The sequence below is a fragment of the Agrobacterium sp. genome, from assembly GCF_059499945.1.
The window spans coordinates 452,942-509,199 of record NZ_JCABZP010000014.1 but is presented as its reverse complement, the minus strand read 5'-3'; the positions used below and the strand labels follow the sequence as shown (position 1 = coordinate 509,199).

The window sequence follows — 56,258 nt, the reverse complement described above, 5'->3', positions numbered from 1 at the left end:
ATCAACGAGGAAAATTTCGTCAATGCGCTCGGCGCGCTTTCCGGCAACCAGGCCATGCAGATGGTTCGCGCCGGGCTGAAGGCGATCTATCTCTCGGGCTGGCAGGTTGCGGCGGATGCCAATACGGCGTCGGCCATGTATCCGGACCAGTCGCTTTATCCCGCCAATGCGGCGCCGGAGCTTGCAAAGCGCATCAACCGCACCCTGCAGCGCGCCGACCAGATCGAGACGGCGGAGGGCAAGGGCCTTTCGGTCGATACCTGGTTCGCGCCGATCGTTGCCGATGCGGAGGCCGGTTTCGGCGGGCCGCTCAACGCTTTCGAAATCATGAAGGCCTTCATCGAGGCGGGTGCGGCGGGTGTTCACTATGAAGACCAGCTGGCATCGGAAAAGAAGTGCGGCCATCTCGGCGGCAAGGTCCTGATCCCGACGGCGGCGCATATCCGCAACCTCACGGCGGCGCGGCTTGCGGCTGACGTCATGGGTGTGCCAACGCTGGTCATCGCCCGCACGGATGCGGAGGCCGCCAAGCTTCTGACCTCCGATATCGATGAGCGCGACCGTCCCTTCGTGGATTACGATGCCGGCCGCACCGTCGAGGGCTTTTATCAGGTCAAGAACGGTCTTGAGCCCTGTATTGCCCGCGCGGTGGCCTATGCACCCTATTGCGACCTGATCTGGTGCGAGACATCAAAGCCGGATCTCGAGCAGGCGCGCAGGTTTGCGGAAGGCGTGCACAAGGTGCATCCCGGCAAGAAGCTCGCCTACAATTGCTCGCCGTCGTTCAACTGGAAAAAGAACCTCGACGACGCGACGATTGCCAAGTTCCAGCGGGAACTGGGCGCAATGGGCTACAAGTTCCAGTTCATTACGCTCGCCGGTTTCCACCAGCTGAATTTCGGCATGTTCGAACTGGCGCGCGGTTACAAGGACCGGCAGATGGCGGCTTATTCCGAGCTTCAGGAAGCGGAATTCGCAGCAGAGGCCAATGGTTACACCGCCACCAAACACCAGCGCGAAGTCGGCACCGGCTATTTCGACGCCGTGTCGCTCGCAATCTCCGGCGGCACGTCTTCGACGACAGCCATGAAGGAATCCACCGAGCACGACCAGTTCCGCCCTGCGGCCGAATAAACCTCAAAAAACGCCCTTCCCGGTGACGGGAAGGGCTTGCAAACCGGATCAAGAACCCCAACCAATAAAGAGAGGAGAAATGCCATGAATGCCCACAACCCCATCAAGACCCACGTCAAGGAACGCGCCGAGGAGCAGTCCTCCGCCATGACGCAGGATCAGCAGGCCGCCATCCGCATGCTGGCCAATGATCTGCACCGCCTCAACCAGGCCGTCATGAAAGCCGTCGAGGCCGGTGTTTCCGTCGAGCTGGTCCGCTCGGCCCGCCACCATGGCGGCGGCGGCAACTGGGGAGATCTTCTGATTCCCGTCATCGTCGCGCAAGGGCGTGACGCCGCCTGAAGCGACAGCCTTTCTTTTATGCCGGGCGGCTCTTGCGCCCGGCATAAAGATCGGAATGCCCCTTGATCAGACGGGTCATCCGATCCGCCACCGTCCTGATATCGCGGCGGTGGCGATCGTCATTGTTCATGACGATCCATTGATTGTGGCGAAGGGTTTCCATCTCGTCACCTTCCCGGGCAAGCCGCGCATCCGCATCGCCCACGAAGCATGGAAGCACGGCGACGCCTGCCCCGGCCAGCACAAGATCGAGAAGCGCCGTCGGCCGGTTCACCGTTACCGCGATATCATTGCGGCGGTTCTCATGCGGCCAGCGCAGATAGGTTGAAATGGCGTTTTCCTCCGCCACCGCCAGCCAGCGGTCGGCGACGGCAGTGGCGGCGTTGCGCAGCCTGTAGGGCGCATAAGCCACCTCTCCCGTCTTGATGGCGGCGAGGTTCTTTTCCTGCGGCTCGAAAGCGCGAATGCCGATGTCATTCTCGCGATGCGCCAGAGACGCCCTCTGTTCGGCAATGAAAAGATCGATGCGGAAATCGTCGCGGTCGGTGCAGATGGCGGAGAAGTTGCCGGTCAGCAGCCAGGCGTTCCAGGTGCCGACGGCGATGCGCACCACGGATGAGGCGGACGACGCCTTCTGCCATCCCTCGATATCCCTGGCTGCATTCTCCATTGCCATAAGCCGGTCGAACAGCGCACGGCCATCCGCCGTCAGGGCGTATCCCGTCTGGCTGCGCAGAAACAGAGCCTTGCCGATACGCTCCTCCAGTTCGATCATGCGCCGTCCGATGGTCGCGGGGCTCAAACCCGTTATCACCGCGGCCCCGGTCAGGCCGCCGCTGCGTGACACATCGAGGAAAAGCTGGTAGGAATCCCAGGTGACGTTTTTCATGGATGAAAAATGTAGCGCATTTTCTTGCGCAGATAAATCAAAAAACGGCGCGCATCATGGCCCCTCCGCATTAGAAGGAGAGCGACATGCATGCGATTTTTGCAGCACGGGCCATCATCGAAAACCAGCAACCGCGCACGCGGCGCGAAGCCATTCTGCAGGAAGAGAAATTTTATGCCGATATGGCCGAGGCATCTCGGCCGTGGCGGTTTTTCCGCACAGTCATCGGCTTGATGAAGACGACGAGCCGCCGATCAATAAAAGAGGGCGATCAGGGCTGCCATAGCACCGGCTGCGATAAGGCTCAGGCGAAAGGCCAGCTGCCGGCTCTCGCTTTGGGCGCGGGCGATGGCAATGGCGCGAGGGCGGCGATGTGCTGTTCTGTTCATGCGCGGGTTCCTGACGAAAAACTCAACCGACCCATGCCCTGTTAAGGCGTCCAGCATGACTTCATGTGCAGCGGGATCATAGGGCGATCCGGCTTTGCTGGCATCTGGTCAGGATGACCCCACGCCCGTTAACAAGGTCTTAACGGGTAAGGTCTCAGGCGAATTCGCCTGCCGCCTGACCAGAGGCCCAGGCCCACTGGAAATTATAACCGCCGAGCCATCCGGTCACATCAACACATTCGCCAATGAAATAAAGCCCGGCCACGGATTTCGCCGCCATGCTGCGGGAATCGAGGCCGGTCGTATCCACCCCGCCGAGTGTGACTTCCGCCGTGCGATAACCTTCGGAACCGGCGGGCTTGATCTGCCAGTCCTGCACCTCGCCCGCAAGCTTCGCCAGCACCTTGTCGGACATATCGGCCAGATGGCCGGTGAGGCCGGATTGTTCGACGACATGCTGGGCAAGACGCTTCGGCAGGATTTCCGACAAAGCGGTCTGGGGTGACTGCCGACCGTTCTTCTGTTTCGCCTGCTTCAGAAGCGCGGCTATATCGCGATGCGGCTCAAGCTTCAGGCTGACCACATCACCCTCGCGCCAGTAGGATGAGATTTGCAGGATCGAGGGCCCGCTCAAACCGCGATGGGTGAAGAGCAGCGCTTCCTCAAACGAGGTCTTGCCATGGGAAACCTCAGCCGGAACCGCGACGCCGGCAAGCGGGCTCAGCTTTTCCAGCAAAGCGGGATCGAGCGTCAGCGGCACGAGACCGGGGCGCGTCTCGATGAGCTTGAGGCCGAATTGCTCGGCGATCTGGTAGGCGAAACCGGTCGCGCCCATTTTCGGGATCGACTTACCGCCCGTCGCCACAACGACGCTTTCCGCCTCGATGACGCCGCCTGATGTCGTGACGCGAAACCGCCCACCGTCATGGGTGACGGCCGAGACTGACGTTTCGAGCCGCAGCTTCGCATTGACCGCCTGCATTTCGCCAAGCAGCATGCGGATGATATCCTTGGCGCTGTCGTCACAGAAAAGCTGGCCGAGCGTCTTTTCATGCCAGGCGATGCGGTGTTTTTCGACAAGGGCAATGAAATCGCGCGGCGTATAACGGGCGAGAGCGGATTTGGCGAAATGCGGATTGGCGGAGAGATAATTCTTCGGCCCGGCATGGATATTGGTGAAGTTGCAGCGGCCGCCGCCGGAGATGCGGATCTTTTCGCCCGGCGCCTTCGCATGGTCGAGAATGACGACGGAGCGGCCGCGCTGGCCGGCGCGGATGGCGCACATCATGCCGGCGGCGCCCGCCCCCAAAATCAGCACGTCACATTTCTCTGTCATCATTCCATCCGATCCGTTTCCTTTCCTCTTTTCGAAGTGCCGCCGCTTGTCAATGGCGCTTTCCCCCTCGCCAATTGCCAAACTACGGTTATGATGGCGCCAGTCGAAACACAGACCCGGTGATACATGCCCCCGAAGAAAACCATGCTCCGCCCGAAGAAACAGGCAACCATGGCAAAGACACCTCCCCTCGACCTCTCCTCCACCCGTGGCGTTTCCTCCTGGCGCGAAGCCGCGCAATGGCTGAGGGCGCGCGGTATCGAAGACATAGAATGCATCACCCCCGATCTTGCCGGCGTTGCGCGCGGCAAGATGATGCCGACGGCAAAGTTCACGGGCGACACCTCGCTTGCCCTGCCCTCCGCGCTCTACCGCCATACGATTTCAGGCGAATATCCTGATGAGACCGCGAATTTCCGTTACGAGCCGCGCGACAGCGACCTGAAGCTGGTGCCTGATCTTTCCACACTCTCCGTCGTGCCGTGGGAGAGCGACCCGACCGCGCAGGTGATCTGCGACGTCGTGGATGCGGAAGGCAATTTCGTTCCCTATACGCCGCGCAACGTGCTGAAGAACGTGCTGTCGCTTTATACGGAAAAGGGCTGGAAGCCGGTCGTCGCACCCGAAATCGAATTCTACCTCGTCGCCATGAATGACGACCCGGATTATCCGCTGCATCCGCCGAAGGGCCGGTCCGGCCGCTCCATTGTCGGCGGGCAGAGCTATTCCATCGCCGGCATCAACGAGTTCGACGAGCTGATCGACGATATCTATCACTTCTCGGAAAAGCAGGGCCTCGAGATCGATACGCTCATCCACGAGGAAGGCCCGGCGCAGCTGGAGATCAACCTGCGCCACGGCGACCCCATCGAGCTTGCCGATCAGGTTTTCCTGTTCAAGCGCACCATCCGCGAGGCGGCGCTGAAGCACGGCATCTACGCTACCTTCATGGCCAAGCCGATGCAGGGCCAGCCGGGTTCGGCCATGCATATTCACCAGTCGGTGGTGGAAATCGACAGCGGCCGCAATATTTTCTCGAACAAGGATGGCGGCCCTTCCAAGGAGTTCTTTTCCTTCGTCGGCGGCATGCAGCGTTACGTTCCGAACGCGCTTGTCATGCTCGCGCCATATGTGAATTCCTATCGCCGCCTGACGCCTGATATGGCCTGCCCGGTCAACAATGCCTGGGGTTACGACAACCGCACGACCGCCTTCCGCGTGCCGATTTCCGGCCCGCAGGCGCGGCGCGTCGAAAACCGCCTGCCGAGTTCGGACGCCAATCCCTACCTCGCGCTTGCCGCCTCGCTCGGCTGCGGCTGGCTCGGCATCGTCAACAATATCGAACCGACCGAACCGACCGCCGAGACGGCCAATGAAGGCTCCATCGACCTGCCGCGCGGGCTTCTGGAGGCCGTGGCGCTGCTGGAAGGCGAAGAACAGTTCGAGCGGGTGTTTGGCCATGAATTCGTGGGCCTTTATGCGGGCCTGAAACGCGGGGAGTTCGAGACCTTCATGCAGGTCATCAGCCCCTGGGAGCGCGAGTTCCTGCTTCTCAACGTGTGAGGAACCACGAGCATGACATGGCAAAGCCCGATTGCGCCGGGAATTTCCTGGTATCAGGCAACCGTCGGCGAGCGGCCGGACTATCCTGCCCTCGATGGATCGAAGCAAGTTGATGTCGCGATCATCGGCGGCGGTTATACCGGCCTTCAGGCCGCCTGTAACCTCGCCGAAAACGGCGTCTCCGTCGCCCTCATCGAGGCGCATCGTTTTGGTGATGGCGCTTCCGGCCGCAACGGCGGCCAGTTCGGCACCGGCCAGCGCTCCTTTCCGGACGAAATGGAGGCCGAGATCGGCTTCGAGCAATCGAAGCTGCTGTTCGACATTGCCGAGGACGCCAAGAATTACGTGCGCGATTTCGCAAGCAGCCGCGGCATCGACATGGAATATCTGCCGGGGCAGCTCTATGTGGCGCACAAGGCGGCTTACGAGGACGATTATCGCAGAAGCGCGGACGCGATGAACAATCGCTACGGCTATCCGCATATTTCCTATATGGAGCGTGGTGAAGCGCGCAAACGCGTCGGCTCCACCCATTATTTCGGCGGCACGCGCGACACCGGCACCGGCCACATTCACCCGCTGAAGCTGCTGGTCGGGCTGGCGAAGGCGGCGCAAGCGGCAGGTGCCGCCATTTATGAGATGACCCCCGCCAAGTCCATCCGGCAGGCGGGCGGCAAGACCATCATCGAGACGCCCTTCGGCACGATCACCGCGCCGCGGGTACTGATCGCCACCAATGCCTATATTGGCAATCTGGAACCGGTAACGGCCGCCCACATCATGCCGATCCGCTCCTTCATCGGCGCCACCGCACCGCTCGACGCCTATCCTGATATCATCCCCGGCAAGGAAGCGGTCGCCGATTCCCGCTTCGTGGTGCGTTATTTCCGCAAGACGGCTGACAACCGGCTGCTGTTCGGCGGGCGCGAGGCCTATACGGCCGATGCGCCACGCGATATTTCCAGCCATATCCGCCGGCAGATCGCCGAGATTTATCCCGAGCTGAAGGCTGTCGAAATCACCCATTCCTGGGGCGGCTCCGTCGGCATTACCCTGCCGCGCAAGGTCTTCGTGCGCGACGTCATGCCCGGCGTCACTTCCATCGGCGGTTATTCTGGCCATGGGGTGATGCTGTCGAATTATTGCGGCAAGCTCTATGCCGATCTGGTTCTCGGCAAAAAGGACATGCTGGCGCCCTTCGCACGGCTGAAGGTGCCGTCTTTCCCCGGCGGGGCATCGCTGCGTGCGCCGCTGCTTTTCCTGGCGCTCTCGTGGTACGCGCTGCGAGACAGGTTTTAGGGCAATGTTTATAGACTGTTACCGGCGGCGGGCGAGTTGGCGGAAGCAAAATTCATAATTTCACATAACTGAGTCTGGCATTTTTAAATCGATTAGATTATTGATGCCCCCAACCCTTGAAGATCGAGAGAATCGATATGAGCAGTCAGATCATTCCTGTTGAACCTTTTGATTGTGTCGTTTTCGGCGGCACGGGCGATCTTGCCGAGCGCAAGCTTCTGCCGGCCCTTTATCACCGGCAGGTCGAAGGCCAGTTCACGGAGCCGACCCGCATCATCGGTGCGTCGCGTTCGGTCATGACCCATGAGGAATATCGCAAATTCGCGCAGGACGCTCTGAAAGAGCACCTGAAGGCCGGCGAATATGACGACGCACAGGTTGCCGTGTTCCTGAACAGGCTTTTCTACGTGCCTGTTGATGCCAAGGGCAACAATGGCTGGGACGTGCTGAAGAAGCTGCTGGACGAAGGCAAGGAGCGCGTGCGCGCCTTCTATCTGGCTGTCGCGCCGGGCATTTTCGGCGATATCGCCGACAAGATCCGCGAACACAAGCTGATCACCCGCTCGACCCGCATCGTCGTTGAAAAGCCGATCGGCCGCGATCTGGCCTCTGCCCAGGAACTCAACGACACGATCGGTCACGTCTTCAAGGAAGAGCAGATCTTCCGTATCGACCACTATCTCGGCAAGGAGACGGTGCAGAACCTGATGGCGCTGCGTTTCGCCAACGCGCTTTATGAGCCGCTGTGGAATTCCGCCCATATCGACCACGTCCAGATCACCGTTGCCGAAGCGGTGGGCCTCGAAGGCCGCGCCGGTTATTACGACAAGGCCGGCGCGCTGCGCGACATGGTGCAGAACCACATTCTGCAATTGCTTTGCCTCGTCGCCATGGAACCGCCCGCTTCCATGAAATCGGAGGCGGTGCGCGACGAGAAGCTGAAGGTCCTGCGCTCGCTGAAGCCGATCGACACCAGCAACGTCGAAAAGCTGACTGTGCGCGGCCAGTACCGCGCTGGCGCTTCCGCAGGTGGCCCGGTCAAGGGCTATCTGGAAGAGCTCGAAGGCGGCGTTTCCAACACCGAAACCTTTGTCGCCATCAAAGCTGAAATCGCCAACTGGCGCTGGGCCGGCGTTCCCTTCTACATCCGCACCGGCAAGCGACTTGCGACCCGCGTTTCGGAAATCGTCGTCACCTTCAAGCAGATCCCGCATTCGATCTTCGACGATGCGGCCGGCAAGATCGAGGCCAACAAGCTGGTCATTCGCCTGCAGCCGGATGAAGGCGTCAAACAGTCGCTCCTCATCAAGGACCCCGGCCCGGGCGGCATGCGCCTGCGTCAGGTTTCGCTGGACATGAGCTTTGCCGAAGCCTTCAACGTACGCAGCCCCGATGCCTATGAGCGGCTGTTGATGGACACCATCCGCTCCAACCAGACGCTGTTCATGCGCCGCGACGAGGTCGAGGCCGCGTGGGACTGGATCGATCCCATTCTCAAGAGCTGGGAAGAGCTGGGACAGGGCGTGCAGGGTTATACCGCTGGCACCTGGGGCCCGAGCGGCTCGATCGCACTGATCGAGCGTGACGGTCGCACCTGGCACGATGCCGATTGAGGGCGCACCGATGAGCGAAACGATCCACGTCTTCGACACCGCCGCCGAACTGGCAACCGCGCTTGCGGCGGAGGTTGCCAAACGCCTTGATGCGGCAACGAAGGATCGCGGTACGGCGAGCATCGCCGTATCCGGCGGTTCGACGCCCAAGCTGTTCTTTCAGGCGCTTTCCAAACACGATCTCGACTGGCCGAATATCAGCGTGACGCTGGTGGACGAACGTTTCGTGCCACCGGAAAGCGACCGTTCGAACCACCGTCTCGTTGCGGAGAACCTGCTGCAGGACAAGGCGAAGTCGGCCTATTTCGTGCCGCTGTTCCAGCCGGCGGCCTCGCCCGAGGATGCGGCGACGCTTGCGACCGTCAAGACCGAGGCGATCTGCGATCCCTTCGATGTCGTCATTCTCGGCATGGGAACGGATGGCCATACGGCATCGTTCTTCCCCGGTGGAGACAATCTCTACGAAGCGCTCGACCTTGATGAACCGCGCGGCGTCCTGACCATGGCGGCGGAGAATGCGGGAGAGGAGCGGTTGACCTTCAACTTCTCCAGCCTGCACGATGCCGATTTCCTCGTGCTGCATATCGAAGGTGCGGCCAAGAAGGCGACGCTGGAGAAGGCGCAGTCTGGCGAGGATGAGGATGAAATGCCGATCCGCGCCGTGCTGAACCGGGCCGAGACGCCTGTGGATATATACTGGGCGCCATGAGCCAACGCGGTTGCCGCCTCTGCGGCCCCGCGACAAGCGCCCGAAGACATGAAGACTGAAACACGACAACCGGCCGCTCACCTCCCGGAACGCCGGTTGCCGACCAACGAACAGGATGAACGCCCATGTCCGCCGATTCCCGCATTCAGGCCATCACCGCCCGCATCGTCGAACGTTCCAAGCCCTACCGCGAGACCTATCTCGAGCGGCTGCGGCTGCAGGTTTCAAAAGGCGTTCACCGTTCCGTTCTGTCCTGCGGCAATCTCGCGCATGGATTTGCCGTCTGTTCCCCCGCCGACAAGGACATCCTTGCCGGCGACCGGGTTCCCAATCTCGGCATCATCACCGCCTATAACGACATGCTTTCGGCGCATCAGCCCTATGAGACCTTCCCGGCGATCATCCGCGATGCGGCAAAAGAAGCGGGCGGCATAGCACAGGTGGCGGGCGCGGTTCCCGCCATGTGCGACGGTGTAACCCAGGGCCAGCCCGGCATGGAGCTTTCGCTGTTTTCCCGCGACGCCATCGCCATGGCGGCCGGCATCGGCCTGTCGCATAACATGTTCGACGCCGCCGTCTATCTCGGCGTCTGCGACAAGATCGTGCCCGGCCTCGTCATTGCCGCACTCGCCTTCGGTCACCTGCCCGCCGTCTTCGTTCCTGCCGGCCCGATGACATCGGGCCTGCCGAATGACGAGAAGTCGCGCATCCGCCAGCTTTATGCGGAAGGCAAGGTCGGCCGCGCCGAGCTGCTGGAAGCGGAATCGAAATCCTATCACGGTCCCGGCACCTGCACCTTCTACGGCACCGCCAATTCCAACCAGATGCTGATGGAGATCATGGGCTTCCATATGCCCGGTTCCTCCTTCATCAATCCCGGCACGCCGCTGCGCGATGCGCTGACGCGTGAAGCTGCAAAGCGCGCACTGGCGATTACGGCGCAGGGCAATGAATTTACCCCGGCCGGCGAGATGATCGATGAAAGGTCTGTTGTCAACGGCGTCGTCGGCCTGCATGCGACGGGCGGTTCCACCAACCACACCATGCATCTGATCGCCATGGCGCGCGCCGCCGGCATCATCCTTACCTGGCAGGATATTTCCGATCTCTCGGACATCGTGCCGCTGCTCGCCCGCGTTTACCCCAACGGTCTTGCCGATGTGAACCATTTCCACGCCGCCGGCGGCATGGGTTTCCTCATCAAGCAGCTTCTGAAACAGGGCTTCGTGCATGACGATGTGCGCACCGTCTTCGGACAGGGGCTAGAGGCTTACACCGTGGATGCCATGCTTGATGAGAAGGGCGCAGTTGTCCGCCAGCCCTCCCCCGAGCAGAGCCATGATCCGAAGGTTCTCTCCAGCGTCGAAACACCGTTCCAGCCGACGGGCGGCCTGAAGATGCTGACCGGCAATCTCGGCAAATCGGTCATCAAGATTTCCGCCGTCAAACCGGAGCGCCACATCATCGAGGCACCGGCGATCGTCTTTAACGATCAGCAGGAGCTTCAGGACGCGTTCAAGGATGGCAAGCTCAACCGCGACTTCATTGCGGTCGTCCGCTTCCAGGGCCCGAAGGCCAACGGCATGCCGGAACTGCACCGCCTGACGCCGCCGCTTGGCGTGCTGCAGGATCGCGGCTTCAAGGTGGCGCTGGTGACCGATGGGCGCATGTCCGGCGCCTCCGGCAAGGTGCCGGCGGCCATCCACGTTACGCCTGAGGCTTCCGATTGCGGGCCGATCTCGCTCATCCGCGACGGCGACATCATCCGTCTCGACGCCATTTCCGGCTCGCTCGAGGTGCTGGTTTCCGCCGCCGAGCTGGCAAAACGCGAACCGGCGCGCGCCGACCTCTCCGGCAATGAATGGGGCATGGGCCGCGAACTTTTCGCCCCCTTCCGCCGCAATGCCGGCCCGGCCGATCAGGGCGCCAGCGTCCTCTTCCATTGATTTTGTGGAGGCGATGGCCTGATGCGGCCTTCGCCTTTCAACCCTACTTTGCGGTGTCACCCGGATGCCGCCAGAAACCGCTTTATTTCCCATATCTTAAACGTCAAACTTGTCATGCGACTGTGATGATCGCCCTATAGGGCCTTCTCCAGCCAGCCGTGGGACGACGGCGCAGTTTCGGATGATGGGGCCTGACATGACGATTTTCTCAAGCAAACGCCGCGATGTGCTGAAGCTTATGGCCGGCACCGCCATGCTGCCGCTGATGGTGGCGGCAACGTCTGTCATGGCGCAGGACGTGGCCCTGCGTGCAATCGTCATCTCCGACCTGCATTCGGCCTATGAGCGCATCGGCCAGCTTCTCGCGGCCATCGAAACGCGCATCGCCGCTGACAAGGCGCCCCACATCATCCTGCTGAATGGCGATCTTTTCGAACTGGGCAACGCGGTGGCTACACGTTCGGCCGGCGAGATCGAATGGACCTTCCTCACGGCGCTGGCCAAGCTCGCTCCCACGGTCATCAATATCGGCAATCATGAGCCCGATATCGACAATGACCTTGCCAATTTCGTCAGCCGCGCCCGTGCGCTCGGCATCACCGTGCTTTCCAACATCATCGACAAGCGCAGCGGCAAACCCTATGCGCCCGAAAGTGCCGAGGTGAGCGTTGGCCAGCGGAAGGTCATCCTCACGGGTCTCGCCACCAATGCGATCAACACCTACCCGAAGGCCACGCGCGAAATGCTCGACATTCCGCAGCCTGTCGAGTGGGCCAAGGCCAATCTTCCCGGTATCGTCAAACCGGACGCGATCAACATCGTTCTCAGCCATGCCGGCGTCGTCGCAGACCGCGATATCCTGCCGCTGCTGCCGGATGGCACCCTGCTTGTCGGCGGCCATGACCATCTGAACTTCGTGCATGAACAGGGTGCTACCCGCTATGTCCACACCGGCTCATGGTGCACCTCCATGACGGTGGCGACCTTTGCGGCTCCCGGCAAGGCTGCGGCCATCGAGACGATCGCCATCGATCGCGGCGCTCCCGCATCCCCTGCCCTCAAGGCCCTGATCGAGCAGACGCTTGAAAAACACCTGACTGCGGAAGAACGGGAAGTTGTCGGCAAATCGGCGAAGGCGATGACCGTCGACGAGGCGGGCCGCCATGTGGCGCAGCTTATCGCCGCAAAAACCGGCGCAGATGTCGGTTTCGTCGGCCACACCTCCTTCGGCGCGGGCCTACCTGAGGGCGATATTCGCCGTTATGATTTCAACGCCTCGCTGCGTTTCGACGGCAAGCTGATGGTGACGGAAGTGGATGGCGAGGCGCTTGAGCAAATCCTCAAACGATGCAACCAGGATGGCGACATTCCGCTCGCCGCACGTACCGGCGACTATCTCTACGCCATGCCGGAAAAGCCCGGGAAGAAAGAGCGCTACAAGCTGGTCTGCAACGACTGGTCCGCGACCAACCAGAAATCCTATTTCGGCCGCGGGGACCTGACCTTCACCGAGGTGCCTGATGTGAAGCTGAAGCAGACGGCTCTGGGCGGGCTTTCTTAAGGCCGCAGATCATCAGGTCTCAGAACGACCTGATATCGAGCTTCCGGTCCCTGTGTGCCGGATGTGTGCTGAACACGAAAATGCGGTCCAGTTCCTTCTGCGTCAGCATGCGCAGGAAACGGACATGGATCGTGTTGTTGGCGTTGACGCGCAACATCACGCAGCCGATCTTGGTGATGCGGGCGTCGGGAATATCGAGATAGAACTGGTTCGGCAGGTTATATTTCGTCAGCAGCGCCAGCACCGCTTCCGTCTGGGAGATGCGGATGACGTCGCAGCGGCGCGCCGCCATGTGCATCACGGCCTTTTCGGTATATTCGATGCGTGCTGCGTTCATGGTATCTTCCATGCGGAACCGGTTTTCGCGGTCATACATGAAGGATTCTTCCTTGCTCAGGTAATGGTTCCTGATGACACCCGTACCGCTCTGCACGCCCAGACTCCCATGCTCAGTCAATGGATCGAGACTAGGCCATAGTCTTTAACAATTCATATCAGCGCAGGCTTAAACAGACCGGAAGCGGGACATTTCCGTCATTTTTCCACAGCCGTAAAAAGCTCAGGAAAAACCCCGGAACGAGGACGTTCCGGGGTGTTTTTGGGGTCGACGGCAATCAGACGCGGTAGGTCTTGCCCTCGGCATTAAAGAGGTGAAGCTTTTCCTGCGGAGCGGCGAAACGCAGGGTTTGCCCCTTGGCGACCGAAACAATGCCCGGCGCCTTGACGATGATGGGCTCCTGCCCCTTGGGTGCTTCGAGATAAAGCAGGGTCACTTCACCGAGAGCCTCGACGATCGATACTTTCCCTTCGAAAAGATAATCATCGCCTGTGACGATGCTCAGATCTTCCGGCCGCACGCCAAAGCTGGCGGACTTGCCCCGCTCGGTGGCGGGGGTCGGAACATTGAGGGCGAGCGTCTTGCCACCCGCCAGTTCGATCGACGTCCGCTCCCCGGTCCCGACAATCTTCCCAGCGATGATGTTCATGGCGGGCGAGCCGATGAAGCGCGCCACGAAGAGGTTGGCGGGGTTTTCGTAAAGTTCGAGCGGCGGGCCGACCTGTTCCACACGACCCGCATTCAAAACGACGATACGGTCGGCCAGCGTCATCGCCTCCACCTGATCGTGGGTGACGTAGATCATCGTCGTGTCTGCCATCTGCTCATTGAGCTTGGCGATCTCGATGCGGGTTGCAACGCGAAGTGCGGCATCGAGGTTCGACAGGGGTTCGTCGAACAGGAACACCTTGGGATTGCGGCAAATGGCACGGCCGATGGCGACGCGCTGGCGCTGGCCGCCAGAAAGAGCCTTGGGCAAACGCTCCAGATATTGCGTCAGCTGCAGGATTTCGGCAGCGGCGCGGACGCGGCGGTCGATCTCCTGCTTGTTTTCCTTGGCGATCTTCATGCCGAAGGCCATGTTGTCGTAAACAGTCATATGCGGATAAAGCGCATAGGACTGGAACACCATGGCAATGCCGCGACGCGAGGGCGGGATTTCATTGACCAGCTGGCCGTCGATGAACATTTCGCCGCCGGTGATTTCCTCCAGACCCGCAATCATGCGCAGCAACGTCGATTTCCCGCAGCCGGACGGCCCGACGAAAACGATGAATTCGCCCTGTTCGATCTCCAGATCGATGCCGTGCAGGACTTTTACCTGCCCGTATGATTTGCGGATATCCTTGAGAACGAGACTTGTCATGGGTTGTTCCTCCCTGCTCTATCAGGCGTAACGGGCGAAGAAAGCGCCCCATGCCGGAAGTTCTACGCTTCTGCCGTCCACACCGCTTGCAAAGCCGTGGCCTTCGAGAACCTCCCAGTTCCCTTCCGGCAACGTCGCCTTTGCTGACGTCGCGGACAGATTGAAGAGGCACAGAACGGTTTCGTTGCCGAGCGTGCGGGTGTAGCTCAGCACATCGCCCTCCACTGGCTGGAATTCGATGCCGCCCTTGGCAAAAGCGGGATGCTTTTTGCGGAAAGAAAGGAAGCGGCGGTAGTGCTCCAGCACGGATGCCTCATTGCCCTGCTGGGCGCTGACGGCGCGCTGCTTGTGTTCGGCCGGAATGGGCAGCCAGGTCTTGTCCGAGGTCGAGAAGCCGGCCTGCGCATGGCCCGCATCCCATACCATCGGCGTGCGACAACCGTCGCGGCCCTTAAATTCCGGCCAGAACTGGATGCCGTAGGGGTCCTGCAAATCCTCAAAAGCAATATCGGCTTCAGTAAGGCCCAGCTCTTCACCCTCATAGATGCAGACGGAGCCGCGCTGCGTCATCAACAACGCCGAGAGCACCTTGGCGAAAGCATCCTTATCCTCGACATGCTCGCCCCAGCGGCTGACATGGCGAACGACATCGTGATTGGAGAAAGCCCAGCAGGCCCAGCCTTCCGGTGCAGCCCTGGCAAAATCCGCCTGCACATCGGCGACACGCTGTGGCGTGAGCGCATCCGGCGCCAGGAATTCGAAGGCGTAGCACATCTGCATCTTGTCGTCGCCGGAGGTGTATTCACCGACGATTTCGAGCCCGCGCTGGCTGTCGCCCACTTCGCCGACAGCGGCGATATCCGGAAACTCGTCCAGCACGGCACGGAAGCGTTTCAGGAAGGCGATATTTTCGGGGCGGTTCTTGTCGTAGAGGTGTTCCTGGAAGTTGTAGGGATTGACCGCAGGTGCCGTGGAGGCGTTGCGGCGCTCCGGTGCCAGCGCCGGGTTGTCGCGCAATTCCAGATCATGGAAATAGAAGTTGATCGTGTCGAGGCGGAAACCATCGACGCCGCGCTTCAGCCAGAAGCGGGTGGCATTCAGCAGTTCTTCCTGCACTTCCGGATTATGCAGGTTGAGGTCGGGCTGCGAGGTCAGGAAGTTGTGCATGTAATATTGCATGCGGGTCGGATCCCACTGCCAGCCGGAGCCGCCGAAGATCGACAGCCAGTTGTTGGGCGGCGTGCCATCCGGCTTGCTGTCCGACCAGACATACCAGTCCGATTTCGGATTGTTGCGGCTGGCGCGGCTTTCCACGAACCATGGATGCTGGTCCGAGGTATGCGACATGACGAGATCGATCATCACGCGGACGCCGAGACGGTGGGCTTCCGCGATCAGCCCGTCGAAATCGGCCAGTGTGCCGAACATCGGATCGACATCGACATAGTTCGAGACGTCGTAACCGAAGTCCTTCATCGGCGAGGTAAAGAAGGGCGAAATCCAGATGGCATCGGCACCGAGACCGGCAATATGCGCCAGCCGGTCGGTGATGCCCTTGAGATCGCCGATGCCATCGCCATTGGAATCCTGATAGGAGCGCGGATAAATCTGGTAGATCACAGCGCCGCGCCACCAATCCTTGTTGGGCGTCAAAGCGGAAGTCACCGGAGCGGTCATAGTCTCATCCTGTTTGGTATGGGCGTTCATGGAATTATCAGCCTCCCTTAACGGAGCCGGCGAGCAGGCCACGCACGAGATAACGTTGAAGGGCGAAGAAGACGCCAAGCGGCACAACGATGGTGACGAAGGCCGAGGCAGTAAGGATTTCCCAGTTGCCGCCGCGCGAACCGAGCAGCGCGTTCAAGGCACCGGTCAGCACCAGCTCGTCCTTCTGCGTACCGAGGAAAACCATGGCGACGAGAAGGTCGTTCCAGGTCCACAGGAATTGGAAGATGGCGAAGGAGGCGAGTGCGGGGAATGACAACGGCAGGATGATCTTGACGAAGATTTCGAAGTCGCTCGCGCCATCGACACGCGCACTTTCGATGATCTCCTTCGGCAGGCCGGAAATATAGTTGCGCAGCAGGTAGATGGCGAGCGGCAGACCGAAGGCGGTGTGCGCCAGCCAGATACCGGCATAGGTCTTGGACGGCACGCCGAAGATGTTGCCGATTTCGTTGTAGAGTTTCAGGAGCGGTATCAGCGACATCTGCAACGGCACGACGATCAGGCCCACCACCATCGCAATCAGAAAATTGCGGCCGGAAAAGCTCATCCATGACAGCGCATAGGCGGCAAAGGCAGCGATGAGAATGGGGATAACGGTCGCAGGCACGGCCACCGTCAACGAGTTGACGAAGGACTGGCCGATGCCTTCCGAGGTCAGGACCGTTCGATAATTATCGAGCGTGAAGACCGGCGGCGTTCCAACGGAAATATAGACACGCTTGCCACGGGAACCCTCGAAGCTCGAAGCCTTGCTGTATTCATAGGTGCCATCAGCATTGACGAGAAGCGTCTCGCCATCGCCGATATCGGCCGCCTCGCCAGCTTTGAAGGCTCTCGGCTCCTGCACGCGCACGCCGAAGGCGGAGACCTTTCCGCCGGCGCCGTTTTCGAAGACATTGCCTGATATGACATAGCGGCTGCCGTCCTGCTTCTGTACGGAAGCATCAGCGAGACGCACGGCCGCCGTCTGTTCGGAACTGGAGAAGGCCGTCCACCAGCCGGATACGGTGATCTGGTCCTTGTCGCGCAGCGAGCTGACGAGAATGCCGAGCGTGGGCAAAAGCCAGAGAAGCACGACGACGAGGACGCTGGCGTGGACGATGAGGCGCGGCAGGCCGACGCGGCGAAGGCGTTTTACGATATTCATCTCAGCGGCCCTCCATCTCGCGGTTGGCCTGGCGGATGTTCCAGACCATGATCGGGGTGACGGCCGCCATGATGATGAGTGCTATGACCGCACTTCGGCCACTGTCGCCGCCACCACGGAACATCCAGTCGAACATGAGATTGGCGAGAACCATGGTGTTCCACTGGCCGTTGGTCATGGTCAGCACGATGTCGAAAACCTTGAGCACGAGAATGGTGATCGTGGTCCAGACAACGGCGATGGTGCCCCAGATTTGCGGAACCATGATCTTCCAGAAAATCTGCCAGCCATTGGCGCCATCGATGACCGCCGCCTCAATGGTCTCCTCGGGAATGCCCCGCAGCGCCGCCGACAGGATGACCATGGCGAAACCAGTCTGAATCCAGATGAGGATGACCATCAGGAAGAAGTTGTTCCAGAACGGCATGGAAATCCACACCTCCGGGCTACCGCCAAAGAACTCGACGACCGCGTTCAAAAGGCCGATCTGCACCTGACCTTCGGCGCGATATTCATAGATGAACTTCCAGATGACGGAGGCACCGACGAAAGAGATCGCCATAGGCATGAAGACGATGGATTTGGCGATATTGCCCCACCAGATGCGGTCGGTCATGACGGCGATGACGAGGCCGAAGAAGGTGCAGGCGGCCGGCACGACGGCCAGCCAGAGAATATTGTTGAAGATCGACTGGCGGAAACCGGCGTCAAAAAACGCCCAGCGATAATTGGCGAGACCGACGAATTCGCTGCCTGTGCGGTCATAAAAGGACAGGATCAGCGTCGCGATAACGGGATAGACCAGATAAACGAGCAGAAGGATCAGCGCCGGGCCGATGAACAGCCACGGCCGGATGGCGGCGCGGCGGTTGAGGTTGCGGGATGCATGAATGACGTCTCCCGAGCGGACGGGAAAGATTGCCTGCAGCGCCTTGTCGGATAGCCAGTAATAGGCAGCGCAGGCGAAAACACCTGCTACCATGACGCCGATGGCAGACACGAGTTGTTGAGCCATGTTCCCTCCCTTGATCCTCTCCGCGCCGCGCTGATTTATACGGTCGTCGGGCCGTTCCGTTGGTAAGGCCCGGCAGCGAGCCGCCGGGCCTTTTTACCGCAGATTCTGATCGGAAAACCGCAGAACACTTTTCCGGAATCTGCTCGGCCGATTGTTACTTCAGGCCGTCCCAGGCCTTCTGGATATCGGAAGCGACCTGATCGGCGGACTTGCCGCCGACGAAATCGATCATGCCGGTCCAGAATGCACCGGCGCCGATCTTGCCGGGCATCAGGTCGGAACCGTCGAAACCGAAGCTTGTCGCGGTCGTCAGGATTTCGCCCTGGCGCTTCATCTGCTCGTTGGCATAAGTCTCGACATTCACGCCCTTATACGGCGTCAGGAAGCTGGACTGCGCCATCCACACTTCGTGGGCGATCGGGGTCTGCAGGAATTCGACGAACGCCTTGGCGGCCGGTGCTTCCTTGGTGATGGTGACGAGCGTGCCGGCGCCGAGAACCGGCTTGCCGAGTTCAGGCTTGGACGCGTAGGTCGGCATGTAGAAGAAATCCGCATCCGTCCCCACCTTGGTGCCCTCAGGGAAGAAGGACGGAATGAACGACGCCTGATGGTGCAGGTAGCACTTCGGCGGAATGTCGAAGAGGCCCTTGGGGCTGTCGCGGAAGTCGGTGGAGGCCACGGCCGCAACACCGCCGCTCACATATTTTTCGTTCTTGGCGAATTTGCCGAACTCGTTGATCGCCTCGACCACGGCCGGATCGGTGAATTTGACCTCGTTCGTCGTCCATTTCTGGTAGACATCGAGCGGCTGCGTGCGCAGCATCAGGTCTTCCACCCAGTCGGTTGCCGGCCAGCCGGTCGCGCCGCCAGAACCGAGACCGATACACCAGGGCGTGCCGCCATCGGCAACGATCTGGTCCGTGAGCTTGAGCAGGTCTTCCATGCTCTCGGGCACCTTATAGCCCGCTTCCTCGAAGTTCTCAGGCACATACCAGACGAGCGACTTAACATCCGCCTTGAAGGGGAAAGCGAAATAGGCCTTGTTGCCGTCCTTGCCCTTGTAGCTGCCGAGGTCGACCCAGGACTGGCCCGCACCGTAATTTTCCTTGACCCAGCTGGCGGTCACATCGCCGAGCGGCACGAGGAAGCCCTTGGCGGCGAGATCGGCCAGAAGGCCGGGCTGCGGCAAAATGGCGATATTGGGCGGCGAACCTGCCTGCGTATCGATGACGATCTGCTGCTCGTAGTTTTCCGACGAGGAATAACGGACATTCACGCCGGTCGCGTCAGCGAAATAGGCGAGCACCGACTGGAACAGGGCCTCGTCCTCACCACGCCACGGGCCGAAAATCGTCAGCGTCTGGCCTTTCAGGTCGGCATGGGCCGCCTTGAAGTCTTCGTAGCTTTTCCAGTTGAACTTGGCGTCCCCGCCGGGTGCAAATTTCAGGTCGGCGGCAAAGGCCGCACCGGACAGCAATGCCATGACAGCAGCCGTCGCCAAAAGAGTCTTCCGCATGTGATTTACCTCCCATCACATAAAAGGCTCAAAGCGTCCTCTCCAATCAAAGCGCTTTGGCTGCCTATTCATCTCATTGTCATTAAGACAGAGTCAAGAGGCTCTTTATTCGGAAACGTTGCAGCACCTTATGAATAGTCATATTTAATTAGGAGGGCGGCTATCCTTTTCGATTGAGAAATGCGGTGGAGGCTGGTAAAAATCTAAAGCGCTTTGGGAAGTGAGGAGCGGCCTTGCCGTATTCTCGGGCGCGCGCATGGAGGAAATGACAGACATGAACCTGAAACAGTTGTCGCAACTGCTGGGCATTTCGCAGACGACCATCAGCAGGGCGCTCAACGGCTATCCGGAAGTCAGCGCCGAAACGCGCCGCCGTGTCATGGAGGCTGCCGAAAAAACCGGATATCGCCCGAATGCGGCAGCGCAACGGCTGGCGACAGGCAAGGTTGGCTCCATCGGACTTGTGATGCCGATTGGCGAGCATCATCGTTCGGATGTGCATTTCGGCGAATTCCTGAGCGGCCTCGGTGAGGAAGCGTCGCGCAGCGGCTTTCATCTTGTCATCATGCCGACGGAGCCGGAAAAGGAGCGCGAAGCCCTGCGGGGTCTGGCGGCCAGCGGCAGCGTCGACGGCATCTATCTCGCCTATATGAAGAACAATGATCCACGCATCGCCATGATGCAGTCGCTCTCCCTGCCCTTCCTCGTGCATGGCCGCTCCATCGGCGTGGAGGAGGACTATCCCTATCTCGACGTGGACAATGAGGGCGCCTTCCGCGATGCGACCCAGCTTCTCCTCCAGCTTGGCCATACGCGCGTCGGGTTGCTGAACGGCCCGGCGGGTTATGATTTCACCTTCCGCCGCTGTCTCGGGGTGGAAAAGGCGATGGCGGCAAACGGTCTGGCATTGCATGCGGAAAATGTAAGGCACGGCAGCATGACCGACGAGGAAGGTTATCTCGGCATGGAGGCGCTGCTGTCACGCCCGGAAAAACCGACCGCCATCCTCTGCGCCAGTACCGCGCTTGCGCTCGGCGCGATCCGCTCGCTCAATCAGCGGGGCTTAAAACCCGGCAAGGATATTTCGCTGATCGCCCATGACGACGTGCTGCCGCTGCTGAAACCCGATAATTTTTCCGTGCCGCTCACCACCACCCGCTCGTCGCTGAGGGCTGCGGGGGTGCGTGTGGGCCAGCGCCTGATCAACCGGATCAAGCTCAACCAGACGGAACCTCATCAGGAACTCTGGAAGGCGGAACTGGTGGTCCGCGCGTCGACGGGGCCGGCTCCGAAAGCGTAGCTGGCCATTTTAAACCGCTTAGAACTTCGGCGCGGTCAAACCCTCTGCGCGATGGGCGGCGATGACGGTATTGGCCATCAGCATGGCGATCGTCATCGGGCCGACACCGCCGGGAACGGGCGTGATGGCCGCGGCAACGGCGCTTGCTTCATCATAGGCGACATCGCCCACCAGCTTCGACTTGCCTTCACCTTTTTCCGGTGCGGGGATGCGGTTGATGCCGACATCGATGACGGTCGCGCCTGATTTCACCCAGTCGCCCTTCACCATCGCCGCCCGGCCGACCGCCGCGACGAGAATATCGGCCGTCTTGCAGACGGTGGCGAGATCCTTGGTGCGCGAATGCGCCATCGTCACCGTAGCGTTGGCATTCAGCAGCAGCTGGCCCATGGGCTTGCCGAACAGGTTCGAGCGACCGATGACAACAGCGTTCAGGCCAGAGAGATCATCGCCGTGAATGCCGCGCACCAGAAGCATGGCGCCGGCGGGCGTGCAGGAGATGAGACCGGTAGCGAGATCGCCGGTCGCGAGCTTGCCGGCATTCAATACGCTCAGACCATCCACATCCTTTTCGGGCAGGATCGACTGGATGATTTCATCGGAATTGAAGTGTTTCGGCAGCGGCAGCTGCACCAGAATGCCGTGAATGGAGGCATCGGCGTTCAGTTCGCCGACCAGCTTCAGAAGGTCAGCTTGCGTGGTTTCCTCCGGCAGCGTGTGCTGGATGGAGTTGAAACCGCATTGCTTGGCCATCTTGCTTTTGGAGTTCACGTAAGCGTGGCTGGCCGGATCATTTCCGACGATGACAACCGCGAGACCGGGCTTTGTGCCCTTTTCCGCCTCAAGCGCTTCTGCCGATTTGCGGACCGCCTCCGTTACCGAAGCCGCCTTCGCCTTCCCGTCAATCACAACTGCCATGCGTCCTGCTCCTGCTGGGTTACGTAGGCTCCGTATGGTGCCCCCTTCGCAGGAATGCAAGCTAAAATGCGGCGTTTTCAGGCTGTTTTGCGGTAGTCTTCGCGGTGATCGGCGTAATCGGTAAGACGCTCTCTCAGGAACGCCAATTGACGTCGCAATTCCATCAGTTCCTCGGCTTCGGCCTGAGCATGATCGAAGCGCCCGGCAAGGGCTTCCGCCAGGAGCGGAGGAAGCCCGGAGGATACCGGATCAGCAGCCCTGACCGTGCGGCTGCCCATCAGGACCTGCCGCACACGCTCGTCCAGCGGCATATCGTCGTCGTCATTGAAGGCCTCGCCATAATAATCGGCAAAGCTGTCTTCCTCCGGCTCGATGTTACCCTCTGCGGCAAGATCCGGCAGATCTTCAAACACAGCCGGCTCGATCGGTTCGAATTCCGAAACCTGCAGAGACTGGACCGGCGGCTCGACGGAGGATGGAAGTTGCGCGCCGTCTTCGACGATCAATGCGCCCTCTTCTTCTTCGTCATGGCGACGGTAGCTCAGGAGATAGAGACTGCCCAACAGGCCAATTAATGCGCCGCCGCCCGTCAGCATGGCGGCCTGAGTCAGGTCGCGGGTCAATTCTCCCGGTGTTGCCTTCTTGGTCAAACGTGTTTCGACCGCAGGCGTGGCGGATGCGGACAGGTCACGGCGTTCGCTTGCCTCCAGATAGGCATTTCGCGCTGTTTCCAGTTCACCCTGTAATCTCGAGAATTCGCCGGGGGCGACACCGAGCTCGCTCAGGCGGTCTAGGTATTTCCTTTGCTCGCCATTGGCGGTCGCGACCTCCTGAACGATGCGCTTTTCATCCGCCCGCAGGCCTTCGAGCAACTGTCGCAATGCTGGGGCGGCAAGTGCCTGTGCCGCGTCCACGGCATTCTGGGCGGCGATGCTGCGGGGATGTTTCGGGCCATAATCGACCGAAACGGCAGCAAGCGCCATGCTGGCGCTCGCATGCTTCTGCCTGACATCCTCAAGCGCCGAAAAAGCCCCGCCGGCCGGCAGAGGCTTCACAAAGACATCATTAGGCTTCAGGGCCGAAGCCGCCGTCAAATCAGCCTGGATGGACTGTTGCTGCGGGGTAATTCCGGCAAGCCTGTCGTTTACATCGCGCAGCTGCTGCTCAAGTTGCTGCACCTCGGACATCACGGCATCACCGTGACGCATCTGGAAACCGTTCAGTGCGGCTTCCGCCTCATCAAGCCTTGTCCGCGCCCTCTCCGTCTCGCGCATGGCTGGTGTCATCGTGCCGGCCTTGCCATCCGCGATCACGCGCATCGAAAGATAGTCGGTCAGCCGCATGGCGGTTTCCGGCGTCGCGGCCTTGCCGGTCACGATCAGCGTATTTTCATCCGGTGTCAGTTCCAGCCGGATCGCCTGGCCCACCGCACCGTTCAACGCCTCACGCGCGGACAGCGGACGCGCATCCGCGCCGGTCAGAAGGTCGAAAAGCAGGCCAAGCTCACCCTGATTGCGAACGCCGACCATATCGGCGGACTTCAGTTTGAGATCGGCGGTTATACGGTCAAGCCCAGAGGGTGAAAGCAGGGTGCGGCGTGCCATCGCCAGAAAACGGGCCGCGTCGGGGGCATCGTAAGCGGTCTGGGAGACCTCGATCCGGGCCTGCGAAACATAACCGCGAAAGCCGGAATCGATGAGCAGAAGCGGAAGGGCTGCCCCGGCAACGGTGGCGGCGGCGATGCAGCCGGACGTCAGGAGCCGCAGCCAATGTTTGCGCCATTGCGATACGGGCGCGGCGACATCATCCTCGTCAGGGCGGATCGCCATCATGTCCGGATTGTCATCAACCATCTGAAGTCGTCTGCCGCCCTCGGTGCCGCCCGCCACGGGCGACTGTCAAAACCTTACGAGAGGTTAAAGGATCGTGGCAAACAAATGGTTAACGCGGCGCTTGCGGACGTTGTCTCAGCTCTTGCCGAGCGCGATGTGCCAGGGTTCAGCGCAGAGGCTGTAGAGCCAGCTCATGTGAAGCTTGCGGAAAATTTCCGGCATGCCGGCCACTTCCGATGACAGGACCTTGAACAGGGGCCCAACCGCGATGGTGACCCGCGCATTCTCGCGACTGACGGTGCGGTGCAGCCATGTCTCCTGGTTTTCCTTCAACATTCCCGCCAGCAGAACATCCACCTTAACGCCCGATGCATCGCGGTTCAGCATGACGAAATCGTGCCAGGGCGCGTGCGCCCGCAACTTGGCGAGAACCTCGCCGATCTGCGCCGCATCATCTCCCGCCACACCGATCCGCTTCGGCACCGCCATATAGGTCAGAAGCGCCATGGTGAAGGCGACGCCGTCGATGGCGGCAGGCAGAGGCTCGCCATTCTCGTTGCGCGCGGCGGCCCTCATTGCCTTGCCCTGCGGCAGAAGCAGGCAGCTTTCCAGAATCTGTCGGTAGGCATTGTCCTTGAGCGAAAGCTTGGCTTTTTCGAGAGTAAGAAAGGACAGCATCGTGTGCCCTTCACAGGCTGAAGCCCTGCCGCTGACCAATTCCAGCGCCCCATTCCAATCGAGATCACAGACGCGCAGTCCGTGGATATTCCGTTGCGATCCCGGCCGCGCGAAACCTGACGCGAAACTCATTGCCAACCCCCAATACCAAACCCATCGCCACCGATCCGAAGCATGGCCTGCGGGATGGTGGTTCATGGGTCTGTTTATACAGGTGCAGGTTGAATTTAGCTTGAAAGCAATCTCTCGAATGCTTGGGGATACGGCAAGAGACAATTAACCAGAAAGATGCTCCGCATCCTGCAGCAGGCCGAAGCCCCTCGCCCCTTGGCCATCAATGACTTGGCGCCGCAGCCGCTTCTTTTCCGACTTCGGCCTTCTCGCCCTCGACGAGCTTGACCGAGCGGGGCGTGCCGTTACCGTTCTGCTCGCGAATATCGGCCTTCGACAGATAATCGAGCTGTTCGATCAGCACATCCTCGACCACCTCGTCATCAAGCCTCTTGTTCAGCCCCTCGCGGATGCGCTGCTTGAAGGCTTCGGGATCGAAGGTGGAGATGTTGGCAATGTTGACCATGGAAGAACCCGCGAGCAGCGTGAACAATTCATCGGTCATCAGCTGCGTTGCCGGCAGCTCGATCTTCGCCATCTTGGTCTTGTCGACGCGGAGCGAAATCCGGCTGAGGAAATAGCCGTTCACCCCGCCGTCATTGATGACGGGGATCGTGATGCTTTCGCCCTTGACCAGTTGCAGACTGGCTTTTTTCGCCCCCGCCTCATCCGGCGCGGGCGCCGTCGCCAACTGGACGGAGAAATACACCGCGCCGAGCGTGACGGCGCAAACCCAGACGCCGGTGAGAAGAAGCTTCAACATCAGGAGGCAGCGCCGTACATGAACTGTTCCTGCGAATAGGTGCCGTCCGTATCGGCCTCCTGGATCGCGCTCTTCAAGAGGTCCGCAACGGCGCGAACCGCGTTCAGATGCGCCTCGACGCGGCTGGCATTGGTCGCAAGCTTGGACTTGATGCCCTTGACCTGTTCCATATAGCCAGCGGCGATTTCCTCGCGCGGCGTATCGCGGAACAGCATCGTCAGCTCATAAAGGCAACGGCTCTTATGGGCATTGGAGACCTTGAAGTCGAACTGTGGGTCCTTACCGATATTGTCGTTCTCATTGTCGATGATCATCTCAAGGCGGCCGAGAACGGATTGGATACGGTGGTCGTTCGACATAAGGTCCATGCTTGTCTCCTCGTTAAGGTTTTTCATTCTCAAGCCTCGTCTGTTTTCTCATTGGAAACACCGAGGACCTGCCGCTCGAACTCCGCCACCATCCGAATTGCAGCATTATGGTCTTTTTCATTCATCGATACGTCGGTAATGCCTTTGCTTTCGGCCTTCCGCAGCGCATCCTTGTAAGCTTGTTCCGCAATGCCGACGCCGCCATTTCTGGAGATCGTGTCGGCAAACTGTTCGGCCATCATGCTTTTCCAGATCTCGCCGGCATTACCCTTGCCGTAAACTTCCTCGCTGTCTTTCGGCAGCATGTTGGCCACGAAGGTCTGGAGTACCGAGGCTTCATATTTGCGATAGGTTTCCGGGATTTCGGTGCGGGCCGCGCGGATATTGGTGTCGCCGAGGCCAGCCTTCGAGGAAGCGCCATCCAGCATGTCGACCGCGGCGCCAAAACCCTTGCCGGCATCGGCAAGGCTGGTTGCGGCAAAAGCCGCCTTGTTCGCCTTGAGTTTTTCCTGGGCAACCTGAACTTCCTGGGGGTCCGCAGCGCGAACCACATCCATCACCAGATCACTTATCACCGATATCGCCACGTCCAGATCTCCCGAGCTGACGAATGGGCGGCACAGAAAGCCGGCACATCCGCTCAATCAAGAAACATCGCCGGAGGCGTCCTCAAAAACGCCCGCGATGCAACAATGGGACAGATTATGGATCGCCAACCTTGCTGGAGGCTGGTGTGTGGGAAACATTCGTAATTTCTAACAAATCATAGATTGCATTATCATCGGCCTCGCGATCTTCTAGATCGCGGGCGATATGCATCCTGTCCTCAAGCCTGTCGGCCTTGGTCTTTTCCTTCAGGACCTTGTTTTCCTGAAATTGCTGGACGCCTTCAAGCTGGCGGTCCTGGACAACGAGACGGCCGTAGCGGTCCGAATAATGCTTGGAGAATGTCTGATGCACCGGCTCCATGGAACTCATCGCCTCCAGCACGTTCTCCATGGATTGCGCCACTTCGGTGCGGGTGCGGGTGGTGTCGGCCAGCTCCACCTCGGCCATTTTCTCCATGTGCCGCTGAACCGTTACCAGACGTTTGAGTTTAGCCGAGCGCTTGTCCGAAGCCATGGCGTTTCTCCCGATCAAAAGCCGATGAAGACCGGGCCGAAACCATCCACGAATTGCCGGATGAGGGCCGCGACCGACAGGTAAAGCATGAAAATGCCGCCCGCGAGAATGAAGGGCGTCGATATGAAGAAGACCGGGATCTGCGGCGCAAGCTTGTTGATGAGGCCAACCGCGACGTTGAACATCAGGCCGTAAATCACGAAGGGGCTGGCGAGCCGCAGCATGATGGAGAAGGAGGCCCTGAGCGTATCAGTCAGCGTAATCAGCATCTTCTGGCCGCTGATGAGCGCGCCGACCGGTGTGGCGGTGTAGGAATCCACCAGCGCCTTGAGGACGATGTGGTGGAAATCGAATATGAACAGCACCAGCAGGCCGCCCAAGGTGATGAAGTTGGATATCTGGTTTTCCTGCACGTCTTCGATGACATCAGCACCGCCAGGCGCACTGAGGCCAATGGAAGCGCCGATGAGCGCGCCGGTAAACTGAAAACCCAGCGTGTAGAACCGCGCGATCAGGCCATACATCGAACCGATGACGACCTCGGTGAAGATGAGACCGACGACCGTGCCCTGGCTTGCGCCGGAGACTTTCGGATAGATCGTGTCCCATAGCACCGGCAGAAGCGCCATGGATACCGCGACGCACAGAAGCATGCGAATCTGCGGCGAGATGCGCGAACTGGAAAAGCCCGGCATGGTCATGAAACAGGCGCCGATACGGCAAATAGCAAGGAACAATGCGATAATTGTCCCTTGCGGGTCGGTTATCATGAAATGGCGCCCAGAATCTTGATCTCGAGACCCTTGGCAAGTTCCACATGCGAAAGAACCGGCAGGGTCGCAAAGAGTCGCTCGATAATCATGCGCACATAGGACCGCGTTTCCGGTGAGGTTACAAGGACAAAGGGCAGGCCGCGATCCATGAATTCACGGATAACTTTCGAGGCCTGCTCCGAAAACTCCTCGAGATGGCGGGGATCGATGTCGAATTCGACGATTTCGCCCTTCTGGTCACGCTTGAGCGCCTGATGGAAAACCATGTCCCACTTGTTGCCGAGACGCAGGACACGCAACACGCCATTGTCGGCAAGATCGCCGCAGAGCTGCTGCGACATGCGCACCCGCACGTGTTCGACGATCTGCTCGGTCTTGCGCACATGCGGCGCGAGTTCGGCGACGGCTTCGAGAATGAGATGCAGGTTGCGGATCGACACGCGCTCGGCGAGCAGCAGTTTCAGCACCGCCTGCAGGCCGGAATAGGACATGTGCGACGAGCAAATCTCGTCGGCCAGCTTCTTGTATTCGGGATCAAGCCTGTCGATGAGGATTTTGACGTCCTTATAGGACAGGAGCTGCGGCAGGTTGTTGCGGATGACTTCGCTCAGATGCGTCAGCACCACCGAGACGTTGTCGATCGGGTGGAAACCTTCGCGCTTCAGATCCTCGGTGAAGGTTTCGAGGATGGAGACGGCGGGCATGCCGAAAGCGGGTTCGCGGATTTCGTCGCCCGGAATGCTCGGCTTGCGCCCTGCACCCGTCACGACAAGAACATCGCCGACGCGCAGGCTGCTGGAGGCGATGGTCGTGCCGTGGACGCGGATCTGATAGGCCTTTTCCGGGATCATGATGTCGTCGGCGACCTTGATCTCGGGCACCACGAAACCGTATTGGCTCGCGAATTTCTTGCGCATCTTGCCGACGCGGAAAGCCAGCTCCTGATGCGCGCCGAGAAGACGGGTGGAAACCTGCTTGCCGAGCGCCAATTCGATCTCGGCCGTCTTCAGCACCTGCTTGACCGAATCCTTTTCCGCCTCGGTGGTCTGGAGAACCTTGTTCTCCTCTTCCTGACGCCGCAGCGCGCTTTCGGCTTCCGCCTGGCGTGGAATATACCAGCTGCCGAAGGCCATGATGCCGCCGAGGAAGATGAAGGGCAGGAAGGGAAGGCCCGGAATGACGGCGAGCAGTCCCATCAACATGGCCGAGACCATCAGCGCGCGCGGATAACCGCTCAGCTGATTGACGACCGCCTGATCCGTCGAGCCGGCGGTGCCGCCGCGTGATACCAGAAGGCCGGCGGCGAGCGATACGATCAGGGCCGGGATCTGCGAGACGATACCATCACCGACCGAAAGCTTGACGAAGACGTCGGCCGCTTCGCCGATCGGCATGCCGTGGCGGAAATAACCGATGATGATGCCGCCGAAAATATTGATCGCGGTGATGATGAGACCGGCGATCGCGTCGCCGCGCACGAATTTCGAGGCACCGTCCATCGAACCGAAGAAGGAGCTTTCCTCTTCCAGTTCGCGGCGGCGGCGCTGCGCTTCCTTTTCGTCGATGATGCCAGCGGACAGATCCGCATCGATCGACATCTGCTTGCCGGGGATGGCGTCGAGCGTGAAGCGGGCGCCGACTTCGGCGATACGCGTTGCGCCCTTGGTGATGACGATGAAGTTGACGGTGATCAGGATCAGAAAGACGATGAGACCGATGACGAAGTCGCCGGACATGACGAGGCTGGAGAAGCCCGCGATCACGCCTCCGGCCGCCGTCGGCCCCTCATTGCCGTGGGACAGGATGACACGCGTCGTCGCAATGTTCAGCGACAGGCGGATCATGGTCGCGATCAGCAGCACGGTAGGGAAAGACGAGAAATCCAGCGGCCGCTGAATCCAGAGCGCCACCATGAGGATGAGCACCGAAAGCGCAATCGAAAACGCCAGGCCAATATCCACCAGAATGACCGGAATGGGCAGGAAGAGAACGCAGAGGATCGCCACAATGCCCAATGCGAAACCGATGTCTCGCATGCTCGGACTTACCTTGGGCAAGGAGATGACTGGTGGTTGCGCCATAAAATCGTCCTGTCTCTTCATGAGAAGGGCGACGGAAAAGCCGCCGCACGGTTCCGCGGCACCGGTTCTCGAAAAGCGAACGCAATTCGGCCCGATGCTTCAGCCTATCCCTAGCCGCCGAAGCTTGCGCGAAGGTGGCATCCATAGCGGACGGGCGTCAGAAGCCAGATTGAATGCGGGAAAAGACGAGATTGGAAAAGAGCGATATCTGCGCGCCCACGAAGGGGGCGGCGACACCGAGGACAAGCATGATCGTGACGATCTTGGGAACGAAGGTCAGCGTCATTTCCTGAACCTGGGTCAGGGCCTGAATGAAGGCAATGACGACACCGACGATCATGGCGGCGAGAACCGCCGGACCGGCCGCGACGAGAACCGTCCAGACTGCCGCCTGCATGATATCAAGCGCATCGGCCTCGTTCATCGTCGCATCCTTATTCCGGAAAGGCGGCGTCATGCCGCCTCTTCAATATCAGGAACCAGCCGGCTTATTCGAATCGGTCCCACCATCAGCTGTACTCTTGATTGGACCATTCGAGAAGGTCACGCCGGCCTGCAGCAGTACCTTGTCACCAGCTTCGGTGATGGCGACAACGCCGTCCGAATAGACCTGCACTTCCTTGACCACGCCGGTGACCTTGTCGTCGGAGCTCATGACGGTCTTGCCGACGAGATCGGACGCGCGCGTCAGGGCTTCCGCCTGCAGCATGCTCTTCAGGTGGGTGTTGGTCTTGATGGTCTGCTCGACCTGCGAGAAGCTTGCCAGCTGCGACATCTGCTGACCCGCATCCATCGGGCTGGTCGGATCCTGGTTCTTCATCTGGGCGATGAGGAGTTTCAGGAAGCTGTCATAGTTCAGCGAGGCCGCGTTCTTGTCACTGCTGCTCGCCCCGGCATTCGCCCAGGGGTTTGCCGCTGCCGCATTGACTGCATCTACCGCCATGGTGCGATCTCCTTGCGAATCTGTTCGATCGTTGCCGGGGTCATTTCCTGATTGTTGAGGATTTTTTCCTCGATCGGATAAAGACCGCGAATAGCCTTGAGCGCTTCGAAAGCCTTGCCTGACGCAACCAGCCCGTCGATCCGCTTGAGTTCCGCCAGAACCTCGTCATGCTGGAAGCAATTCAGCAGCATGCTGACCGACTTGCGGAACATGTTGGTCGACTGATCGCGCCCTTCCGGGTTGATGAGGATCATCTGCGCGATGAAATAAAGCTGTCTGAGCGGCGTCGTCGCCTGGTCGGGCTGCAGAACGTGGTTTTCAAGCAGGAACGTGACATCGTTCAGGAATTCAAGCGCCACCTTGCGATCCACACGCAGAACCGCGCCGTTGATGAAAATCTTTTCGCCCGATTTCAGCGAAATTCGAAGTGTACTTTTCATTTCAGTCCATCCCTGATGATGGTTGTCACGTCAATTATGCCCTGGAAATTCGTCGACTGACGTTTCCGGATCAGTTCGCACTCTTTCAAAATCCAGATCGCGATGGAGATCAGATTGGCTCTGAGTTCCATGGCCAGCTGGTTGTCGGGTTGCTTGAGATCCTCAATGAAGCGGATCCAGACCCGTCGAGTGTAAAAAAGTGCTTCGATCGTGGGCCGCTGCGAGGAGGAGTCCCTTGCCTCCACCAGAAGGTCGATCGATTTGGTCAACGCCTGCCGCTCGCGATCTTTCGCGTTGGCGACACCATCCTCCATGATTTCGGCGTAGGAAAACTGGTACATTCATGTATCCTTTATCTGCCGCCACCTCTGTTCATCAGAGGTAGTTTACCAGACTCATTTTTTGCAGACGCGACGTGAGGCTGTATGCGATTTCAATCTGCTGCTGCAGCAGATCGAGACGGGTCTTCGCCTCGTAGGTATCGATCCCCTCAATATCCAGCAGATGCGTTTCGATGATCTTCTTCTGGGCCTCCAGCGAATCATTGGCTTTCGAGACACGGCTTTCGGAAAGACCGAGCTGGCTTTGCTGCTGGTTCAGACCGTTGATGGCGGTGCCGATATTGGTCACCGACTTCATCGCCACCATTTCGCGGATGCCGCTGTCCACCTTCGCGTCGAGGAAGGTCATGGACGTCATCGCGGTCAATGCGAAATAACGCATGCCCTGCGAATTGCTGTTGCTCGACGTTTCGACAACCTCGTTCTGGCTGATGCGGCTCGTCATGTTGGTGTCGCTCGCCTTCGAACCGAAGGTCGTCCAGAAATCATAGTTCTGGCCGGCCGTCAGGCTGCTATGCGGCGGGTTCGTGACCGTGGTCGTGCCGTTGAACACGCCTTCGATATGGGTCATGAACGCTTCGACCTGCGGTTTCGACAGGCTGGCGAAATCACCCACCGGCGGCGTCTGCGCCGCCATGAATGCGTTCAGCTCCGTCTCATAGGCTTCCTTCAGCGGAGATCCATCCGCGAAATAGTCATCGACAGGCTTCACATCCGTATTGATGCCGGAGAACAGATACTCGCCATTGACCGCTGTATTGGCGAAGCTGGTGAAGTTGTTGAACGCATTCGAGATGGTCTGGGCGACCGTCGACAGCGTCGGTGCTTCACTGCTGGTATTGGGGACCAGAACCTTCTGAATCTCCTGCGCGGCCTTCGCCATGCCGTCCAGCGCCGTCTGCGAGGATTTGAGGCGTTGCGTTGCAATCGAATTGACGCTGACCAGCGAGGTAATGCGGTCGATATCGCGATTGAGATCGAGGCTGCGGGCGGTATTGGCGCCCAGCGTCACGCCGAGATCGGCATGCTTGCCCGTCGTCAGCTCGGTATTGAGATTGGTCATCTCAAGCTGAGCCTTGAGGATGGTGCTGCGCATGCTGTTCTGCATCGCCAGCGATGAAATGAATGACGTTTTCATCGTTTACCTCACCATGTCCATCAAGGACTTGAGCATTTCATCAACGGTCGTCACCAGTTTGGTCGCGGCCTTGTAAGATTGCTCGATATCCATGAGCAGTGACAGTTCCTCGTCCAGGCTGACCGCCGTGCTGTTCGAATAGGAAGTGGCCGAGCGCTCATAAAGCGCGCTTTTCGCTTCGTTTGCCGAAGTCGCGCCGGAACGTTCCTGTTCGAGCCACCCCATCGAGTTGGTGCCGTATTTCAGGATGCTGGTATTCGTATCGATACGTGTCGACGCGGCAAAATTCATGGGCGCGTCAAAAGCAGTGACATAGCTGCGGATCAGGGCGGAGAAACCGGTTCCACCCGATGTTGCGGTATTGATCACGTAATCGGTACCGTTGATACCGCCGTCACGCAACAATTCCGGATTGCCACCTTTGGAAATAATTAACGCCGGGTTGACGGTAATGCTGGCCGCGAGCCCCGGAGAGACAGTTCCGTCCGGCGGAATTGTCGTCGCCAACGGCGAACCGTAGGTGAAGAGGCCAGGCATGTCTGGCAGACCGCTGGTCGGGTCCGCGGGCTTTTCCGCAAACATGGTGATGAGGCCGCGCGCGATTTCGTCGAGCTGGCTCTGCATCGTCGGCGCCAGATCATCACGCACCTGCATCAGGCCCTGAAGCGATCCTTCCGCCGTTGTGTTGCTGCCGCTGCCCGCCTTCAGCGCTACGCCATCGACATAAATGGCGTTGCCCGTGGTCGTCGCATCGTAGCCCGGCTGCGTCTTGAAGGTCACGCTGCGCGGCACGATCTCGAACAGCGTCGCACCGTCAGTCGTATAAAGCGCCACATCGTTGTTGGGGCGATTGACGACATTGATGCCGATGATGGAGGAAATGTCCTTCAGAAGCGCTTCGCGCTGATCGAGAGCGTCGCTCGGATCGCCGCCGATCGCCGTCTGCGCCTTGACCTCGTTATTGGCTTCCTCGAACTTCGCGAGCAGCCCGTTCAGCTTGTCGACCTGGAGGGAGATTTCCTTGTCGGCGCGCAGACGCATCGCCTGCAATTCGCTCGAAGCCTTGTTCAGGGAACTGGCGACATCCGTGGCCGAGGTGACGGCCGTCGCCGCCAGAGCGGCATCGCTCGGCTTGGCCGCGTAAGCGTCCAGGCTTTTCAGCAGTTCCTTCATATAGGTGGCCGGCGAACTCTCGTAATCGTTGCCGCCGAAAACGCTCTTCATTTCCTGAAGGCCATTGAGCACGGTGCTCTGGCCGGAAGCAAGAGAAGAGCTGGAGATTGTCTGCCTGAGAAGACTTTCATTCTGGGCACGACCGTTGGAGACGATACTCGCTCCAGCCATGGTCGTGCCGAGAATGGCGGTTCGCTTGACGTAGTTCGCATTGCCGACATTGGCAATGTTTTTCGAGGTAACGTCCGTCTGCTTACCTGTATTATTGAAAATCGACTGCGCAGTATTCATTGCTGACGTGAGCGACATTCATCTGTCCTCGTGAGAAGTATTATCTCTTCAGATTGATCAGGACGTCCATCAAATCCGATCCAGTCTGGAAGACTTTCGAATTCGCTGTATAGATACGCTGGGATTCAATCATGTCGGTGAGTTCGCTGGCGATATCGACGTTCGACCCTTCCAGCGCACCCTTCTGGATGTAACCGAAGCTACCCGTCTGCGCGAAGCCGATGGTGACAACACCCGACTCGTTGCTCGGCAGATAGACGTTACCGTTCTGCGGGCTGAGGTTGTCGACGCTCGGCACCGTGGCCAATGCCAGCTGGTAGATATTGCGGCGACCGCCATCCTGATAGACCGCCGTTACCAGGCCGTCCTTGCCAATTTCGACGTCCTTGATCTGGCTCGGACCGTTGCCATCGAGAACTGCAGTACCGGGCGTAAACTTGGTCGAGAACTGCGTCATTTCAGACAGGTCGATGTTGATCGCCTGCGCCACGCCGCTGACCTGGTCATTGATCGTAATCGATTTATCCGAGGTGGGGGTGAGCTTGTTGGTAGCAGGATCGAATGTCAGCTCGACTTTCTCCTGAACAAGGTCAGTTATTGGCGTTGCCGTGTAGGGGAATCCGCCATTCGTCGACTGGTCCTGGCGGTAAACCGCCACTTCCCACGTATTGTCGTCAGTCTTGGTGTAGTAGAAATCGTAAAGTACCTTCGCACCGCCGCTATCGAATGCCGTCAACGAGGTCTTGTTGCCGAACGTCGCAGTTGCGGAGTTGGTGCCCGGAAGCGATGCCGCGGCCACAGCCGTATCGCCACGGTTAAGATTGGCCGGGAAGCTGCCCTGCGTGGAGGGCGATGCCGTCAGGCCGAAATTATTGACATTGATGGCTTCAAGACCCGTGAAGCCATTGACGACGGCCGCCGGCGGGTTGGAACCATAGGGGTAACCCATCAGTTGGAAGCCGGCCGCGTTTTCCAGGTACCCTTCCGAATTCTTCTGGAACGAACCGGCGCGCGTCAGGTAAGGCGTGCCCGATCCATCCTGAACCACGAAGAAGCCGTTGCCCTGAATGGCAAGGTCGGTGCTCGAGGTGGTGTAGGAGAGGTTTCCCTGCTCCGAAATGCTGTAGCGAACATTGGACTGTACGCCGCCCGAGGCGTAGCTGCCCGATGAGGAGGGCAGAACGAGCGAGGAGAACGACGTGGATGCACGCTTGTAACCGGTGGTGCTTGCGTTGGCGATGTTGTCGCCCACGGTCCCCAGCTTGTTCGCCTGCGCATTCATGCCGGACACACCGGTTCGCATAGTGCCGAAAATACTCATTCAAAAACCCTCGTGGTCATCTTTCAGGGAGAAGGTAAAGCGTTTGGCTTGCGTGAAGCTGTCGGAAATACCGCGTTTGAAAAAGACCACGCGGGTCAATGAAAATCATTGCCAATCAATGCTGTAGCCGAGGAACCGCTTGGAATCGACCGGATCGTAGCCAAGCTTCTTGCGCAGCTTCTTGCGCAGCTTGCTGATATGGCTTTCGACAACGTTTTCTTCGACGTCGTCATCAAAGATGCCGTAGATGGCATTGAAAATCTGCGCCTTGGAAACGCGGCGTCCGCGATTGGCGATCAAATATTCGAGGATACGACGCTCGCGGCGCGGCAAGGGAAATACCTCGCCACCCACTTCGGGGTCGCGGCCGTCGGAGAAAACCCGAATCGGCCCCGCATCTGTGAAGTTCGAGATGACCTGCAGCCGGCGGCGGATAGCCGCCGCACGTGCAAGGATTTCACGGGGATGAACCGGCTTGCGCACGACGTCGTCGACGCCGCTGTCGAACAGCGCCAGCGTGGATTCCAGCGAGGGTTGGTCGCTGACCGCGATGACAGGCGCCGTCGTGCGATCCCTGATCGCCTTCGGCAAAGCAAAGCTCCGGTCGCCCTGGCCAATCAGGAAGGCTTCCACAGCCGCCAGATCGCTTTCCGCCGCCGTCGAGACCCACTCCCCGAATTCGACCGGATCGAACCCGGTCGAGGGAATGCCCTCACGCCCAAATAGAGATGTATAGCCGTCTTTAACGAGCTCGCGCTCATCAACCACTACGATCATTCGTCCGCCTCCGAATCAGTGTGGTGTTTTCCAATGAGGCATTGGTACGAATCGGGGGATTCAGCGACAACTGTAGGAAATCATCGATAGTTATTAATAATTGATTAACCATTTTGTGCCGATTTGATCTATATATAGTGGGTATTAACCATATATGGCACAAAATTTTTGTGTAGAAATTTCAAAATTCCGAAAAAACCGCTTGAAATGCCTTTTTTCGATCAATCTATCGCCACATTTCGAAATACGAGTCCTGCGGTGCCTAAAAGCAATTTCAGGTTGTCATCCGTCGCAGAAATTTTTCGCGTTGGGAGTCCATTTCCCGTAGCCCGTCGCCACCAGATTGGCGATGACGCGGCAGACATATTTCTTCTGCGCCGGGTCATTGTTGGGGCCGGCGTGATAACGGGCGACCGCCATGGTCCAGGTTTCATGCCTGTTGTGAAGGTTGCGAAGGAACATGGCGGCATATTCCACATTGCGACGCGGATCGAACATTTCCCGCGGGGATGAGAAGTTTTCGCCGTGGAAATAATGATTTATCTGCATGCAGCCGAGGTCGATCAGCTTGGCGCCGTTGCGCTTCGCCGCCTCGAAAGTCATCAGGGCTTCCTCGGTGGAGGTCGCAAATACCGGTTTTCCCTCGATATTCATGGCATTGGGGTCGAGCCTCCCCTTGCGGCCCGTCTCGGTCAGGCCCACCGAATAGAGAATTCCCTCCGGCACGCCATATTTGCGTGCCGCCGACTGGATCTCTCTTTCACAGACGCCTGATGTCGCCGAGGCCGACGCGTTTTCAGAGGTAGACGCCATTGTCAGCAGAAGAACGGGCAGAGCCAGGAGCGCCATCCATGCCTTCATTATGCACCCCCAAATTATCGCCATTGCCTTGCCGACTGCCCCGTGCTCCGGACTCGTCACGGTTGCGCCCGGCGGCGGCCTGCTGGCCCTGCTGCTGCGCCTGCTGATTTTGCTGATTGTTGCCCTGTGTGCCCGTTTGGTCACTCTTGTCGGAAGAAGCGATGCTGATGGTGATGTTATCGACCGTCAGACCCTGCGCCTTGAGACCCTCAAGGATGTTCTTGCTGTCGTCCTGAAGCTTTTTATAGGCTGCAACGCTCTCCACCGTCATGTGAACGGCAAGCTCGTCACCGGCAAGACGCAGCGACATCGTCACCGATCCGAGCTCGATCGGCGTCATGTGCAGCTTCAGCGTATGCACGACCTTGCCGGTGCTGCTCTGGGCCGCCGCATTGGAAAGCGACGAGCCGGGCTGCATGGCGCTCACCCATTCCGGATCATTGACGATCAGGCCGGTCAGGGCCGAAGCGTTGGTCGAAGGCGCCAGACCGATGAAACGCCGCGAATCGAGGACCGTGATGGTATCTGCCGCTTTGCCGGTGCTTTCCCGTGCATCGAACTCGACACGGCCCTCACGCTGCACCGTGCTCATATCGAGAGCCCGGGCCGCGCCCGAACGCGGAGACGAGAAACGGAATGCCGAGGCATCGCCTTCGTTTTCGGAAGCCGAACCCGCCTCGTTACCGGCAGGTGCAATGCCTGTCGGCGTGTCCTTGACCAGATGCTCGGCCTTGCCCCGGACAGGTTCAGCCCGGTCTGATTTCACCGTGTCGGTCTTGCCGGCAATCGCCTGTGCAATTTCCTCAAGCGGCGTCTTGGCTGTCGCCACATCGGCGGCGTTGGCCACAACCAGCTGCAGTTCCGCCAGCTTTGGATCGATCACATCGGCTACCGTCTCGGCGTCCTTGTCGGTGTCGTCCTTGAGCTTCTTGCCGGTTTTGCCGTTATCGGGTGTGCGGGCCGTTTTCACGGCGTTCTGAAACTCGGCCAAGGTCTCATGGGCACGACCTTCGCCGGCATGCTCGTTGACGATCGCATTCAGAAAGGTTGCGGGCCGCTTGACCGGGACATCCATCTTTTCCGCCTCGCTATCAGCCTGTGCCTGCTGTTCTTCAGCCGGGTTCTTGTCCTGCTGATGCCGCGAATGCAGCGCCTGCGGCGGCCGCTCGTCCCGGACCGTGGAAAGGGCATCGCCGAAACTGCCGCCCTTGGCGTCGTCCCTGACGCTGGCGCTGCCGGCGCGCGGATCGGATGGTGGCGCATTCATTATCGCGTTGATGGTTGCGTCGATCATGGTGCCCCCTCGCCTTTCTTCAACAGGCTGTCGATTTCATCGAGCTTGCTACGGCCGCTCGTCACGAGTTGCCGGACGTTATCGCCCTCATCGTCAGCCTTCTGGGTTTCGACCCGCCATATGCTCTTTGCATCAGCAGCGGTCGCCTCGTTTTCGGGCGCATTCCGCCCGGTATCCTTCGTGGCCGCAGTGTCTGCACCGACACCGGACTGCAGGGAAGGAGGACGAACCACCTGCTCTGCAATCGCCCTTGCCGCCTCCCGCAGGGCCCTGTCCCGATCCGAAAGCTGCGCTTCGGGGATTTGCCCGATTGTCTCGATCGCGCTCACCACATCTGGTGTGCCGATGTTGGAAAGGCTTTCATAGAGATTTGCCTGGACTTCAGGCTCACCCGGCAGCGACGGAGACAGCGCCTTCGCCTTCAACGCCGCCATACGCGCCAGCGAATCCTTGCCGCTGATCGCCGCGAGGCGAGAAAGGCGCAGATAGGCTTCCTTCTGCCTCTCGGTATCCATCATGGCGAAGGTTTCCTGTATCGCCTCCTCACCGATGGAATCGGCGCGTTTGACCACCAGCGAGACCAGAAGGTCGGCAAACTGGCTGGCATAGGGCGAATGCAGGAAGCGCCGCGCATAACGCTGCGCATAGTCGACGCCGCGCGCAGCATCGCCGTCTTCAACCGCGATAGCGAGCGAGCGGCGCAATGCCGCCTCCTCAACGATTGTGCCGGGCGCTTCGAGCCGGGCTATGTCGTAAAAGCCGAGTGCAGCCAGCGGATCGCGCGGTATCGTCACATTGCCGCCGATCAGCGCCAGATAGGCGCCAATCCGCTTGCCGCGATATTCAGGCACCATGGCCGCGATGCTCTGTGCGACCAGCGTTCCCTTGCCGGACAGGTATTTGCGCAGGATATCGGCAACGCGGCTATCGAAATTGCCATCCACATCACGCGCGACCAGCAATTCCAGCGTCGCCGGGTTGCCGCCGCTCATCGCATAGATGAGCGCCGCATCGACATTGCGCGGATCCTTGAAGATCGCCGAGGGCGCGCTCTTCAGCCGCTCATCGATCGTCTGCAGCAGAAACCGCTGCATTTCAGCGGCGGAATGGTCGCCCATGGCCACCGAATCCTGCACGAACTGCAGGGAGCGCAGCATGGCATAGGGCATCAGATTGTCCTGCGACTGCGAAAACGCCTTGCTCGGCTCGGAGCCGAGACCGCAAAGCGTCGCCGCAAGAAGAAGCCAGCGTTTCGAGGTTTTCGTCACACTCACCCCCGATCGGCCTCAAGCAGAATTTCGATGCGGCGGTTGGCGTCTGCCAGAGGGTCCGCCGGCACCTGCAATCTGCGGTCCGCGAAACCCGAGACCTGCTTTACCCGCTCTTCCGACAGGCCGCCGCGCACCAGCATGTAATAGGCGCTGTGCGCACGGTCCATGGAGAGCCGCCAGTTGTCATTGGCCTCGCCCTTGAACTGCCGTCCGTCGGTATGGCCGCGGATCACCACGCTGCCGCCCCGCTCCTGAAGCAGTTTGCCGATTTTTTCCATGGCCAGAACCATTTCACGCCGGGGAACAGCCGATCCGATATTGAACATCGGCGTTTCCGTCTGGTCGGAAATGGTGAGCAGCAACCCGCCTTCGGCCGGCGTCACCACCAGACCTTCGGAAAGCTTGCCGGTAATGCCTGAGATCTGCTTCTCGATTTCCTCGCGCAGGGTATCGGCCTTTTCCCACTCGGCATCGCTGGCCTTTTGCTGCTCCGGCTTGGGCTGAGAAAGCGCTGCCTGCTCTGCGGCATCCGGACGCTGCTGCGGCACCACGGCGGCGACTTCCATCGGCTTGCCGTCTTCCGCCTTTTCGGCCGGTGTCTCGGACGACTTAAGCGCGACCGCCTGAGCGTTTTCGGCCGCATCCTCCTGTTTGTTCTCGGCGAGCTGCTGCTGTTCAACCGGTTTCTGCGGCTGATCGGCGCGGGTGATTTTCACCTGCTGGGTCCAGAAATCGGGATCGAAGGGATCGCGATAGGCTTCGCCGCCGCTAGCGCCCGTCGCCGGGCCGGAATCGGCAGCGCCGCCCTCGCCCTTGGCGCTGACATTGGCCTGCTGCCCCACCTGCTGGGCAATTTCAGCCAGCACGGAATAGGGATTTTCGAAAAAGTCCGCTTCGGAGAAATTCGACTGCTCACCGGTCTGGGAGGTCAGGTCTTCGCCCGTCGCCGCGGCGGAACCCTTGGTGACCTTTTCAGCCTGGATGTTGGACTGGTCTTTCTTCTGGACGCCCTCTTCCTTATCGACAGGCTTTTCCAGCCCCTTGGACGAGGGTTTCTCATCGGACAGCTTGATGGGATTGAAATAGCTGGCGACCGAGGCCTTGGTTTCCTCGTTGGCGGCATTGACCAGCCACATGACGAGGAAGAACGCCATCATCGCCGTCATGAAGTCGGCATAGGCGATTTTCCACGCACCGCCATGGGCGCCATCGTGCCCGCCCTTGTGGCGCTTGACGATGATGATCTCGTTTTTGCCGTGGTGGTGGTTCTCGCCTTCACTCATTTCATCACCTTGCGAAGACTGGACGCCCAGGCGGACATGCGCGTCACGAACACGCTTTCACCCAACTCGACGGAAAGATCGATATCGGTGGTCTCGGTAAATTTCATCGTTTCTTCTTCAAAGCCCGGCTGCGTCTTCAGTCGCTCGAACAAATCTTTCGGGCCTTTCACGACAAGCGTGACCCCTTCGCCATCCGGCATGGCGGCGCGCACCACATCCGCCAGCGCCGTAACCGCCTTGAGCGACAGCTTTTCCGTCAGGAGGGGGGCAAGGATATTGGCTGTCTGTTCGCTGAGATTGGCCGCGATCGCGTCGATACCCTCGCGCAGACCACGGGACAGGGACGCCGCAATTTCTTCAAGATGGCCCGAACGCAGGGTCTCCAGCTCGGCCGCATGGGCGGCGATCAGTTCTTCCCGCTCCGCCTGCATCTTCTCGGTGATCTCGCGGGCGGCGTCTTCGCGGCCGCGGTCATAGGCCGCCTGTTTCTCGCTCTCCACGTCAACGGGGGCAAATTCGTCGAAAGCGGAAGCGCCATCGGCAAAACCGGACAGGAAATCGTTGTCGGCCAACGGGTCGCCGAAGGCCGGCGCCGCCGATTGCGGTTGCGCTTCACCGAAGTCCTTGAGAAACCGTGCAATGGACGCGCTCATGCCTGCCTCCGGCAAAACAGGAGAAAGGGGCCAGACATGTTTTGTTGCCCGCGCGAATCGCAAAAGCCTCGCCGCATTTCCAGACGGAAAACCGGGGTCCACTTTTCCTGGAAATGCTCTAAGCCGTTTGGCGGCACCACCGTCATCCTTGCTACCCTGCCCGTCTCTTCCACGTTTCCCGGCCGGATCACGCCATGCGATCCGCCCCATACTGACCCGACGTTAGGTGTTCAAACTTGTGCGAGGATGAAGGCGGGCATGATCGGCAAGCCTGCGCCCATCCATCCCCGCGCGCCCACGCCGGTCGAACCCGTTACTTGAAGAGCTGGAGGATATTTTCCGCGTTGGCATTGGCGATGGAGAGAGCCTGGATACCGAGCTGCTGCTGCGTCTGCAGCGCTTTGAGCCTGGTCGATTCCTCGTTCATGTCGGCATCGACAAGACGGCCGATGCCCTTGTCGATAACATCCATAAGGCTGGAAACGAAGTTATCCTGCATGCTGATGCGGCTCTGCAGCGAACCCAGGCTGGAAGCCGTGCTGGTCATCGCCTCAAGCTGCCCGTCGACGAAGGACATCATCATGTCGATGGCGTCGGCATCGGTATAGGTCGTGCCGCCACCGGCAAAACCGCCCATGGCTGCGGCGACAACATCGAGATTGCCGAGATTGAGGGTGGATACGGAAAACCCGAGGGAACGATCGGCGGAAGCCGTCCCGCCGCTGAGGTCGTAAAACCAGTCGTTGCTGCTGGTGTCGCGATAGGCGGGAGAAACAGTGGTGCCACCGCTCGACGGATCTGTCGCCGTCACCTTCACCCATACGTTTTCGGCAAGGCGGAGATAATTGGCGGTCCCGTCACTATAGATATTCGGATCCGTATTCGTATCCGCAGTCGCGGCATTCAGCGCGCCGATCTGCGCGTCACTGAGCTTCTCGACGACATGACCGGCGTTCGTCGCCTTACCCGCAGTCGTCGAGGTCTGAGTGACTTCATATTCCGTCTTGCTGACGAAAACGGCGTTCTTGTCGAGAATCCCGAGCTTTCCACCACTGAGGTCGAAAAGCACCGTACTGCCATCGAGCACATAATCAACGGTGGTAACGCCGACATTACCTGCGCCCGTGCGGGTGAAGGATGCAACGACCTTTTTCGTGATCGATTCTTCAACCGGCGGCGTGCCACCGTTGCTGATGCTGGCCTGCAGCCAGTTTTCGCCCGAGAAGGAGGCCGATTCGGAGATGCTCTTCAGCTGTTCCTGAAGCTGCTTGATTTCATCCTGGATCTTGCCGCGGTCGGCGCCAACGCCGTAGGCGGCGACGAGCTTGGCCTTGATCTGCTTGACGACCTCGATCGTGCTTTCAAGCGCGTCGTAGGCGGTGTCGACCTTGGCGGCTCCCAGACCCAAAGCGTCCTGCACGGCCGAAAGCGCGTTATTGTCGGAGCGCATCGTCGTTGCAATGGACCAGTAGGCCGCGTTATCCGCCGCAGTCTCGACACGGTAGCCGGAAGACACGCGCGCCTGTGTTGTCTCGAGGCTCTTGTCGATCATGCGCAGGGTTTGCAGCGCGGCCATCGCCGCCGCATTGGTCAAAATGCTGGTCATGGGGTCCACCCAACTCAAAATTTAAGAAAAAATCCGGCGCTGTGCCGACAACGAGCAGAAGCATCATGCGAATCGGCAATGGCCTGAAGCGACCACCGCGACCTGCTGTTCGTTAACAAATCGTTAATGTGATAGGTAACAAACAACAGGACTGATTTGCAAGGCGTTCCTGCCTTTCACAGCCGGGTTTCGCATAAACCGGCAGGCTTCAGGCAAGCTCTGGTTAAAACGCACCGGAACGAGGCCGTTGCGCCCGCGATTTCGGCGGGCGCAACGGACATGACGGCAATATTCAGGGATGATCCGGTTAAGCCGCTTCGCCCTGACGGGTTGGCACGAATCGGGCAGCCGTCAGGCTTTTCCGAAGAAACTCGGTGTTTTCGTCCGGGTTTTCGGAAGGGTTCTGAAACGAGACGTGATTGATCTCAACCGCCGCATGTTCGTTGGCGAGCGTCAATCGCGCATAGACCGTGGCGCCCTTTGGCTTGAGCTCGAGATCGAGGACGATCTCCGGCGCGCCTTCCCATTCGAGCTTGTATTCGCCGCCGGCGCCGAAATTGATCGTACCGGGATGATAATAAAGCTCAGCCGCCGACGAAACGAGGTCGGCGATACTGCTGTAGCACTCAAATCTGAGCAGCGAAATCAGGTCGGCCGGGTCTAACAATCGAAGTTCGGTGGCGATCGGGTTGATCGCCTCTGCGACGATCATTTCCCGCTGTTCGGAATAGGCGGATTTTTTCATTGGTTTTATTGAACCCGTATTTTCGATGACTTCATGGCGTAAACCCGATGAACGAGCTCAGCCACAGCCTTGTAAAAGACTGGTGGAATCACACTATCTACCGAGACTTGCGCAAACATGGAGCGTGCAAGCGGAGGGTCCTCAAAAACGGGGATATTGTTTTCTTCCGCAATCTCGCGGATTTTCAATGCGATAAGGTCCTGGCCCTTGGCCACGACAACAGGTGCGTCGCCTTCTTCGCGAACATAACGCAGCGCCACCGCAAAGTGTGTGGGGTTGGCGATGACAAGCGTTGCGCGCGGCACATTGTTGATCATCCGGCGGCGGGCACGGTCGCGGGCGATGGAACGCTGGCGGGATTTGACCACGGGGTCGCCCTGCGACTGCTTGTATTCTTCCTTCACCTCATGCTTCGTCATTTTCAACTGGCTGAACCAGTGATGGCGCGTCCACAGAACGTCGACGGCAGCAAGCAGCGCGGTGGAAAGCAGAATAACGACCATCATTTTTTTGACGATCTCGACCACCCGGACGAAAATGACCTGCGGATCGGAGAACATCAGATCGATGAGGCTGTAAAAATCGCCACGCAAAGCAAAGAACATGATGACCGAGACGATCATGATCTTGAATACGGATTTGCCGAATTCCACAAAACCCTGCTTGCTGTAGATGCGCGTGAAGCCCTTCGCCGGTGAGACGCGTGACCATTGCGGACGCACCCGCTCAAGCACCGGCGACGGCAGGTTCTGGAAAAACGACGAAGCAAGCCCGAAAACCATGAACATGATCATCGCCGGCATGAGCAGATAGGCGATCGACGTGCCGAGAAAATACAACAGCGACAGGGCATCCGGCCGGGTGCTGAGGTCCCACTGTTCGGGCTGGCCGAACAGGTCCTTCAATGTGACGCCAAGGCGACCGGCGCCATCGGGCAGGAAGAAGACCAGGTAACAATAAAAAGCAAGTGAGGAGGCAAAGATCGGGACTTCACGGGAAAAGGGAAGATTGCCCTTTTCCGCCGCATCGCGGAGTTTTTTCTCCGTCGGGGCTTCTGTTTTACTGTCCTTGTCCTGATCGTCTGCCAAGGCACGTTCCCGGGATCAAAAAAAAGGGCCCGCCGATCCCGGCAGGCCGTCATCCCGAAACTAGCGTCCGTGACCGGCCATCGCAATGGCCGGTTCCGCCGTAAGGGCGGGTTATCAACCGGCTTCCGCTTAAGCGGCGGCTGGTTGCTCCTCCGCAGAGGCTTCCTTCAGCTGGATCTGGCCGGAATTGGCCAGCCGGATCGCCTCCTGCGCCACCGCGCGGCGGGCAATCGCCACTTCGCGGGTGTTGATCGAGGCCTGCGGCACCGCGAGGTCCGATTCGATCATGCGGCGCTGGCGCGGGCTGATGCTGGAGAGCACACATTCCTTGATTTCCATCGTGGCGCCGCGCAGCGCCATCGTCATGACATCGGCCGAAACATCGTTGAGCAGCAGGACGCGGCTGCGCTGCGGCATGAACATGAGATCGTCGAAGAGGAAGATCTTCGGCTTGACCTTGTTTGCGGCTTCCTTGCTGAGCGTCTCGAGAGAGCTGAGCAGCGTATCGACCTGCGGCTTGTCCAGTTCGTTCATCAGATCCGCAACCTTCGTGGAACCGCCCGCATTGCGCTCGGCCTCGATTTCATTGATGAGATTGACCACACGCTTCTCGATGATCTGGGCAGCCGTCGGGCTGACTTCCTTCATGTTGACGGTACGGTTCATGATATCGGCGCGCTGCTCTTCCGGAATGGTGAGGAGAACCTTGGCGCCGAAGGAGGAAGGCAGCATGGAGAGAATATAAGCGATGGTCTGCGGATGTTCGCGCAGCAGGAACTTGCCGACGAATTCCGGCTCGGCTTCCTGCAGGCGGTCCCAGATCGATGCTTCATAGGCCTGGAAAGCCGCGCGGCGGCCGAGAAGGCTGTCCACCTCTTCAGGGGTCAGGCCCTCTTCGAGAATGCTCTCGATCGCCTTGGCATTGTCCATCAGACCCGTTCCTTCGGTGAACAGGTCCTCGAACTCGGCTACGATCTGTGCAAGCTCATCGGGAGGAATGACGCGCAGGGTCTGGGCCGAGGAAATGATCATCTGCAGTTCGTGCTGGGTGAAAAACTTCAGCAGCTTGCCGGCGACGCCCTTGCCCATGGCAAGAAGCACCGCGGCCGCCTTGTCGGCCTGAGACAACGGCTTGCCCGCAAGGGGGTTACCGAAATCCTCGAAGTCCATCATGGTCTTTCCTCTCCGTCCCCACAGGGATCAGGCTTTTCGCGTACTCAGTACTTCAATCAATTTTACGCCGAAGCGCGTATCGTCGTCTTCCAGAACCGTTATTTCACCGCGCGCAATACGGCGGCCATTCACCATGATCTCGACCGGCTCGCCGATCTTGCGATCAAGCGCGATGGTTGCGCCCTCTTCGAGGCTCATCAGCCCCGAAACGAGCATTCTGCTGGTGCCGAGAACGATCTGGACATCGATCGGGATGTCCATGATCATTTCCATGTTTTCGGACAAGCCGCTGCCGAGCGGCGCCTTCACGCCCGCAACCTGCGGGGCGGCGGCAAAATCGTCCATCGCAAAGTCGGCCGCTCCGCCACCAAAGGCGGAAAGGTCGGTTTCGGTCGAAACCTCGTCCGTGCTTCCGAAATCGCCGAAGTCGCCAAAATCGGAGAGCGAGCCTTCCGCATCCGTCTTGAGGACGCCACGCAGATCGCCGATAGCCTGGTCGAGGTCGCCGCCGTCTTCAAACGACGGCAACGCCGCATCATCGGTCACAGGTGTTTTCTTCGTAGCCATGCGCTGATTATTCCCTTTGAAACTTGCGTCAGCCTGCCCAGAACCCGAAAGGCCGGGCAGGATTTAACCCATCAAATGTCGTAAGATCTCGTCGTCCGTGCTGACATTGTTCTTCACCCGAACCATGTAGCGGTCGCCGGACTTGCCGAATTCGCAATTATAGAGCTTGGAACCGTTGGCGCTGACCTCGACGCCGATATCGTCCTGCTTCAGAGCCTGGAACGGAATGACATCACCGGCCACCAGCTTGGAAATTGTCCTGAGCGTCAGCGTTTCGAGCTTGATGCGCGCCTCGAGCGTGACCTGCGATCGCTTCACCTGCTCGGAAATCATCTCCATCCATTCCTCCTGCTTCTTCAGCGCCTGGGCCGAAGCCTTGGGAGCGACGATGGAGGTTCTGAGCAGGGGACGCTGCGGCACGATGAGGGTAAATTCCGACGAGACCTTGCCGATATCGATCTTCATGCGGAGGGTCACGCCGTAAAGACCGGCGATCATTTCCTCGAAGGCGCTCTTGCCGTTGGAATTGAAGGGCGGCTCGATGGCCGCCTCAAAACCGCCGGGCGCGTTGACACCGGAGCGCAGGACACCGGCGATGCGGCCAAGAACCATGGCCGCAAGGTCGAGCTCGATATGGGACAGGCTGCGCTCGTCCGGTTCGCCGATCATGTCCGGCGACGCGCCCAGCATGCGCTCCATGAGCGCGATGACGAAGCCGTTGCCGACAGTCATCATGAAATTGGGGCACCAGTTGCGCAGGGAACAATCGGCAACCGCGACATTGCTCCCAACATTGGCGATGAGATCGGTCATCAGGCCCGATTCGGAGCTGACATATTCCACATCGATCGCGATGCCGGTCTCGCTGTGGAAGATGTCCGGCAGGAATTCGCTGTAGAGATGGCCGATATCGGAACCGATCTTGGCGATCGTCTTGCGGTCAGACAGCCCTCCCGTCAATTTTGCGAGAAGGGCGGTGTCGATGGCGGGTGCTTGTTGCGCTGCAGCTTTTGCCATCGTCATGCCGCCTTGTTTTCGCCGCCGGGGTTCATCATCTCCTGTTCGACGGCGTCAATGGACGGCCGCTCGTAGTTGGAGATGGTCTTGCGGCCGTATTCGAGCGCGACCTGCGGCACCGAGCCGTTCATGTAAGCGATCAGCGTCTGCTTGACGATGATGTAGAGGCGGTGCTGCTTGGTGCGGACGATCTTGACCTGCGAAGCGAGCGGGTTGCAGATCGAATAGGACAGGATGATGCCGAGCATGGTGCCGACGAGTGCGGCGCCGATCAGGCCGCCGAGCACTTCAGGCGATTCGTTGATCTTGCCCATGGCCTTGATGACGCCGAGAACCGCCGCGACGATACCGATGGCGGGGAAGGAATCGCCCATGGTGGTGATCGCGTGATAGGGCTTCAGCTTGTCATGCAAGATGGTTTCGATTTCTTCATCCATCAGCGCCTCGATTTCGTGGCTGCGGGCATTGCCGATGATGATGAGACGGACATAGTCACAGATGAACGAGGTCAGTTCCTTGTTCTTCAGGACCGACGGCGCGCTCTGGAAGATCGAGGATTCCTCGGGATTGTCGATATGGGCCTCGATCTCGTTGCGCGATTTCGTGCGCAGATCGCGCATCAGCGAATAAAGCACGCCGAGCACGTCGAGATAGTTTCGCTCCTTCGGGACCGAATGCTTGAAGGCCTCGCCGAGCGCCTTGCCCGAATCCTTCACGACCTTCATGGGGTTTGCCATGATGAAGCCGCCGAGGCCGGCGCCGCCAATGATCATCAATTCGAACGGCTGAACCAGCACGTCCAGATGACCGCCCATCGCCATATAGCCGCCGATGATGCAGCCGAAGGTGATTATAAGTCCAATTACAATATTCATTGATCGACCACGCCCGAACAGTGTTCCATGCCGCCATGTCTAGAAAATGTGGCTTGCGTGAACCTGTCCGCAAAGCCTCCCCATGCTCCCGCCTCCAGCCAGTTTCGCACAAGCAAGCCACGGCAATATGCCGGCAAAGGCGGACGTGCGCCTTGAGATCGGGATCAAACGAGAGCGGCGGTTCAGTGACTTCCACCTATACCAGCTACAGACTGATCAGTCAGGATATCGGCAAATCGCTTGAGCGGGTGTCGAAGCAGCCCGACGTGGCGCGCGAGACCGAATATTACCGTGCAAAGATCGGCGATGTGAAATCCATCGACGACTTCATGGCCGATACGCGCCTTTATAATTACGCCCTGAAAGCCCACGGGCTCGAGGATATGGCCTATGCGAAGGCCTTCATCCGCAAGGTGCTGACGGAAGGCGCCTCGGACAAGAACGCCTTCGCCAACAAGCTTTCCGACAACCGGTATGCAGAGCTTGCAAAGTCCCTGGATTTCGCAGGCCTGGGTGCGGCAGCGACCTCCACCGAGGCAGCCAAATCAGGTGTCGTCAGTAAATACACGCGCCAGACGCTGGAACAGGAAGCGGGCGACGACAATAACGGCGTCCGGCTTGCCCTTTATTTCGAGCGCAAGGCGCCGACAATAAAATCCGGCCTCGATTTCCTCGCCAACGACGCGCTTGCGCAGGTATTCCGCACAACGTTCAACCTGCCCGACGCATTTGCGGCGGCCGATGTCGACAAGCAGGCCGCGCTCATCGAAAAAAGCATCGATATCAAGGATCTGCAGGATCCTGAAAAGGTCGGCAAGCTGCTCGAGCGTTTCACCATCATGTGGGAAATGCAAAATCCCTCTACGACCTATGACCCCTTGGCCGTTTTCGGCTCCTCCAGCGGCTACGGCATTTCCCCCGACCTGCTGATCTCCATCAACTCCCTGAAACTCGGAGGCAAATGATATGCAATCCGGACTATACGTCGCCCTGTCCTCGCAGATCGCGCTGGAGCGCCGTCTTACCACCATTTCCGACAATATGGCGAATGTGAACACGGTCGGCTTCCGCGGCTCCGAAGTGAAATTCGATGAGATGGTCGCCAAGAACCACAATGACATGAACGCCAGGGTGGCTTTCGTTTCCCAGGGCAACGACTATCTCTCCACTCGTCAGGGTGCATTCGAGCAGACCGGCAATTCCTTCGATTTCGCCATCAAGGGCGATGCCTGGTTCTCGCTGGATACGCCTGATGGTCAGATCCTGACCCGCGACGGCCGTTTCACCATGCGTCCGGACGGCGCGCTCATCTCCTCGAGCGGTTATCCCGTTCTCGATGCCGGCGGCGGCCCGATCCAGCTCAATCCGAATGGCGGTCCTATCACCGTCGGTCTCGACGGAGCTATCCGCCAGAACGAGAACATCGTCGCCACGCTCGGCATCTACCAGGCGGATTTTTCGCAAGGCTTCCTGCGTCATCCCAATAGCGGCGTGAAGCCGGTGGCGCAGCCGGTTCCGGTCGTCAACAATCATGAAGTCGGCGTCGTTCAGGGTTACCTCGAGCAGTCGAATGTCAACGGCATTTCCCAGATGACGCAGCTCATCCAGGTCAACCGCGCCTTTGAAAGCATCTCCTCGCTGATGCGGGACACCGAATCGACCTTCGGCGAGGGCATCAAGACGCTTGGCGGCGCGCGTTGAGGAACTGAGTGATGACAATGCCGGAATCCATGCTCTCGGCTGGGGCCATTTCACCGAAGCTCGCGCAGCTGGCGAGCCTTGCCGGGCATTATGCCGATCCGGAGTTCTCGGTGGCGCATGGCGGTCATGTCCGCACCATCGCCGCCGGGCACTATACGGTTTCCGGCCTGTCGCGGCATGTGCGGCTTGGGGAATTTGTCGCCCATCGCAGTGCGACCGGCATTCATCTCGGCGAAGTCGTGCGCGTGGAACCGGACATCTGCTATGTCTGCCCCATCGAACCCGGCGAGCCGATCGGCATTCACGACACCGTCATCCGCAAGGGCGCCTTCCGCGTCTCGCCCGACGACAGCTGGTGCGGACGCACCATCAATGCGCTCGGCGAGCCGATCGACGGCCAGGGGCCGCTTGCCGCCGGCATTGAGCAACGTTCGATTTCCAACAATGCGCCACCCTCGATGACGCGCAAAAGGGTGGAGACGCCCTTCAAGACGGGTGTCCGGGCAATCGATATCTTTTCGCCGCTTTGCCTCGGCCAGCGCCTCGGCATTTTCGCGGGTTCCGGCGTCGGTAAATCCACGCTGCTGTCCATGCTCGCCAAGGCAGACGCCTTCGACAAGGTGGTGATTGCGCTTGTCGGCGAACGTGGCCGCGAAGTGCGCGAATTCATCGAAGACACGATGGGCGAGAATATGAGCAAGTCCATCGCCGTCGTCGCGACGAGCGATGAAAGCCCGATGCTGCGCAAGATGGCGCCGCTTTCCGCCGTTACCATCGCCGAGCATTTCCGCGATCAGGGCGACAATGTCCTTCTCATCATCGACAGCGTGACGCGATTTGCCCATGCGATCCGCGAAGTGGCGGTCGCTTCGGGCGAGCCGCCGGTGGCGCGCGGCTATCCCGCCTCGGTCTTTACCGAACTGCCGCGACTGCTGGAACGGGCGGGACCGGGCGCGGAAGGCACCGGCACCATCACCGCCATCGTCTCCATTCTGGTGGATGGCGACAATCATAACGATCCGATTGCCGATTCGACCCGCGGTATTCTCGACGGCCATATCGTGCTGGACCGCAGCCTTGCGGAAGAAGGCCGTTATCCGCCGATCAATCCCCTCGCCTCGATCTCCCGTCTCGCCAAGAAGGCTTGGACGCCGGATCAGGAAAAGCTGGTGTCACGCCTCAAGGCGCTGGTGCACCGCTTCGAGGAAACGCGGGATCTTCGCCTTATCGGCGGTTATCGGCCCGGCACCGACCCCGATCTCGACATGGCGGTGAAGCAGGTCCCGATCATCTATGAAACGCTGAAACAGCTGCCGAGCGAACCGGCAGCGCAAGACGCCTATGCCGACCTGGCGACCGCGCTGCGCGGGGGAGCACAGAATGGCCAGCCCCAGGTAAACCCGAGAGTGAGAGGCTGACCCGTGAACAAGCGGAATGACAATAGCCATGATGAAGACGTGCTGCCCAAGCCTGTTTTCTTTACGCCTGACCGTATTCTCGCATGGACGGGCATCGGACTTGCCGCTGCAGCAGCCTTTTTCCCATGGTACGTGTTCTTCAACGAAGACAAATTCGGCATGAAAGTGGCGGGCGGCGACCGCACCCGCGATCTGCCCCATACCGGCCCGCGGGAAGTCTTCAGCGTTTCGCCGATGGCCATGACCAACCGCAACAAGGAAGACACCCCGCCGCCGGCGGAGCTGCCCGACATGCTGACGACGGCAACCGTCAACGCGGGCGGCAAGGAAAAACAGAACAATCTGGCAGCCGGGATCGAGGACCAGCCCTTCCCCGGCCAGACATCCTTCCGTCTGCTGCATGTTTCCAATGGCCGCGCCCTGATCGAGGACGGTTCGGGCATGTACATGGTGCGAGTCGGTTCGACCCTGCCGGACAATGCATTGCTGACAAAGATCGAGCAGCGCAACGGCGAGTGGCTGATAGAGACCTCCTCCGGCAAGACCTACCACCCCGAAAAATAACGGTTTTTCTCTCAACGGAAGGGCGCGCCGCATCTGCCGGCGCGCCTTTTTTGTTTTGTGCATGCCGCCTGCGCACGCCCCTTTCTCCGTCGTTATGCAGCGCCATCCCTCCCCGCAAGTCTGACGCAAGATTAGCCCCGTAGGTTCGGGCCATACGAGATGGAGAAGTCTATGCAACCGATTCAACTGTTCGAACTGGCATCCCGCCAAGCGGAATGGCTGAGCGTGCGGCAGGAAGTCGTGGCGACCAACATCGCCAACGCCAACACACCCAAGTTCCACGCCAAGGATGTCAACCCCTTCGAAGCGGTCATGCAGGCCACCAGCCAGCAGGTCGGTATGGCGAAGACTCATCCCGCCCATTTCGGGGCGAGCGAGCTCAGCGAAAATATCGCGGTGCGCGACAACCCGATCAATAACGAGATCGGCATGCAGGAGTCCGGCAATTCGGTCGCGCTTGCTGAAGAAATGACCAAGACCGGCGAGATCAAGCGGCAGTACGACCTGAACGCCAATCTCGTCAAATCCTTCCATCGCATGATGCTGATGACGGTAAAGAGGTAATCCATGGATCCCTTGAGTGCGGCGAGCAAAATCGCCGGCAGCGGTCTCGAAGTGCAGTCCACACGCCTGCGCATTGTTTCGGAAAACATTGCCAACGCCAGATCCACCGGCGACACCCCCGGCGCCGACCCCTATCGCCGCAAGACCGTCACCTTCGGCTCCGAGCTCGACCGTGTCAGCGGTGTGGAGCGCGTGACGGTGAAGAAGCTCGGCGTGGACCGTGGTGATTTCGTCAACGAATACGATCCCGGCAATCCGGCCGCCGATAGCAACGGCATGGTGAAGATGCCGAACGTCAATATCCTGATCGAAATGGCTGACATGCGCGAAGCCAACCGCAGCTACGACGCCAATCTTCAGGTCATCCGCCAGACACGCGACCTCGTCGCCTCCACAATCGACCTTCTGAAGGCATCGCAATGATCGACGGTATCAAGCAAGTCAGTTCCCTCTCGCTTACCCGCGGCGCAAGCGGCGTCTCCTCGCTGACGGAAAGCCTTTTCGGCGATCAGCAGCAGACGACGCCCGCGCAGCAGACGGGCGCAAGCTTCGCCAGCGTTCTCGGCAACGTCTCGATTGATGCGATGAACAATCTGAAGAAGGCGGAAGTCGCTTCCTTCGAAGGCATTCAGGGCAAGGCGAATACGCGTGAAGTGGTCGATGCCATGCTTTCGGCCGAACAGTCACTGCAAACCGCCATCGCGCTCCGAGACAAGATCGTGTCGGCCTATCTCGACATTACCAAGATGCAGATCTAGCCCAGCAGGAATATTGACATGAGAGCTCTTGCCATCGCTGCCACCGGTATGGACGCCCAGCAGACCAATCTGGAAGTCATTGCCAACAACATCGCCAACATCAACACCACCGGCTACAAGCGCGCGCGTGCGGAGTTCACCGATCTTCTCTACCAGACCGAGCGCATGCAGGGCGTGCCGAACCGCGCCAATCAGGCGATCGTGCCCGAAGGCGCCAATATCGGCCTCGGCGTACAGACCTCGGCGGTGCGTAACATCCACACCCAGGGTAACCTGATCGAGACCGGCAACAAGCTGGACGTTGCGATCATCGGTCAGGGCTGGTTCCAGATCGAAGCAGCTGACGGTTCGACGCTCTACAGCCGCGCCGGCGCCTTCAACAAGAATGCCGATGGCAATCTGGTGACGGTCGATGGCTACAACGTCATTCCCAACATCAATATCCCGACCGACGCGCAGGACATCACCGTTACCCGCACGGGTCAGGTGACGGCCCGTATCGGCAACGCCGCCGACTTCACCGAGCTTGGCCAGCTGACCATTGCCAACTTCGCCAACGAAGCTGGCCTGAAGCCGCTCGGCGACAACCTCTTTGCCCAGACGCCGGCATCCGGCGACGCTGTCATCGGCGTGCCTGACGATCCGAGCTACGGCTACATCAAGCAATCCTACCTCGAAGGCTCGAACGTCGATGCCGTCAAGGAAATCACCGACCTGATCACGGCGCAGCGCGCTTATGAGATGAATTCCAAGGTCATCACCACCGCTGACGAAATGGCTTCGATTGTCAGCAAGAACCTGAAGTAAGAACGGAAAGGCAGGCGAACATGAGGTTTGTCCGGAACAATAGCAGCTGCAGAACGGCGCTCGTCCGTATGTGCCTGGCGTCTGCCTTTTCACTGGGGGCTCTGGCTCCCGCGCTTGCTCAGGCGCCAATGGCGCTGGTTCCGACGCGCACCATCTATCCGGGCGAGACGATCACGCCTGAACAGGTGAAGCCGGTGGAAGTGACCAATCCCAATATTTCCTCGGGTTATGCGAGCGACATCAGCGAAGTGGAAGGCATGATCTCCAAGCAGACCCTGCTTCCCGGCCGCACGATCCCCGTTGCCGCCTTGCGCGAACCGTCGCTCGTCACGCGCGGCACCAGCGTCAAACTCGTCTTCACAATCGGCAACATGACGCTGATGGCTTCGGGAACGCCAATGACCGACGGCTCGCTCGGCGAAGTCGTGCGGGTACGCAACATCGATTCCGGCGTGATGGTCAGCGGCACGGTCATGAAGGACGGAACCATTCAGGTGATGGCGAAATGAGAGTGATTCGTATCCTGGCCGCGGCCATCCTGTTTTCGGCCCAGCCTTTCCTCTCCCTCCCCGCAGCCCATGCGGATACATCCCGCATCAAGGATATCGCATCGCTGCAGGCGGGGCGCGACAACCAGCTGATCGGTTATGGTCTCGTGGTCGGCCTGCAGGGCACGGGCGACAGCCTGCGCTCCTCGCCGTTTACCGAGCAATCCATGCGCGCAATGCTGCAGAACCTCGGCATCACCACACAGGGCGGTCAGTCCAACGCCAAGAACATCGCCGCTGTCATGGTGACGGCCAACCTCCCGCCCTTCGCCAGCCCCGGCAGCCGTGTCGACGTGACGGTCAGCTCGCTGGGCGATGCCACCTCACTTCGTGGCGGTACACTGATCATGACCTCGCTTTCCGGCGCGGACGGACAGATTTACGCGGTCGCCCAGGGAGCGCTGATCGTCAACGGCTTTTCCGCCCAGGGTGACGCTGCAACGCTGACGCAGGGCGTCACGACTTCGGCACGCGTGCCGAACGGCGCGATCATCGAGCGCGAGCTGCCGTCCAAATTCAAGGATTCGGTCAATCTGGTCCTTCAGCTGCGCAATCCCGATTTTTCGACCGCCGTGCGTGTCGCCGATGTCGTCAACGCCTTTGCCCGCGCCCGTTACGGCGATCCGATCGCCGAGCCGCGCGATTCGCAGGAAATCGCGGTGCAGAAGCCCCGCGTGGCTGATCTCACCCGGCTGATGGCGGAAATCGAAAACCTGACGGTGGAGACGGATACGCCGGCCAAGGTCGTGATCAACGAACGCACCGGCACGATCGTCATCGGTGCTGATGTGCGCATTTCCCGTGTCGCCGTCAGCTACGGAACGCTGACCGTGCAGGTGACGGAATCGCCGCAGGTCATCCAGCCCGCACCCTTCTCGCGCGGTCAGACGGCCGTGCAGCCGCAGACGGATATCATGGCAATGCAGGAAGGCAGCAAGGTCGCCATCGTCGAAGGTCCTGACCTTCGCACGCTGGTTGCCGGTCTCAACAGCATCGGGCTCAAGGCGGATGGCATCATCGCCATTCTGCAAGGCATCAAATCCGCCGGCGCCCTTCAGGCGGAGCTTGTGCTGCAATGATGGACAATCAGAAGAAAAACGCTTTCCCGAATGGCCTTGTCCGCTTCGCGGCTGTCGCCTCGCTGCTTTTCCTGCTTCCCGCTGCTGGCGCCGAGAGCCAGCAGAACGTGGTGTCGGAACTCAGCA

General features: G+C 59.6%; 57 protein-coding genes and 1 pseudogene (2 of these 58 running past the window's edge). 21 read left to right on the top strand and 37 right to left on the bottom strand.

Annotation, left to right across the window (positions count from 1 at the left end):
• Together aceA and AC5I5B_RS14205 are read left to right on the top strand one after the other, a co-directional pair.
• Positions 1 to 1,134: the 3' portion of an isocitrate lyase gene (aceA, locus tag AC5I5B_RS14210; RefSeq protein ID WP_003503303.1), read on the top strand. It extends 156 nt beyond the left edge of the window; the window shows 1,134 of its 1,290 coding nt (coding positions 157-1,290); the start codon falls outside the window, past its left edge; the stop codon is at positions 1,132 to 1,134.
• Positions 1,135 to 1,218: 84 nt separating this feature from the next.
• Positions 1,219 to 1,476 carry an SMc00767 family acetate metabolism repressor gene (locus AC5I5B_RS14205; protein ID WP_004432604.1) on the top strand — a complete coding sequence of 86 codons (258 nt, stop codon included), beginning with the start codon at positions 1,219 to 1,221 and terminating at the stop codon, positions 1,474 to 1,476.
• 16 nt (positions 1,477 to 1,492) lie between these two features.
• Here AC5I5B_RS14205 and AC5I5B_RS14200 read toward each other — a convergent pair whose 3' ends face one another.
• A complete protein-coding gene (locus AC5I5B_RS14200; protein ID WP_060722914.1) occupies positions 1,493 to 2,365 on the bottom strand; it encodes a LysR family transcriptional regulator in 873 nt (290 codons plus the stop codon).
• A gap of 86 nt (positions 2,366 to 2,451) precedes the next feature.
• Here AC5I5B_RS14200 and AC5I5B_RS14195 point away from each other — a divergent pair, with 86 nt between their 5' ends.
• Positions 2,452 to 2,799, top strand: coding sequence for a hypothetical protein (locus tag AC5I5B_RS14195; RefSeq protein ID WP_111833704.1), 348 nt, complete (start codon positions 2,452 to 2,454; stop codon positions 2,797 to 2,799).
• A gap of 109 nt (positions 2,800 to 2,908) precedes the next feature.
• On the opposite strand, the gene AC5I5B_RS14190 is transcribed toward AC5I5B_RS14195, so the two are convergent.
• Entirely contained in the window at positions 2,909 to 4,093 is a 1,185-nt protein-coding gene (locus AC5I5B_RS14190) for a BaiN/RdsA family NAD(P)/FAD-dependent oxidoreductase (RefSeq protein ID WP_111833705.1), read from the bottom strand.
• 123 nt (positions 4,094 to 4,216) lie between these two features.
• Between AC5I5B_RS14190 and AC5I5B_RS14185 the strand changes: the two genes are divergently transcribed.
• The 6 genes from AC5I5B_RS14185 (at position 4,217) to AC5I5B_RS14160 (ending at position 12,781) form a co-directional block, all read left to right on the top strand.
• The gene (locus tag AC5I5B_RS14185) at positions 4,217 to 5,653 is read left to right on the top strand and encodes a glutamine synthetase family protein (RefSeq protein ID WP_020010462.1); all 1,437 of its coding nucleotides are present in this window, start codon (positions 4,217 to 4,219) and stop codon (positions 5,651 to 5,653) included.
• Between the two features lie 12 nt (positions 5,654 to 5,665).
• Complete coding sequence (locus AC5I5B_RS14180) at positions 5,666 to 6,952, top strand: NAD(P)/FAD-dependent oxidoreductase (RefSeq protein WP_060722910.1); 1,287 nt, start codon at positions 5,666 to 5,668, stop codon at positions 6,950 to 6,952.
• A 137-nt stretch (positions 6,953 to 7,089) separates the two neighbouring features.
• Positions 7,090 to 8,565, top strand: a complete 1,476-nt coding sequence (zwf, locus tag AC5I5B_RS14175; protein WP_026363666.1) for a glucose-6-phosphate dehydrogenase — start codon at positions 7,090 to 7,092, stop codon at positions 8,563 to 8,565.
• A 10-nt stretch (positions 8,566 to 8,575) separates the two neighbouring features.
• Entirely contained in the window at positions 8,576 to 9,274 is a 699-nt protein-coding gene (gene pgl, locus AC5I5B_RS14170) for a 6-phosphogluconolactonase (RefSeq protein WP_099086156.1), read from the top strand.
• A gap of 125 nt (positions 9,275 to 9,399) precedes the next feature.
• Entirely contained in the window at positions 9,400 to 11,220 is a 1,821-nt protein-coding gene (gene edd / locus AC5I5B_RS14165) for a phosphogluconate dehydratase (protein WP_003503326.1), read from the top strand.
• 196 nt (positions 11,221 to 11,416) lie between these two features.
• A complete protein-coding gene (locus AC5I5B_RS14160) occupies positions 11,417 to 12,781 on the top strand; it encodes a metallophosphoesterase (protein ID WP_111833707.1) in 1,365 nt (454 codons plus the stop codon).
• Between the two features lie 19 nt (positions 12,782 to 12,800).
• Here the strand turns inward: AC5I5B_RS14160 and AC5I5B_RS14155 are convergent, their stop codons facing one another.
• The 6 genes from AC5I5B_RS14155 to AC5I5B_RS14130 all read right to left on the bottom strand — a co-directional run bounded on the left by AC5I5B_RS14155 (position 12,801) and on the right by AC5I5B_RS14130 (position 19,890).
• Positions 12,801 to 13,157, bottom strand: a complete 357-nt coding sequence (locus AC5I5B_RS14155; RefSeq protein WP_034501163.1) for a hypothetical protein — start codon at positions 13,155 to 13,157, stop codon at positions 12,801 to 12,803.
• 238 nt (positions 13,158 to 13,395) lie between these two features.
• Positions 13,396 to 14,484 carry an ABC transporter ATP-binding protein gene (locus AC5I5B_RS14150; RefSeq protein WP_111833708.1) on the bottom strand — a complete coding sequence of 363 codons (1,089 nt, stop codon included), beginning with the start codon at positions 14,482 to 14,484 and terminating at the stop codon, positions 13,396 to 13,398.
• Between the two features lie 21 nt (positions 14,485 to 14,505).
• Positions 14,506 to 16,161, bottom strand: a complete 1,656-nt coding sequence (gene bglA, locus AC5I5B_RS14145; protein ID WP_111833813.1) for a beta-galactosidase BglA — start codon at positions 16,159 to 16,161, stop codon at positions 14,506 to 14,508.
• A gap of 37 nt (positions 16,162 to 16,198) precedes the next feature.
• Complete coding sequence (locus AC5I5B_RS14140; RefSeq protein WP_003503335.1) at positions 16,199 to 17,359, bottom strand: carbohydrate ABC transporter permease; 1,161 nt, start codon at positions 17,357 to 17,359, stop codon at positions 16,199 to 16,201.
• A gap of 1 nt (position 17,360) precedes the next feature.
• The gene (locus AC5I5B_RS14135) at positions 17,361 to 18,374 is read right to left on the bottom strand and encodes a carbohydrate ABC transporter permease (protein ID WP_111833709.1); all 1,014 of its coding nucleotides are present in this window, start codon (positions 18,372 to 18,374) and stop codon (positions 17,361 to 17,363) included.
• A gap of 154 nt (positions 18,375 to 18,528) precedes the next feature.
• Complete coding sequence (locus AC5I5B_RS14130) at positions 18,529 to 19,890, bottom strand: ABC transporter substrate-binding protein (protein ID WP_099085654.1); 1,362 nt, start codon at positions 19,888 to 19,890, stop codon at positions 18,529 to 18,531.
• A gap of 274 nt (positions 19,891 to 20,164) precedes the next feature.
• On the opposite strand from AC5I5B_RS14130, the gene AC5I5B_RS14125 reads away from it, so the two are divergent.
• Entirely contained in the window at positions 20,165 to 21,190 is a 1,026-nt protein-coding gene (locus AC5I5B_RS14125) for a LacI family DNA-binding transcriptional regulator (protein WP_111833814.1), read from the top strand.
• An 18-nt stretch (positions 21,191 to 21,208) separates the two neighbouring features.
• Here the strand turns inward: AC5I5B_RS14125 and folD are convergent, their stop codons facing one another.
• The 29 genes from folD to motA all read right to left on the bottom strand — a co-directional run bounded on the left by folD (position 21,209) and on the right by motA (position 48,693).
• On the bottom strand, positions 21,209 to 22,108 hold the full coding sequence (gene folD, locus AC5I5B_RS14120) for a bifunctional methylenetetrahydrofolate dehydrogenase/methenyltetrahydrofolate cyclohydrolase FolD (RefSeq protein ID WP_060722905.1): 900 nt from the start codon (positions 22,106 to 22,108) through the stop codon (positions 21,209 to 21,211).
• Between the two features lie 77 nt (positions 22,109 to 22,185).
• A complete protein-coding gene (locus AC5I5B_RS14115; protein WP_111833710.1) occupies positions 22,186 to 23,961 on the bottom strand; it encodes a GumC domain-containing protein in 1,776 nt (591 codons plus the stop codon).
• Positions 23,962 to 24,075: 114 nt separating this feature from the next.
• Positions 24,076 to 24,750, bottom strand: a complete 675-nt coding sequence (locus AC5I5B_RS14110; protein ID WP_035212561.1) for a WecB/TagA/CpsF family glycosyltransferase — start codon at positions 24,748 to 24,750, stop codon at positions 24,076 to 24,078.
• Positions 24,751 to 24,952: 202 nt separating this feature from the next.
• Positions 24,953 to 25,492, bottom strand: coding sequence for a flagellar basal body-associated FliL family protein (locus AC5I5B_RS14105; RefSeq protein ID WP_003503346.1), 540 nt, complete (start codon positions 25,490 to 25,492; stop codon positions 24,953 to 24,955).
• Positions 25,492 to 25,860: a hypothetical protein gene (locus tag AC5I5B_RS14100; RefSeq protein ID WP_003503347.1), complete on the bottom strand. Its 369-nt coding sequence runs from the start codon at positions 25,858 to 25,860 to the stop codon at positions 25,492 to 25,494. The genes AC5I5B_RS14105 and AC5I5B_RS14100 overlap by 1 nt, the downstream gene beginning before the upstream one ends.
• Before the next feature lie 29 nt (positions 25,861 to 25,889).
• The gene (locus AC5I5B_RS14095) at positions 25,890 to 26,447 is read right to left on the bottom strand and encodes a rod-binding protein (RefSeq protein WP_003503348.1); all 558 of its coding nucleotides are present in this window, start codon (positions 26,445 to 26,447) and stop codon (positions 25,890 to 25,892) included.
• Positions 26,448 to 26,562: 115 nt separating this feature from the next.
• Complete coding sequence (locus AC5I5B_RS14090; RefSeq protein WP_003503349.1) at positions 26,563 to 26,982, bottom strand: hypothetical protein; 420 nt, start codon at positions 26,980 to 26,982, stop codon at positions 26,563 to 26,565.
• Between the two features lie 14 nt (positions 26,983 to 26,996).
• Positions 26,997 to 27,752, bottom strand: coding sequence for a flagellar biosynthetic protein FliR (gene fliR, locus AC5I5B_RS14085; RefSeq protein ID WP_003503350.1), 756 nt, complete (start codon positions 27,750 to 27,752; stop codon positions 26,997 to 26,999).
• Positions 27,749 to 29,836 (bottom strand): flagellar biosynthesis protein FlhA, encoded by a 2,088-nt coding sequence (gene flhA, locus AC5I5B_RS14080; protein WP_003503351.1) that lies wholly within the window; start codon positions 29,834 to 29,836, stop codon positions 27,749 to 27,751. The genes fliR and flhA overlap by 4 nt, the downstream gene beginning before the upstream one ends.
• 157 nt (positions 29,837 to 29,993) lie before the next feature.
• Entirely contained in the window at positions 29,994 to 30,260 is a 267-nt protein-coding gene (gene fliQ / locus AC5I5B_RS14075) for a flagellar biosynthesis protein FliQ (RefSeq protein WP_003503352.1), read from the bottom strand.
• Positions 30,261 to 30,308: 48 nt separating this feature from the next.
• On the bottom strand, positions 30,309 to 30,779 hold the full coding sequence (gene flgD / locus AC5I5B_RS14070) for a flagellar hook assembly protein FlgD (protein ID WP_003503359.1): 471 nt from the start codon (positions 30,777 to 30,779) through the stop codon (positions 30,309 to 30,311).
• Positions 30,770 to 31,219, bottom strand: coding sequence for a flagellar biosynthesis repressor FlbT (flbT, locus tag AC5I5B_RS14065; RefSeq protein WP_003503362.1), 450 nt, complete (start codon positions 31,217 to 31,219; stop codon positions 30,770 to 30,772). The genes flgD and flbT overlap by 10 nt, the downstream gene beginning before the upstream one ends.
• Entirely contained in the window at positions 31,216 to 31,560 is a 345-nt protein-coding gene (flaF, locus tag AC5I5B_RS14060) for a flagellar biosynthesis regulator FlaF (protein WP_003503365.1), read from the bottom strand. Before flaF ends, flbT begins: the two co-directional genes overlap by 4 nt.
• A gap of 34 nt (positions 31,561 to 31,594) precedes the next feature.
• A complete protein-coding gene (locus tag AC5I5B_RS14055) occupies positions 31,595 to 32,698 on the bottom strand; it encodes a flagellar hook-associated family protein (RefSeq protein WP_020010439.1) in 1,104 nt (367 codons plus the stop codon).
• A 3-nt stretch (positions 32,699 to 32,701) separates the two neighbouring features.
• Positions 32,702 to 34,180 carry a flagellar hook-associated protein FlgK gene (flgK, locus tag AC5I5B_RS14050; protein ID WP_003503368.1) on the bottom strand — a complete coding sequence of 493 codons (1,479 nt, stop codon included), beginning with the start codon at positions 34,178 to 34,180 and terminating at the stop codon, positions 32,702 to 32,704.
• Positions 34,181 to 34,202: 22 nt separating this feature from the next.
• Complete coding sequence (locus AC5I5B_RS14045; protein WP_003503378.1) at positions 34,203 to 35,483, bottom strand: flagellar hook protein FlgE; 1,281 nt, start codon at positions 35,481 to 35,483, stop codon at positions 34,203 to 34,205.
• Positions 35,484 to 35,588: 105 nt separating this feature from the next.
• A complete protein-coding gene (locus AC5I5B_RS14040) occupies positions 35,589 to 36,260 on the bottom strand; it encodes a response regulator transcription factor (RefSeq protein WP_003503381.1) in 672 nt (223 codons plus the stop codon).
• 282 nt (positions 36,261 to 36,542) lie between these two features.
• The gene (locus AC5I5B_RS14035; RefSeq protein WP_003503383.1) at positions 36,543 to 37,109 is read right to left on the bottom strand and encodes a lytic transglycosylase domain-containing protein; all 567 of its coding nucleotides are present in this window, start codon (positions 37,107 to 37,109) and stop codon (positions 36,543 to 36,545) included.
• The gene (gene fliK, locus AC5I5B_RS14030) at positions 37,057 to 38,415 is read right to left on the bottom strand and encodes a flagellar hook-length control protein FliK (protein WP_111833711.1); all 1,359 of its coding nucleotides are present in this window, start codon (positions 38,413 to 38,415) and stop codon (positions 37,057 to 37,059) included. The genes AC5I5B_RS14035 and fliK overlap by 53 nt, the downstream gene beginning before the upstream one ends.
• Positions 38,412 to 39,689, bottom strand: a complete 1,278-nt coding sequence (gene motC, locus AC5I5B_RS14025; protein ID WP_003503386.1) for a chemotaxis protein MotC — start codon at positions 39,687 to 39,689, stop codon at positions 38,412 to 38,414. The genes fliK and motC overlap by 4 nt, the downstream gene beginning before the upstream one ends.
• Positions 39,686 to 40,969, bottom strand: a complete 1,284-nt coding sequence (locus AC5I5B_RS14020; protein WP_003503388.1) for a MotB family protein — start codon at positions 40,967 to 40,969, stop codon at positions 39,686 to 39,688. The genes motC and AC5I5B_RS14020 overlap by 4 nt, the downstream gene beginning before the upstream one ends.
• Complete coding sequence (locus tag AC5I5B_RS14015) at positions 40,966 to 41,622, bottom strand: hypothetical protein (protein WP_111794229.1); 657 nt, start codon at positions 41,620 to 41,622, stop codon at positions 40,966 to 40,968. Before AC5I5B_RS14015 ends, AC5I5B_RS14020 begins: the two co-directional genes overlap by 4 nt.
• 313 nt (positions 41,623 to 41,935) lie before the next feature.
• Positions 41,936 to 43,228, bottom strand: coding sequence for a flagellin N-terminal helical domain-containing protein (locus AC5I5B_RS14010; protein ID WP_020812076.1), 1,293 nt, complete (start codon positions 43,226 to 43,228; stop codon positions 41,936 to 41,938).
• A 307-nt stretch (positions 43,229 to 43,535) separates the two neighbouring features.
• Positions 43,536 to 43,973, bottom strand: a complete 438-nt coding sequence (locus AC5I5B_RS14005; RefSeq protein WP_003503394.1) for a BspJ family T4SS effector nucleomodulin — start codon at positions 43,971 to 43,973, stop codon at positions 43,536 to 43,538.
• Positions 43,974 to 43,978: 5 nt separating this feature from the next.
• The gene (gene flhB, locus AC5I5B_RS14000) at positions 43,979 to 45,061 is read right to left on the bottom strand and encodes a flagellar biosynthesis protein FlhB (protein WP_003503396.1); all 1,083 of its coding nucleotides are present in this window, start codon (positions 45,059 to 45,061) and stop codon (positions 43,979 to 43,981) included.
• Positions 45,062 to 45,190: 129 nt separating this feature from the next.
• Complete coding sequence (fliG, locus tag AC5I5B_RS13995) at positions 45,191 to 46,234, bottom strand: flagellar motor switch protein FliG (RefSeq protein ID WP_003503398.1); 1,044 nt, start codon at positions 46,232 to 46,234, stop codon at positions 45,191 to 45,193.
• 27 nt (positions 46,235 to 46,261) lie between these two features.
• The gene (fliN, locus tag AC5I5B_RS13990; RefSeq protein WP_003503403.1) at positions 46,262 to 46,801 is read right to left on the bottom strand and encodes a flagellar motor switch protein FliN; all 540 of its coding nucleotides are present in this window, start codon (positions 46,799 to 46,801) and stop codon (positions 46,262 to 46,264) included.
• A gap of 63 nt (positions 46,802 to 46,864) precedes the next feature.
• Positions 46,865 to 47,824: a FliM/FliN family flagellar motor switch protein gene (locus AC5I5B_RS13985; RefSeq protein ID WP_003503405.1), complete on the bottom strand. Its 960-nt coding sequence runs from the start codon at positions 47,822 to 47,824 to the stop codon at positions 46,865 to 46,867.
• A complete protein-coding gene (gene motA, locus AC5I5B_RS13980) occupies positions 47,821 to 48,693 on the bottom strand; it encodes a flagellar motor stator protein MotA (protein ID WP_003503407.1) in 873 nt (290 codons plus the stop codon). Before motA ends, AC5I5B_RS13985 begins: the two co-directional genes overlap by 4 nt.
• 185 nt (positions 48,694 to 48,878) lie before the next feature.
• On the opposite strand from motA, the gene AC5I5B_RS13975 reads away from it, so the two are divergent.
• From AC5I5B_RS13975 to AC5I5B_RS13925, 11 genes and pseudogenes are all read left to right on the top strand, one after another.
• Positions 48,879 to 49,658: a DUF1217 domain-containing protein gene (locus AC5I5B_RS13975; protein WP_111833712.1), complete on the top strand. Its 780-nt coding sequence runs from the start codon at positions 48,879 to 48,881 to the stop codon at positions 49,656 to 49,658.
• Position 49,659: 1 nt separating this feature from the next.
• A complete protein-coding gene (flgF, locus tag AC5I5B_RS13970) occupies positions 49,660 to 50,394 on the top strand; it encodes a flagellar basal-body rod protein FlgF (protein ID WP_003503411.1) in 735 nt (244 codons plus the stop codon).
• An 11-nt stretch (positions 50,395 to 50,405) separates the two neighbouring features.
• A complete protein-coding gene (fliI, locus tag AC5I5B_RS13965; protein WP_111833713.1) occupies positions 50,406 to 51,812 on the top strand; it encodes a flagellar protein export ATPase FliI in 1,407 nt (468 codons plus the stop codon).
• A 3-nt stretch (positions 51,813 to 51,815) separates the two neighbouring features.
• Complete coding sequence (locus AC5I5B_RS13960) at positions 51,816 to 52,376, top strand: hypothetical protein (RefSeq protein WP_003503413.1); 561 nt, start codon at positions 51,816 to 51,818, stop codon at positions 52,374 to 52,376.
• A 171-nt stretch (positions 52,377 to 52,547) separates the two neighbouring features.
• Entirely contained in the window at positions 52,548 to 52,940 is a 393-nt protein-coding gene (gene flgB, locus AC5I5B_RS13955; protein WP_003503414.1) for a flagellar basal body rod protein FlgB, read from the top strand.
• 3 nt (positions 52,941 to 52,943) lie between these two features.
• Positions 52,944 to 53,363, top strand: coding sequence for a flagellar basal body rod protein FlgC (gene flgC, locus AC5I5B_RS13950; protein WP_003503422.1), 420 nt, complete (start codon positions 52,944 to 52,946; stop codon positions 53,361 to 53,363).
• Positions 53,360 to 53,698, top strand: coding sequence for a flagellar hook-basal body complex protein FliE (gene fliE, locus AC5I5B_RS13945; RefSeq protein ID WP_003503424.1), 339 nt, complete (start codon positions 53,360 to 53,362; stop codon positions 53,696 to 53,698). The genes flgC and fliE overlap by 4 nt, the downstream gene beginning before the upstream one ends.
• A gap of 18 nt (positions 53,699 to 53,716) precedes the next feature.
• On the top strand, positions 53,717 to 54,505 hold the full coding sequence (gene flgG / locus AC5I5B_RS13940) for a flagellar basal-body rod protein FlgG (RefSeq protein WP_003503427.1): 789 nt from the start codon (positions 53,717 to 53,719) through the stop codon (positions 54,503 to 54,505).
• Between the two features lie 20 nt (positions 54,506 to 54,525).
• On the top strand, positions 54,526 to 55,014 hold the full coding sequence (gene flgA / locus AC5I5B_RS13935) for a flagellar basal body P-ring formation chaperone FlgA (protein ID WP_020811270.1): 489 nt from the start codon (positions 54,526 to 54,528) through the stop codon (positions 55,012 to 55,014).
• A gap of 65 nt (positions 55,015 to 55,079) precedes the next feature.
• Positions 55,080 to 56,132, top strand: a pseudogene (locus tag AC5I5B_RS13930) (flagellar basal body P-ring protein FlgI); the annotation flags it as partial.
• A protein-coding gene (locus AC5I5B_RS13925; protein ID WP_003503433.1) for a MotE family protein crosses the window boundary here: on the top strand, positions 56,129 to 56,258 show its beginning. 407 nt of this gene lie beyond the right edge of the window; the window shows 130 of its 537 coding nt (coding positions 1-130); the start codon lies at positions 56,129 to 56,131; the stop codon falls past the right edge of the window. The pseudogene AC5I5B_RS13930 and the gene AC5I5B_RS13925, both read left to right, overlap by 4 nt.

Excerpts from the sequence above, each read along its gene's own strand:
- edd (WP_003503326.1), top strand. The coding sequence starts at position 9,400 with ATGTCCGCCGATTCCCGCATTCAGGCCATCACCGCCCGCATCGTCGAA.
- flgA (WP_020811270.1), top strand. The coding sequence starts at position 54,526 with ATGAGGTTTGTCCGGAACAATAGCAGCTGCAGAACGGCGCTCGTCCGT.
- bglA (WP_111833813.1), bottom strand. The coding sequence starts at position 16,161 with ATGACCGCTCCGGTGACTTCCGCTTTGACGCCCAACAAGGATTGGTGG.
- flgG (WP_003503427.1), top strand. The coding sequence starts at position 53,717 with ATGAGAGCTCTTGCCATCGCTGCCACCGGTATGGACGCCCAGCAGACC.
- fliG (WP_003503398.1), bottom strand. The coding sequence starts at position 46,234 with ATGATGGACTTCGAGGATTTCGGTAACCCCCTTGCGGGCAAGCCGTTG.
- AC5I5B_RS14160 (WP_111833707.1), top strand. The coding sequence starts at position 11,417 with ATGACGATTTTCTCAAGCAAACGCCGCGATGTGCTGAAGCTTATGGCC.
- AC5I5B_RS14015 (WP_111794229.1), bottom strand. The coding sequence starts at position 41,622 with ATGAGCGCGTCCATTGCACGGTTTCTCAAGGACTTCGGTGAAGCGCAA.
- fliQ (WP_003503352.1), bottom strand. The coding sequence starts at position 30,260 with ATGAACGAGGCCGATGCGCTTGATATCATGCAGGCGGCAGTCTGGACG.
- AC5I5B_RS14100 (WP_003503347.1), bottom strand. The coding sequence starts at position 25,860 with ATGGACCTTATGTCGAACGACCACCGTATCCAATCCGTTCTCGGCCGC.
- pgl (WP_099086156.1), top strand. The coding sequence starts at position 8,576 with ATGAGCGAAACGATCCACGTCTTCGACACCGCCGCCGAACTGGCAACC.
- AC5I5B_RS14035 (WP_003503383.1), bottom strand. The coding sequence starts at position 37,109 with ATGGCGCTCCTGGCTCTGCCCGTTCTTCTGCTGACAATGGCGTCTACC.
- AC5I5B_RS14185 (WP_020010462.1), top strand. The coding sequence starts at position 4,217 with ATGCCCCCGAAGAAAACCATGCTCCGCCCGAAGAAACAGGCAACCATG.
- AC5I5B_RS14180 (WP_060722910.1), top strand. The coding sequence starts at position 5,666 with ATGACATGGCAAAGCCCGATTGCGCCGGGAATTTCCTGGTATCAGGCA.
- flgK (WP_003503368.1), bottom strand. The coding sequence starts at position 34,180 with ATGTCGCTCACGTCAGCAATGAATACTGCGCAGTCGATTTTCAATAAT.
- fliK (WP_111833711.1), bottom strand. The coding sequence starts at position 38,415 with ATGATCGACGCAACCATCAACGCGATAATGAATGCGCCACCATCCGAT.
- flgC (WP_003503422.1), top strand. The coding sequence starts at position 52,944 with ATGGATCCCTTGAGTGCGGCGAGCAAAATCGCCGGCAGCGGTCTCGAA.
- flbT (WP_003503362.1), bottom strand. The coding sequence starts at position 31,219 with ATGAAAAGTACACTTCGAATTTCGCTGAAATCGGGCGAAAAGATTTTC.
- AC5I5B_RS14150 (WP_111833708.1), bottom strand. The coding sequence starts at position 14,484 with ATGACAAGTCTCGTTCTCAAGGATATCCGCAAATCATACGGGCAGGTA.
- AC5I5B_RS14010 (WP_020812076.1), bottom strand. The coding sequence starts at position 43,228 with ATGACCAGCATTTTGACCAATGCGGCGGCGATGGCCGCGCTGCAAACC.
- AC5I5B_RS14090 (WP_003503349.1), bottom strand. The coding sequence starts at position 26,982 with ATGGCTTCGGACAAGCGCTCGGCTAAACTCAAACGTCTGGTAACGGTT.
- fliE (WP_003503424.1), top strand. The coding sequence starts at position 53,360 with ATGATCGACGGTATCAAGCAAGTCAGTTCCCTCTCGCTTACCCGCGGC.
- AC5I5B_RS14110 (WP_035212561.1), bottom strand. The coding sequence starts at position 24,750 with ATGAGTTTCGCGTCAGGTTTCGCGCGGCCGGGATCGCAACGGAATATC.
- flaF (WP_003503365.1), bottom strand. The coding sequence starts at position 31,560 with ATGTACCAGTTTTCCTACGCCGAAATCATGGAGGATGGTGTCGCCAAC.
- AC5I5B_RS14055 (WP_020010439.1), bottom strand. The coding sequence starts at position 32,698 with ATGAAAACGTCATTCATTTCATCGCTGGCGATGCAGAACAGCATGCGC.
- AC5I5B_RS14200 (WP_060722914.1), bottom strand. The coding sequence starts at position 2,365 with ATGAAAAACGTCACCTGGGATTCCTACCAGCTTTTCCTCGATGTGTCA.
- folD (WP_060722905.1), bottom strand. The coding sequence starts at position 22,108 with ATGGCAGTTGTGATTGACGGGAAGGCGAAGGCGGCTTCGGTAACGGAG.
- flgD (WP_003503359.1), bottom strand. The coding sequence starts at position 30,779 with ATGGCGGTAGATGCAGTCAATGCGGCAGCGGCAAACCCCTGGGCGAAT.
- zwf (WP_026363666.1), top strand. The coding sequence starts at position 7,090 with ATGAGCAGTCAGATCATTCCTGTTGAACCTTTTGATTGTGTCGTTTTC.
- AC5I5B_RS14190 (WP_111833705.1), bottom strand. The coding sequence starts at position 4,093 with ATGATGACAGAGAAATGTGACGTGCTGATTTTGGGGGCGGGCGCCGCC.
- AC5I5B_RS14130 (WP_099085654.1), bottom strand. The coding sequence starts at position 19,890 with ATGCGGAAGACTCTTTTGGCGACGGCTGCTGTCATGGCATTGCTGTCC.
- flgB (WP_003503414.1), top strand. The coding sequence starts at position 52,548 with ATGCAACCGATTCAACTGTTCGAACTGGCATCCCGCCAAGCGGAATGG.
- AC5I5B_RS14040 (WP_003503381.1), bottom strand. The coding sequence starts at position 36,260 with ATGATCGTAGTGGTTGATGAGCGCGAGCTCGTTAAAGACGGCTATACA.
- fliR (WP_003503350.1), bottom strand. The coding sequence starts at position 27,752 with ATGATAACCGACCCGCAAGGGACAATTATCGCATTGTTCCTTGCTATT.
- flhA (WP_003503351.1), bottom strand. The coding sequence starts at position 29,836 with ATGGCGCAACCACCAGTCATCTCCTTGCCCAAGGTAAGTCCGAGCATG.
- AC5I5B_RS14140 (WP_003503335.1), bottom strand. The coding sequence starts at position 17,359 with ATGAATATCGTAAAACGCCTTCGCCGCGTCGGCCTGCCGCGCCTCATC.
- flgF (WP_003503411.1), top strand. The coding sequence starts at position 49,660 with ATGCAATCCGGACTATACGTCGCCCTGTCCTCGCAGATCGCGCTGGAG.
- AC5I5B_RS14155 (WP_034501163.1), bottom strand. The coding sequence starts at position 13,157 with ATGTATGACCGCGAAAACCGGTTCCGCATGGAAGATACCATGAACGCA.
- AC5I5B_RS14045 (WP_003503378.1), bottom strand. The coding sequence starts at position 35,483 with ATGAGTATTTTCGGCACTATGCGAACCGGTGTGTCCGGCATGAATGCG.
- AC5I5B_RS14105 (WP_003503346.1), bottom strand. The coding sequence starts at position 25,492 with ATGTTGAAGCTTCTTCTCACCGGCGTCTGGGTTTGCGCCGTCACGCTC.
- AC5I5B_RS14020 (WP_003503388.1), bottom strand. The coding sequence starts at position 40,969 with ATGAGTGAAGGCGAGAACCACCACCACGGCAAAAACGAGATCATCATC.
- AC5I5B_RS14195 (WP_111833704.1), top strand. The coding sequence starts at position 2,452 with ATGCATGCGATTTTTGCAGCACGGGCCATCATCGAAAACCAGCAACCG.
- AC5I5B_RS14135 (WP_111833709.1), bottom strand. The coding sequence starts at position 18,374 with ATGGCTCAACAACTCGTGTCTGCCATCGGCGTCATGGTAGCAGGTGTT.
- fliI (WP_111833713.1), top strand. The coding sequence starts at position 50,406 with ATGACAATGCCGGAATCCATGCTCTCGGCTGGGGCCATTTCACCGAAG.
- AC5I5B_RS14205 (WP_004432604.1), top strand. The coding sequence starts at position 1,219 with ATGAATGCCCACAACCCCATCAAGACCCACGTCAAGGAACGCGCCGAG.
- fliN (WP_003503403.1), bottom strand. The coding sequence starts at position 46,801 with ATGGCTACGAAGAAAACACCTGTGACCGATGATGCGGCGTTGCCGTCG.
- AC5I5B_RS14005 (WP_003503394.1), bottom strand. The coding sequence starts at position 43,973 with ATGAAAAAATCCGCCTATTCCGAACAGCGGGAAATGATCGTCGCAGAG.
- AC5I5B_RS14125 (WP_111833814.1), top strand. The coding sequence starts at position 20,165 with ATGAACCTGAAACAGTTGTCGCAACTGCTGGGCATTTCGCAGACGACC.
- AC5I5B_RS14115 (WP_111833710.1), bottom strand. The coding sequence starts at position 23,961 with ATGGTTGATGACAATCCGGACATGATGGCGATCCGCCCTGACGAGGAT.
- motA (WP_003503407.1), bottom strand. The coding sequence starts at position 48,693 with ATGAATATTGTAATTGGACTTATAATCACCTTCGGCTGCATCATCGGC.
- AC5I5B_RS13985 (WP_003503405.1), bottom strand. The coding sequence starts at position 47,824 with ATGACGATGGCAAAAGCTGCAGCGCAACAAGCACCCGCCATCGACACC.